The organism is Campylobacter concisus, from assembly GCF_003048375.1.
Lineage (GTDB): Bacteria > Campylobacterota > Campylobacteria > Campylobacterales > Campylobacteraceae > Campylobacter_A > Campylobacter_A concisus_T.
This window is the reverse complement of record NZ_CP021642.1, coordinates 1-57,671: the sequence shown is the minus strand read 5'-3', so window position 1 is coordinate 57,671 and position 57,671 is coordinate 1. Positions and strand designations below refer to the sequence as shown.

The 57,671-nt window shown below is 36.3% G+C and carries 56 protein-coding genes, 1 tRNA gene and 1 other RNA gene; 15 read left to right on the top strand and 43 right to left on the bottom strand.

Annotated elements, in window-relative coordinates:
• Positions 1-225: 225 nt before the first annotated feature.
• Positions 226-801 carry a YbaK/EbsC family protein gene (locus CCS77_RS00300; RefSeq protein ID WP_107916223.1) on the bottom strand — a complete coding sequence of 192 codons (576 nt, stop codon included), beginning with the start codon at positions 799-801 and terminating at the stop codon, positions 226-228.
• 62 nt (positions 802-863) lie between these two features.
• Between CCS77_RS00300 and ung the strand changes: the two genes are divergently transcribed.
• Complete coding sequence (gene ung / locus CCS77_RS00295; protein ID WP_107916222.1) at positions 864-1,556, top strand: uracil-DNA glycosylase; 693 nt, start codon at positions 864-866, stop codon at positions 1,554-1,556.
• A 1-nt stretch (position 1,557) separates the two neighbouring features.
• Here ung and CCS77_RS00290 read toward each other — a convergent pair whose 3' ends face one another.
• Positions 1,558-1,851 carry a hypothetical protein gene (locus CCS77_RS00290; protein WP_107916221.1) on the bottom strand — a complete coding sequence of 98 codons (294 nt, stop codon included), beginning with the start codon at positions 1,849-1,851 and terminating at the stop codon, positions 1,558-1,560.
• 78 nt (positions 1,852-1,929) lie between these two features.
• On the opposite strand from CCS77_RS00290, the gene CCS77_RS00285 reads away from it, so the two are divergent.
• The 4 genes from CCS77_RS00285 to CCS77_RS00270 all read left to right on the top strand — a co-directional run bounded on the left by CCS77_RS00285 (position 1,930) and on the right by CCS77_RS00270 (position 5,714).
• Entirely contained in the window at positions 1,930-2,460 is a 531-nt protein-coding gene (locus tag CCS77_RS00285) for a pyridoxamine 5'-phosphate oxidase family protein (protein WP_107916220.1), read from the top strand.
• Between the two features lie 20 nt (positions 2,461-2,480).
• Positions 2,481-3,647 carry a replication-associated recombination protein A gene (locus CCS77_RS00280; protein WP_236635299.1) on the top strand — a complete coding sequence of 389 codons (1,167 nt, stop codon included), beginning with the start codon at positions 2,481-2,483 and terminating at the stop codon, positions 3,645-3,647.
• 43 nt (positions 3,648-3,690) lie between these two features.
• A complete protein-coding gene (locus CCS77_RS00275) occupies positions 3,691-4,206 on the top strand; it encodes an ATP-dependent DNA helicase RuvA (protein ID WP_107916218.1) in 516 nt (171 codons plus the stop codon).
• Between the two features lie 89 nt (positions 4,207-4,295).
• Entirely contained in the window at positions 4,296-5,714 is a 1,419-nt protein-coding gene (locus CCS77_RS00270; RefSeq protein ID WP_107916217.1) for an alanine/glycine:cation symporter family protein, read from the top strand.
• Positions 5,715-5,758: 44 nt separating this feature from the next.
• Here CCS77_RS00270 and CCS77_RS00265 read toward each other — a convergent pair whose 3' ends face one another.
• The gene (locus tag CCS77_RS00265) at positions 5,759-7,042 is read right to left on the bottom strand and encodes an Ig-like domain-containing protein (RefSeq protein WP_107916216.1); all 1,284 of its coding nucleotides are present in this window, start codon (positions 7,040-7,042) and stop codon (positions 5,759-5,761) included.
• A gap of 249 nt (positions 7,043-7,291) precedes the next feature.
• A tRNA-Val gene (locus CCS77_RS00260) sits at positions 7,292-7,367 on the bottom strand.
• 224 nt (positions 7,368-7,591) lie between these two features.
• Here CCS77_RS00260 and CCS77_RS00255 point away from each other — a divergent pair.
• The 3 genes from CCS77_RS00255 to CCS77_RS10785 all read left to right on the top strand — a co-directional run bounded on the left by CCS77_RS00255 (position 7,592) and on the right by CCS77_RS10785 (position 9,298).
• A complete protein-coding gene (locus CCS77_RS00255; RefSeq protein ID WP_004317425.1) occupies positions 7,592-8,029 on the top strand; it encodes a cytochrome c3 family protein in 438 nt (145 codons plus the stop codon).
• Positions 8,026-8,730 (top strand): cytochrome c3 family protein, encoded by a 705-nt coding sequence (locus CCS77_RS00250; protein WP_107916215.1) that lies wholly within the window; start codon positions 8,026-8,028, stop codon positions 8,728-8,730. The genes CCS77_RS00255 and CCS77_RS00250 overlap by 4 nt, the downstream gene beginning before the upstream one ends.
• Before the next feature lie 346 nt (positions 8,731-9,076).
• Positions 9,077-9,298: a helix-turn-helix domain-containing protein gene (locus CCS77_RS10785; RefSeq protein ID WP_201741730.1), complete on the top strand. Its 222-nt coding sequence runs from the start codon at positions 9,077-9,079 to the stop codon at positions 9,296-9,298.
• A gap of 69 nt (positions 9,299-9,367) precedes the next feature.
• On the opposite strand, the gene CCS77_RS00240 is transcribed toward CCS77_RS10785, so the two are convergent.
• From CCS77_RS00240 to CCS77_RS00085, 31 genes are all read right to left on the bottom strand, one after another.
• On the bottom strand, positions 9,368-10,501 hold the full coding sequence (locus CCS77_RS00240) for a glycosyltransferase family 4 protein (protein ID WP_107916214.1): 1,134 nt from the start codon (positions 10,499-10,501) through the stop codon (positions 9,368-9,370).
• Positions 10,498-11,544 (bottom strand): EpsG family protein, encoded by a 1,047-nt coding sequence (locus CCS77_RS00235; RefSeq protein ID WP_107916213.1) that lies wholly within the window; start codon positions 11,542-11,544, stop codon positions 10,498-10,500. The genes CCS77_RS00240 and CCS77_RS00235 overlap by 4 nt, the downstream gene beginning before the upstream one ends.
• A 9-nt stretch (positions 11,545-11,553) precedes the next feature.
• Positions 11,554-12,534, bottom strand: a complete 981-nt coding sequence (locus CCS77_RS00230; protein ID WP_107916212.1) for a glycosyltransferase family 2 protein — start codon at positions 12,532-12,534, stop codon at positions 11,554-11,556.
• Positions 12,535-12,538: 4 nt separating this feature from the next.
• Positions 12,539-13,297, bottom strand: a complete 759-nt coding sequence (locus tag CCS77_RS00225) for a glycosyltransferase (protein WP_107916211.1) — start codon at positions 13,295-13,297, stop codon at positions 12,539-12,541.
• A 9-nt stretch (positions 13,298-13,306) separates the two neighbouring features.
• Complete coding sequence (locus CCS77_RS00220; RefSeq protein WP_107916210.1) at positions 13,307-14,449, bottom strand: glycosyltransferase family 4 protein; 1,143 nt, start codon at positions 14,447-14,449, stop codon at positions 13,307-13,309.
• Positions 14,442-15,359 carry an SDR family oxidoreductase gene (locus CCS77_RS00215; protein WP_107916209.1) on the bottom strand — a complete coding sequence of 306 codons (918 nt, stop codon included), beginning with the start codon at positions 15,357-15,359 and terminating at the stop codon, positions 14,442-14,444. Before CCS77_RS00215 ends, CCS77_RS00220 begins: the two co-directional genes overlap by 8 nt.
• The gene (locus CCS77_RS10755; protein ID WP_107916208.1) at positions 15,356-16,975 is read right to left on the bottom strand and encodes a glycosyltransferase; all 1,620 of its coding nucleotides are present in this window, start codon (positions 16,973-16,975) and stop codon (positions 15,356-15,358) included. The genes CCS77_RS00215 and CCS77_RS10755 overlap by 4 nt, the downstream gene beginning before the upstream one ends.
• Complete coding sequence (asnB, locus tag CCS77_RS00205) at positions 16,962-18,821, bottom strand: asparagine synthase (glutamine-hydrolyzing) (protein WP_107916207.1); 1,860 nt, start codon at positions 18,819-18,821, stop codon at positions 16,962-16,964. The genes CCS77_RS10755 and asnB overlap by 14 nt, the downstream gene beginning before the upstream one ends.
• A 62-nt stretch (positions 18,822-18,883) precedes the next feature.
• Positions 18,884-19,618, bottom strand: coding sequence for an FkbM family methyltransferase (locus CCS77_RS00200; protein ID WP_107916206.1), 735 nt, complete (start codon positions 19,616-19,618; stop codon positions 18,884-18,886).
• Entirely contained in the window at positions 19,619-20,308 is a 690-nt protein-coding gene (locus CCS77_RS00195) for a class I SAM-dependent methyltransferase (RefSeq protein WP_107916205.1), read from the bottom strand. It lies immediately after the preceding gene.
• Positions 20,309-20,329: 21 nt separating this feature from the next.
• On the bottom strand, positions 20,330-21,979 hold the full coding sequence (locus tag CCS77_RS00190) for a hypothetical protein (RefSeq protein ID WP_107916204.1): 1,650 nt from the start codon (positions 21,977-21,979) through the stop codon (positions 20,330-20,332).
• Positions 21,976-22,752 carry an oxidoreductase gene (locus CCS77_RS00185; RefSeq protein WP_236635276.1) on the bottom strand — a complete coding sequence of 259 codons (777 nt, stop codon included), beginning with the start codon at positions 22,750-22,752 and terminating at the stop codon, positions 21,976-21,978. The genes CCS77_RS00190 and CCS77_RS00185 overlap by 4 nt, the downstream gene beginning before the upstream one ends.
• Positions 22,753-22,970: 218 nt before the next feature.
• Complete coding sequence (locus CCS77_RS00180; protein WP_107916202.1) at positions 22,971-24,098, bottom strand: N-acetyl sugar amidotransferase; 1,128 nt, start codon at positions 24,096-24,098, stop codon at positions 22,971-22,973.
• Entirely contained in the window at positions 24,095-24,652 is a 558-nt protein-coding gene (locus CCS77_RS00175; protein WP_107916201.1) for a GNAT family N-acetyltransferase, read from the bottom strand. Before CCS77_RS00175 ends, CCS77_RS00180 begins: the two co-directional genes overlap by 4 nt.
• A gap of 11 nt (positions 24,653-24,663) precedes the next feature.
• On the bottom strand, positions 24,664-25,956 hold the full coding sequence (locus CCS77_RS00170) for a glutamate-1-semialdehyde 2,1-aminomutase (protein ID WP_107916200.1): 1,293 nt from the start codon (positions 25,954-25,956) through the stop codon (positions 24,664-24,666).
• The gene (locus tag CCS77_RS00165; protein ID WP_107916199.1) at positions 25,940-26,965 is read right to left on the bottom strand and encodes a Gfo/Idh/MocA family protein; all 1,026 of its coding nucleotides are present in this window, start codon (positions 26,963-26,965) and stop codon (positions 25,940-25,942) included. The genes CCS77_RS00170 and CCS77_RS00165 overlap by 17 nt, the downstream gene beginning before the upstream one ends.
• Positions 26,962-27,681 carry a cytidylyltransferase domain-containing protein gene (locus CCS77_RS00160; protein ID WP_103638887.1) on the bottom strand — a complete coding sequence of 240 codons (720 nt, stop codon included), beginning with the start codon at positions 27,679-27,681 and terminating at the stop codon, positions 26,962-26,964. Before CCS77_RS00160 ends, CCS77_RS00165 begins: the two co-directional genes overlap by 4 nt.
• Positions 27,681-28,727, bottom strand: coding sequence for a nucleotidyltransferase family protein (locus CCS77_RS00155; RefSeq protein WP_107916198.1), 1,047 nt, complete (start codon positions 28,725-28,727; stop codon positions 27,681-27,683). The genes CCS77_RS00160 and CCS77_RS00155 overlap by 1 nt, the downstream gene beginning before the upstream one ends.
• A 3-nt stretch (positions 28,728-28,730) precedes the next feature.
• Positions 28,731-29,888, bottom strand: coding sequence for a UDP-N-acetylglucosamine 2-epimerase (gene neuC, locus CCS77_RS00150; RefSeq protein ID WP_107916197.1), 1,158 nt, complete (start codon positions 29,886-29,888; stop codon positions 28,731-28,733).
• Positions 29,885-30,886 carry an N-acetylneuraminate synthase gene (gene neuB / locus CCS77_RS00145; RefSeq protein ID WP_107916196.1) on the bottom strand — a complete coding sequence of 334 codons (1,002 nt, stop codon included), beginning with the start codon at positions 30,884-30,886 and terminating at the stop codon, positions 29,885-29,887. The genes neuC and neuB overlap by 4 nt, the downstream gene beginning before the upstream one ends.
• Before the next feature lie 24 nt (positions 30,887-30,910).
• Positions 30,911-31,522 (bottom strand): NeuD/PglB/VioB family sugar acetyltransferase, encoded by a 612-nt coding sequence (locus tag CCS77_RS00140; protein ID WP_107916195.1) that lies wholly within the window; start codon positions 31,520-31,522, stop codon positions 30,911-30,913.
• Positions 31,523-31,524: 2 nt separating this feature from the next.
• The gene (locus tag CCS77_RS00135) at positions 31,525-32,676 is read right to left on the bottom strand and encodes a LegC family aminotransferase (protein ID WP_107916194.1); all 1,152 of its coding nucleotides are present in this window, start codon (positions 32,674-32,676) and stop codon (positions 31,525-31,527) included.
• Positions 32,663-33,853 carry a UDP-N-acetylglucosamine 4,6-dehydratase gene (locus tag CCS77_RS00130; RefSeq protein WP_107916193.1) on the bottom strand — a complete coding sequence of 397 codons (1,191 nt, stop codon included), beginning with the start codon at positions 33,851-33,853 and terminating at the stop codon, positions 32,663-32,665. The genes CCS77_RS00135 and CCS77_RS00130 overlap by 14 nt, the downstream gene beginning before the upstream one ends.
• The gene (locus CCS77_RS00125; protein WP_107916192.1) at positions 33,850-35,538 is read right to left on the bottom strand and encodes an ABC transporter ATP-binding protein; all 1,689 of its coding nucleotides are present in this window, start codon (positions 35,536-35,538) and stop codon (positions 33,850-33,852) included. Before CCS77_RS00125 ends, CCS77_RS00130 begins: the two co-directional genes overlap by 4 nt.
• Positions 35,531-36,577 carry a GDP-L-fucose synthase family protein gene (locus tag CCS77_RS00120; RefSeq protein WP_107916191.1) on the bottom strand — a complete coding sequence of 349 codons (1,047 nt, stop codon included), beginning with the start codon at positions 36,575-36,577 and terminating at the stop codon, positions 35,531-35,533. The genes CCS77_RS00125 and CCS77_RS00120 overlap by 8 nt, the downstream gene beginning before the upstream one ends.
• A gap of 3 nt (positions 36,578-36,580) precedes the next feature.
• Positions 36,581-37,723 (bottom strand): GDP-mannose 4,6-dehydratase, encoded by a 1,143-nt coding sequence (gmd, locus tag CCS77_RS00115; protein WP_107916190.1) that lies wholly within the window; start codon positions 37,721-37,723, stop codon positions 36,581-36,583.
• Between the two features lie 3 nt (positions 37,724-37,726).
• Positions 37,727-39,097 carry a mannose-1-phosphate guanylyltransferase/mannose-6-phosphate isomerase gene (locus tag CCS77_RS00110; protein ID WP_107916189.1) on the bottom strand — a complete coding sequence of 457 codons (1,371 nt, stop codon included), beginning with the start codon at positions 39,095-39,097 and terminating at the stop codon, positions 37,727-37,729.
• Between the two features lie 85 nt (positions 39,098-39,182).
• Complete coding sequence (locus CCS77_RS00105) at positions 39,183-40,079, bottom strand: methylenetetrahydrofolate reductase (RefSeq protein ID WP_107916188.1); 897 nt, start codon at positions 40,077-40,079, stop codon at positions 39,183-39,185.
• A 4-nt stretch (positions 40,080-40,083) separates the two neighbouring features.
• On the bottom strand, positions 40,084-40,542 hold the full coding sequence (locus tag CCS77_RS00100; protein ID WP_107916187.1) for a hypothetical protein: 459 nt from the start codon (positions 40,540-40,542) through the stop codon (positions 40,084-40,086).
• Between the two features lie 25 nt (positions 40,543-40,567).
• Entirely contained in the window at positions 40,568-42,841 is a 2,274-nt protein-coding gene (gene metE / locus CCS77_RS00095; protein WP_107916186.1) for a 5-methyltetrahydropteroyltriglutamate--homocysteine S-methyltransferase, read from the bottom strand.
• Positions 42,842-43,347: 506 nt separating this feature from the next.
• The gene (locus tag CCS77_RS00085) at positions 43,348-44,844 is read right to left on the bottom strand and encodes a C69 family dipeptidase (protein WP_107916185.1); all 1,497 of its coding nucleotides are present in this window, start codon (positions 44,842-44,844) and stop codon (positions 43,348-43,350) included.
• A gap of 201 nt (positions 44,845-45,045) precedes the next feature.
• Between CCS77_RS00085 and rpmI the strand changes: the two genes are divergently transcribed.
• Both rpmI and rplT read left to right on the top strand, forming a co-directional pair.
• Positions 45,046-45,237 carry a 50S ribosomal protein L35 gene (rpmI, locus tag CCS77_RS00080; RefSeq protein ID WP_072594071.1) on the top strand — a complete coding sequence of 64 codons (192 nt, stop codon included), beginning with the start codon at positions 45,046-45,048 and terminating at the stop codon, positions 45,235-45,237.
• A gap of 100 nt (positions 45,238-45,337) precedes the next feature.
• Complete coding sequence (gene rplT, locus CCS77_RS00075; RefSeq protein WP_009295119.1) at positions 45,338-45,694, top strand: 50S ribosomal protein L20; 357 nt, start codon at positions 45,338-45,340, stop codon at positions 45,692-45,694.
• Between the two features lie 420 nt (positions 45,695-46,114).
• Here rplT and dapF read toward each other — a convergent pair whose 3' ends face one another.
• Positions 46,115-46,858, bottom strand: a complete 744-nt coding sequence (dapF, locus tag CCS77_RS00070; protein ID WP_107916184.1) for a diaminopimelate epimerase — start codon at positions 46,856-46,858, stop codon at positions 46,115-46,117.
• Between the two features lie 75 nt (positions 46,859-46,933).
• Here dapF and CCS77_RS00065 point away from each other — a divergent pair, with 75 nt between their 5' ends.
• Positions 46,934-47,554: a DNA alkylation repair protein gene (locus tag CCS77_RS00065; RefSeq protein ID WP_107916183.1), complete on the top strand. Its 621-nt coding sequence runs from the start codon at positions 46,934-46,936 to the stop codon at positions 47,552-47,554.
• On the opposite strand, the gene coaE is transcribed toward CCS77_RS00065, so the two are convergent.
• Positions 47,544-48,146 (bottom strand): dephospho-CoA kinase, encoded by a 603-nt coding sequence (coaE, locus tag CCS77_RS00060; RefSeq protein WP_107916182.1) that lies wholly within the window; start codon positions 48,144-48,146, stop codon positions 47,544-47,546. The two genes, CCS77_RS00065 and coaE, sit on opposite strands and share 11 nt — an antisense overlap.
• Positions 48,147-48,225: 79 nt before the next feature.
• Between coaE and purM the strand changes: the two genes are divergently transcribed.
• The 3 genes from purM to CCS77_RS00045 are packed head-to-tail and all read left to right on the top strand — an operon-like array spanning position 48,226 to position 49,887.
• A complete protein-coding gene (purM, locus tag CCS77_RS00055) occupies positions 48,226-49,209 on the top strand; it encodes a phosphoribosylformylglycinamidine cyclo-ligase (protein ID WP_107916181.1) in 984 nt (327 codons plus the stop codon).
• Complete coding sequence (locus CCS77_RS00050; protein WP_107916180.1) at positions 49,209-49,466, top strand: hypothetical protein; 258 nt, start codon at positions 49,209-49,211, stop codon at positions 49,464-49,466. The genes purM and CCS77_RS00050 overlap by 1 nt, the downstream gene beginning before the upstream one ends.
• A 1-nt stretch (position 49,467) precedes the next feature.
• Entirely contained in the window at positions 49,468-49,887 is a 420-nt protein-coding gene (locus CCS77_RS00045; RefSeq protein ID WP_103601265.1) for an RDD family protein, read from the top strand.
• Between the two features lie 360 nt (positions 49,888-50,247).
• On the opposite strand, the gene CCS77_RS00035 is transcribed toward CCS77_RS00045, so the two are convergent.
• Positions 50,248-50,682 (bottom strand): hypothetical protein, encoded by a 435-nt coding sequence (locus CCS77_RS00035; protein WP_107916179.1) that lies wholly within the window; start codon positions 50,680-50,682, stop codon positions 50,248-50,250.
• 113 nt (positions 50,683-50,795) lie between these two features.
• Between CCS77_RS00035 and ffs the strand changes: the two genes are divergently transcribed.
• Positions 50,796-50,893, top strand: an RNA gene (gene ffs, locus CCS77_RS00030) — signal recognition particle sRNA small type.
• Here ffs and CCS77_RS00025 read toward each other — a convergent pair.
• From CCS77_RS00025 to dnaA, 5 genes are all read right to left on the bottom strand, one after another.
• Entirely contained in the window at positions 50,880-52,115 is a 1,236-nt protein-coding gene (locus CCS77_RS00025; RefSeq protein ID WP_103557844.1) for an HD domain-containing protein, read from the bottom strand. The two genes, ffs and CCS77_RS00025, sit on opposite strands and share 14 nt — an antisense overlap.
• Entirely contained in the window at positions 52,115-52,759 is a 645-nt protein-coding gene (queF, locus tag CCS77_RS00020; RefSeq protein ID WP_236635274.1) for a preQ(1) synthase, read from the bottom strand. The genes CCS77_RS00025 and queF overlap by 1 nt, the downstream gene beginning before the upstream one ends.
• Positions 52,760-52,812: 53 nt before the next feature.
• Positions 52,813-55,122 (bottom strand): DNA topoisomerase (ATP-hydrolyzing) subunit B, encoded by a 2,310-nt coding sequence (gene gyrB / locus CCS77_RS00015; protein ID WP_107916178.1) that lies wholly within the window; start codon positions 55,120-55,122, stop codon positions 52,813-52,815.
• Between the two features lie 17 nt (positions 55,123-55,139).
• The gene (dnaN, locus tag CCS77_RS00010) at positions 55,140-56,207 is read right to left on the bottom strand and encodes a DNA polymerase III subunit beta (protein WP_107850074.1); all 1,068 of its coding nucleotides are present in this window, start codon (positions 56,205-56,207) and stop codon (positions 55,140-55,142) included.
• A 153-nt stretch (positions 56,208-56,360) separates the two neighbouring features.
• Complete coding sequence (dnaA, locus tag CCS77_RS00005; RefSeq protein ID WP_021088779.1) at positions 56,361-57,671, bottom strand: chromosomal replication initiator protein DnaA; 1,311 nt, start codon at positions 57,669-57,671, stop codon at positions 56,361-56,363.

Here is a 57,671-nt window from a genome sequence, read left to right as displayed (position 1 = left end):
TAAATTTAGTAAAATTTGAACCAAAATTTTTGGTTTTTAAAATATATTTTTTTATATATAAAGATAATTATCCCTAAAATATGCATATTTTATCAATATAATTTATTATACTTTAAGATTATCCTTGATAATATTTGCTCCTGAAATGAATTTAGCAATTTCTCGTCTTTGCATTACTTAAATTCATTTTTCTCCCGACAAATTTAGTGCTAGGAAGTGGTTAGCCTAGCACTTTTCTTTTGCAAATTTAACAAACACTGGCTTTACTATCCTAGCGTAGTCTTTTGCGTTTAAAACGACTGATCTATCAAGAAGCCCTGCATTAAAGGCGATCTCCTCGTTTTGCTCTAGCAAACTCTCATCCACAACAAGGTGCAAATTTTTATGAAAGCTAAATGGCGGAACCGAGCCAAATACGCAATCAGCAAGCGCTGTAACCTCATCTGGGCTAGCAAGGCTTGCTCTTTTACCATCAAATTTTTGCGTAAGCGCGTCAAGATCAGCCTGCTCGTCCGCTGGCAAAACCGCAAGCAAGTAAATTTTACCAGCCTTCATCGCTGGCTTTTCGTCATCTAGCAAGTAACCATCTAGCACATTTTCATCTTTAAAAATTTGCCTAAATTTCTCCTCGCTAACGCCCTTTATAGAGCAGACCAGCGCCTTTGCGCCCTGGCTCATCTTCGTGCCCCTTATCTTAGCGACCTCCTCTGAAGTCCTAGCACTCTCATGCTCTATCACTCTAAATTTAGCCTCATTTTTGCTAAGAAGCTCGTGGATTTTATTAAAAATTTGCTCTGACACAGCTCTTTCCTTTGGATAAATTTAGTTAAAATTATACCGCTAAAACAAAAAAGGGCAGGAAAATGCAGATAAATTTAGATGACATCAAGATCGAACCAAGCTGGAAAGAGGTGCTAAAAGATGAGTTTTTGAGTGAAAATTTCGCTCGCATCAAAGAGAATTTCTTAAAAGCAAAGAGCGCTGGCGTCGTCTATCCACCAAGCGGGCTTATATTTAACGCATTTAATCTAACGCCATTTCACTCTGTCAAGGTGGTTATCCTAGGACAAGACCCATATCACGGCGCAAATCAAGCCATGGGACTAAGCTTTTCAGTGCCAAGTGGCGTGAGAGTGCCACCAAGCCTTGTGAATATCTATAAAGAAATTTACGCCGATCTTGGCATAAAAGAGCCAAATAGCGGCGATCTTACAAAGTGGGCAAAGCAAGGCGTGCTGCTTCTAAACTCGACTTTAAGCGTAAGTGCTGGAGCGGCAAATTCTCACGCTAGCTTTGGCTGGCAGGGGTTTACAGACGCTGTCATAAGAAAGATAAGTGAAAATTTACAAAACGTAGTTTTTATGCTCTGGGGCAACCCAGCCAAGGCAAAAGCGCCTCTAATAGACGCTAGCAAGCACCTCATCTTAGAAGCAGCCCACCCAAGTCCGCTAGCTCGTGGGGCGTTTTTTGGCTGCAGGCACTTTTCAAAGGCAAATATCTACCTAGCAAACCACGGCAAAACGCCCATAGAGTGGGACTTAAACGCTCAAATTTGAACTATTTTTTAAGCTCAGAAAGAAGTTTATTTACCTTTTCTAGCTCGCTTTTGCAAAATTTCTCATCGTTATTTTGCATTATCATCGCCTCTTGGCCGCTTTGTCTTTGCTTAAACTCATCAAATTTAAGCTCAAAAAGCCTTAGCGCCTTCTCATCACCTGCAAGTCGTTTGCTCTCTTTGGCGTAAAGCTCGTCAAGATAGAGCCTACTTTGTTTGACATATTCCTTGCAAACCTCGCTTGCACCAAATAAATTTACGCCCAGCAAAAGGGCAAAAATGGCAAATTTTTTCATATTTTTCCTTGAAATTTTTGCGTTATACTAGCCTTTAAGCACTTAAATTTTAAAATATTTTGCAAAAAAGGATGAAGAATGAGGCGAAAAGATAGAGAGCTTGGACGTGATGAGGCACTTGAGATTATCGATAACTGCGAATACGGCGTGATCTCATGCGTGGATGATGAGGGAGAAATTTTTAGCGTGCCTATCTCGCCTGTTAGGGTTGGTGAGAGCATTTTTATCCACGGAGCGAACGCTGGTAGCAAGGCAAAGCTGCTTCAAAATGGGCGAAAAGTGGAGTTTGTCTGCGTTAGCTTTAACAAAGTCCCACACCTAAATGATAGTGAGCTAGAAATGATAAAAGACGACGGCAAGGCGCTTGGTGGCAAGGTCTTTACGACTGAGTACAAAAGCGCCATCGCAAAAACAATAGCCTACGAAGTGAAAGATGAAGCCAAAAGATATGAAATTTTAAAAATTCTTAGCCTTAAATACACAGCCTATGCGATGAGTACCTTTGACGTGGCGGCAGAGTATGGGCTAAAAAATATGAAAATTTACGAGCTAAAGATAGAGAGCCTTAGCGCAAAGGCTAAAATTTTGCCAAAAGCGGTAAAGGAGTAAATTTGAGCTCACTTGCACTGATGTTTAGACCAAAAAACTTGGATGAAATTTGCGGTCAAAAGGCGGTTAAGGCAGCTTTTTTAAAATTTATAGCAACAAGCAAGATACCGCACTCCATATTTTATGGTCCAGCAGGCTGTGGCAAGACAAGCTTTGCAAGAGCAGTGGCAAGCGGGGCAAACTACGACTTTTACGAGTTTGACGGCGGAAATTTAAAGATAGATGACTTTCGCAAAATTTTAAAAAACTACGAAAACGCCCTAAATAAGCCACTCTTTTTCATAGACGAGATCCACAGGCTTAGCAAAACCCAGCAAGAAGCGCTGCTCATCCCCATGGAAAACTACAAAGCCCTAGTCATCGGCGCTAGCACGGAAAATCCCTTTTTCACGCTAAGCTCAGGCATCAGGAGCCGCTCGATGCTCTTTGAGTTTAGACCACTTAGCAGTGACGATTTTGAGGAGCTTCTTGGCAAGATAAGAGAGCAAATTTCATTTAGCATTGACGAGGAGGCAAAGGAGTATCTCTTTAAAAGTAGCGGCGGCGACGCAAGAGCTATGCTAAATTTACTCGAATTTGCCGTCACGCTTGATGAAAATGTGAGCTTAGAAAATTTAAAAACACTTCGCCAAAACGCCCTAAAAGAGGGGGCAAAAGAGGACGACACACACTACGAGCTAGCAAGCGCTTTTATAAAAAGCCTGCGTGGAAGCGACGAAAACGCCGTCATATACTATCTCGCAAGGCTCATAGACTCTGGCGAGAGTGCGGACTTTATCGCTAGAAGGATGGCGATATTTGCCAGCGAAGACATCGGCAATGCAAACCCAAATGCGCTAAATTTAGCCGCCAGCACGCTAAGCGCGGTAAAAGAGATAGGCTTTCCAGAGGCTAGGATCATACTGGCTCAGTGCGCCGTCTATCTAGCCAGCTCGCCAAAGTCAAACTCCAGCTACAACGCGATAAATGCCGCCCTAAGATACGTGCAAAGTGAAGAAATTTTAAAGATCCCGCCATATCTAAAAAATCACACAAAAGAGAGCAAAGACTACCTTTACCCGCATGATTTTGGCGGCTGGGTCGAGCAAAAATACCTAGAAAAACCGCTCGTTTTTTACAAAAGCAAGGGCATAGGCTTTGAAAAAACGCTAAATGAGTGGCTAGAAAAGATAAGGTCAAAGGGCTAAATTTAGGCTTTACTCTTTTAAATTTAAAAGGGCTGTTTTAAGGATGAATGAGCAAAATTTAACATATATCGCAAATTTAAAGATAAAAGACGTGCCGTGGGATAGGCTAAGCTGTAGCTACGGTACGGCGGAGCTTTTTGCGCAAATTTTAAATACACTTACAAAGGCTGTGAAAAAGAGCAAATTTGATGAAAAAGAGCTTAGCGAGCTACTTGATGATATCTTTGGTGAGTGTGAATATCAAGAGACATTTTGGCACGCAACGCCATTTGCGCTCGTTTTTTTGGTGCGAATTTATAAAAGTGCGCTAGGCGAAAAAGGCGAGGCAGCTAAATTTATCTCGCGTAAGCTTGAAGTCTTTTTTAAATTTATGCTTGAAATTTGTGAGAAGCTAGAGCATCTTGAGCACGCAAAGCCGCTTGCAAAAATGGAGCAAATGCTAGATCCAAAGTATCTTGAGATCGTGGATCAAGACGAGCTAAGCTATGACGATAGGCTATTTTACAGCTTTTACTACTACTCAAGCATGATTTTGCAGGGCGCTTTTGTAAAAATTTAGCTCGGCCATGATTTTTTAGTAGTTAATTTAAATTTTATATTTTTTCAAATATACTTCTTAAATCCAAATCAATCACGAAAGTTAAAAAAATGACTACAAATTTTGCTGAAATTTTAAATAACTGCGTTGAAAGTATAAATTCATTTCTTTGGGGTCCATACTTCCTTATCGCCCTACTCTGCGGCACTGGACTATTTTTCACCATTAGACTTGGCTTTGTTCAAATTTTTAAGTTTAAAATGGGTTTAGGCAAGCTTTTTGGAAATTTCTCACTGCACGGCGAGGCTGCTGGCAAGGCTGGTATGAGCTCGTTTCAAGCAGTCGCAACAGCGATCGCGGCGCAAGTTGGCACTGGCAACCTCGTGGGTGCGACGACAGCTCTTATCATGGGTGGCCCTGGAGCCATTTTTTGGATGTGGTGCGCAGCCTTTTTGGGCATGGCTACAAATTTTGCTGAAATTTGCCTCGCTCAAATTTACCGAACCAAAGATGACAGCGGCCACACGATAGGCGGTCCAGCCTTTTACATAAGCCGCGGATTAAAAGGCAAATGGGCGAAATTTCTAGCTGGATTTTTCGCTATCGCTATCATCATCGCACTTGGCTTTATCGGCAATATGGTTCAAGCAAACTCCATATCAGACGGCTTTAGTGGCGCTTTTGGCATACCACAGTGGCTAACAGGGGTGTTTTTGGCTCTCATTTGCGCGCTAATTTTCATAGGTGGCGTAAAAGCGATCGCAAGGGTCGCTGAAAAGATCGTGCCACTAATGGCGCTACTTTACATCATCGTTGGCGTGGTTATCATCGCTTTAAATTTTCACCAAATCCCAGAGGCGATCTCACTAATCTTTAGAGCTGCATTTGATCCTTCGGCTGCTTGGGGTGGGGCAACTGGCGCTAGCATCGCAGCTGCTATGAGATACGGCATCGCAAGGGGACTTTTTAGCAACGAAGCTGGCATGGGCTCGACTCCGCACGCACACGCTGCTGCAAACGTCAAACACCCAGTCGATCAAGCCGTCCTTGGCATAATGAGCGTCTTTATAGACACCTTTGTCATCCTAAATATAACCGTTTTTGTGGTGCTTACTGCAAACGTCATCAGCTTTGAAAACGGCAAGGCAGTCTTTACAGGCATCACCTTGGTGCAAGAGGCGTTTTCGTCACATATCTTTGGCAAAACTGGCGGTTATAGCTTTGTGGCGATCTGCCTATTTTTCTTTGCATTTACGACCATACTTGGCTGGTACTACTTTGCTGAGATCAACGTGCGCTACCTTTTTGGCGCAAAAGCGGTTAAAATTTTTAAAATTTTAGTTGTTGTTTTTGTCTTTTTAGGCAGCTTGCAAAAGGTCGATTTTGTCTGGAGCCTAGCAGATATGTTTAACGGCCTTATGGTCGTGCCAAATTTGATCGCCATTATCCTTCTAAGCCCAGTCGTGGCTAAACTTTTAAAAGATCACGACGCTGGCAAAGAGTACGACGTAAAAGAGTATTTGAAGTAAATTTAAAAGCGCGTGGAGAGAGGCTCTCCACATTAAATTTATTTTTATAGGTGGTCAGTTGGAGCTAGATATATAGGCTCTGTCGGTAAATAAAACGTTGATGCTTGAGGCTCTGTGTATTTATTACCAGCCTCATCTACCGATGATGCTTGGACTGTGTATTTAATAGAATTTTCACTATCCAACATTTGACTTTCAACTTCCCAGCTGCCATCAGCTTTAGCTTTGGTCTTTAATTCTTCAACTATATGACCTTCTGAAGTGTTATTATCCGCTATCCTAATAACCAAATTTATATCAGCGAATGGCTCAGCCTTACCTTCGATAGTTGGTGAGAAGTCGTATTGTTTATTGCTATCATACATCGTTTGGCTACCTTGTGTTAAGTCGGCAAAATCATCAGTAGATATTTTTGTGATAGACAAGGTGCTATTGTCTGTATCAACAGTTATCTCTTGTGTGCTTGTGGCTTTTAGCTCTTCGCCGTTTGCGGCTACTTTGCTAGCTTCAATCGTAAATTTATGATCTCCATCAGCTAAAGGCGAAGTTGGTGTATATGACCAGTTGCCATCATTATCAGTAGTTGTCGTACCAAGTAGTGGTGCATTTTCACCTTCGCCATCAAATATGCTTATAGTAGCATTTGAAGTAGCCTTACCTACCAAAGTTGGAGTGTTATCGTTTGTGATATGCAGACCTGTTCTTTGTGAATTTTCATGCTCTAAGATATTGCCCTCGATGTCAAGGTTGCTGCTTACTGCCTGATCTGTATTTCCAGTCACTACGTTATCATCCACTGCCGTGACAGATACTTCTAGTGGCTGCGGCAATATATTGTTATATGCATTATCTATCGCAGCTGCAAGCGTATCAAGACTAAAGACCTCCTCGCTTGCGCCACCGCTTACATTTGTAACAGCCTCTGCACTAGCGTTTGCTTGAGAGCTTAGATCGCCAAAATTCGCATTTACGTTTGAGTAGTGACCGCCATTTGTAAAGCCAGCAGCGCCAAGGCTCACGCCATTCGAGCTTACTCCACCTGCTGATTGAGTGCCTCCAGCTGCAGTCTCTTCAAGATCAGAGATATTTTTACCATTTAATAATTGCTCTTGTAGCGATGCTACTTCTTTGCCAGTCTCATCGCTAGCTTTTTCATTTTGAGTTTGTGCAGCTTGCACCTCGACCTTTACACCATCTTGCTCTTTTATGACCTCGTTGTCATATATCACGTCACCTGCTTTTAGAATTCTTTGATTTCCATTAGCATCAACTGCGACGATGGCATCCGTGCCAATAATAGATTTTATTAGTCCTTTAACTTTACTCATAACATTTCCTTTTTATGTTTTTGGATTTTATGCTGGAATTATAAGTAAATATTTTAGTTCTTTACTATTGTACTTTGGTACAGTTGTGACATTTTAGATACGCTATGTCATAAAATTTAGAGTTAAATTTAGTAAAAATTTGCCGTATTTTAGGGATTTAGTTTAAAATTTAAAAATGGCAGAGTTACAAAAAATATTTTTAAATTTTATTTTTTAGTTTTTTGTGTTTTGGAGAATTTGATATAAAAATGGTGGCCCCAAATGGACTCGAACCATCGACCACTACCATGTCAAGGTAGTGCTCTACCAACTGAGCTACGGGACCAAAGATTTGGGATTATATTTTATTTTCCTTTTTATTTAGCTTAATTATCCTTTTCTTTAAAATTCAACTTCATAAAACTGGTCTATATTTTGGCGCACTAATTTATTATTAATGTAAATTTAACCAAGCGAAGACTATAATTTCATAAAAATAAGTTTAAGTAAAAATATTAGTTTTCAATTGAAATTTGATGTTTATAAAATCTTAATAGAAAGGAAAAGGGTATGAATAAGCTTAAATTCATCGCTATTTTTGCCTGTTTATTTTCGCTTCATCTCTTTGGCGCCGATATGCCAAAGGGCGATCTAAACGTCACAAAAGTAGTAGTCTCTGATGAGCTAAGAGCCAAGTATAAGATCAAACCTCATCATGAACACCTAAGCTTTGACTGCGTTGATTGTCACCAAAACCAGGGCGATGATCCTAGCAAATTTAAAGCGATCGGCGACGCTGGCTGCCTATCCTGTCACAAGAGTAAAAAGCTCTTAGCCCAGAGGCTAAAATTTATGGATACTCTAAAGGCAAATCCTCACAACTCTGTTCACGATGGTCCGACTTTGTACTGCGACGAGTGCCACAACGAACACAAACCATCTACAAACATGTGCTCTGAGTGCCATGAACACGAGGTGCCACAATGGATGAACGGAGTAACACCATGAAAATTTCAAAAAAATTACTAGCGCTTATAATCTTCATAAGCGGAATTGTTGGATTTTTAGTCGTTCTGCCAGTTCATTACGCACTTGATGAGACGAGTGGGGATAAATTCTGCATCGTTTGCCACGAGATGGATCCTATGGTGATCGCCTACAACGACGATATCCACAGCGGCAAGGGCAAAACTGGTATCAAAGCAAGATGTGTGGATTGTCACATACCGCATGACAACATCGCAAAATACGCCCTAACAAAGGCGAAAAACGGCATTTTAGAGGGCTGGGTGCATTTCTTTGGCGATCCTAACGCTATTGACTGGCACAAAAACCTCAAAAACCGCGAGCATTTCGTCTTTGACAACGGCTGCACAAGCTGTCACACAAACGTGATAGATAGCAACAACACTTCAGCGCAAGCTCAAAAGATGCACGCTCATTACAAAAAGCTCCTTGACACTCCTAAAGAGCTAAAATGTGTAAGCTGCCACTATGACGCAGGTCACAGCGCTGGCTTTAGAAACTATCTTGAGTACTGGAAGCCGTCATATAAAATTTATGATAAAAAGATGCTTGAAAAGAAGATCGAAACTAAGCAAAAATTCTTCAAAGATGAGTACAAACCTACAAAAGACGAAGAGGAATTTTTAAAACAAAAGGCTGAAAAAGACGCTAAAAAACCAGCTGGTGGCGGTCTAGCTGGCTGACGAAGAAGATCTTGCTGCTCTCGAGCGACTTTGAGCAAAATGTCATCCTAAATGCATCGCTTTACCGCTTTGGGTTTAGGATGATCCAGCTCAAAAGCGCATGCTCGGTCATCAAGGACTTTGAGCGCGGCAATAGATAAAGAAATTTAAACCTTGATCTGGCTAAATTTATAAGAGATAGCCAAAACATCACTCCCATTATGCTTTTGTTAGACGAGAGCGTCCCTAGCGTTTTTAAGAGGATTTACTACGCTAGGGTTAATGATTTTGTCATAAAGAGTTTTTATTTCACGTTTTTAGGCTTTGCAAGGTACTTTTAGGCTCTAAATTTAAGCTAAAAAATGGCCTGGTCTTTGACAAAGACTCCCAGTGTATAAGAAAAGAGGACGAGGTCATCTATCTTGGTAAAAAAGAGAGCCAGCTGCTTGAAATTTTATGCAAAAATTCGCCTCACGTCGTCACCTACGATGAGATAGATCACCACCTATATAAAAACGAAACCTTATCACAAGACCGCATAAGATCGCTCGTGCGAGAGATAAGAGCTAAATACCAACTATTTGCCTAAAAACCGTGCGAGGCACTGGATATAAGGTGGAGTGAGGAGTTAGCCTAGAAAATAAAAAGTTAAAAATCTCTAGTTTTTATATCCAACAACTATACTCATAAGCTTTTTGTTTTGTTCATTTATATCAAATTTTTCTTCTGCGATTTTTCTACTTTCAATGCCCATTTGAATTATCATTTCTGGATTTTCTACAAAGTACATCATTTTTTGCGCTAATACATCGCTATTGTATGGCGGTACTAAAAAGCCATTTACACCATCCTTGACCGTTTCTCTGCAACCAACAGTATCTGTTGTTATGACAGCTCTTCCTATTGCCATCGCCTCTTGCGAACTCCTTGGCACACCCTCTCTATATGATGGCAAGACAAATACTGAACTATTTGTGATCCAATCTTTTATATGATTTACGTATCCTGGGAAAATGACAATATCATCATTAAGATAAGGCCTTAGCTCTTCTTTCTTTAATCCAAATGGATTATTTTCTTCAAAACCACCTAATATATAAAAATTTACATCTTTATATTTATCTTTAACTATTTTAGCGGCTTTTAAATATTCAAAAATACCCTTTTCTGTAAGCAATCTACCTATGAATATAAAACTAACGGGATCACTTGTTGCTTTAGAGTATGAAAATTTTTTCAGATCGACACCTATGCCACCCAGTATATTGACACTTTTTGCATTTATATTATAAGTATCTATTAGCTCTTTTTTATCATCGTTATTTAAAAAGATAAGTTCATCAAGAGGTGGTAAGGAAATTTTATATAGAAAAATCTGTATTGCCTTGATAATTTTCGCCTTTTTTGTTTGACCGCTCTTGTGGACAGTAAAAGCCCCACCAAGTCCTTCTATCATACCAACTATTCGTGGCACTCTTGCTATTTTTGCAGCTATAGTTGCAAAAATGACTGGCTTAACAAAAAAAGAAAAAACTACATCTGGACTATGTTGCCTAAATAGCTTAATCAAATCAAACGTAGCAATAGCGTCTTTAAATGGATTTAAACCCTTTGCATTTAAAGTATAGTCAAGTGGGATTGCACCAAAAGAGCTTATTTTTTCTCTACTTTTTTTATCGTAGTCACTAGCCAAACAATAAACCTCATGCTCACTTGATACAAGCATTTTAATAAATTCTTTTCTAAAATTTATCATCGTGGAGGCGAGATTGCCGATTATAAAAATTTTCATAGCATCTCCAAAAAAAAGTTTTTATAAGGTTGCCAATAATGAATGGCATAAAACGAGTAGTTATACCAAATATAAAAGATCAAAAAATTTTCTATTATGATTAAAAATGCTAAGGTAAATTTTAACTTTATTTCTAGTCTTTCTATGAAAATACTAAAAATTACGATATCAAAAAATATAAAATATAAACCAAGCCTATCTACTAAAGTAGATAAAAATATAGACGAAAACATAGCCACAACTATTAAAATGGATAGCTCATCGAATAATATGTAATTTATATTATTTCTATTTTTTATATCTTTTCTCATAAATATGTATAAAACAAGAGGAATAATATGAACAGCAATCCTAATAAATGCACCATTGGAATAGTGCATATCAGATAAATATAAAAATTTTATCTTGCTAATATATCCAGCAAAAATATCAAATTTAAAACATATCAATGCAAGAACAAGAAAAAATACTATGCCTATATAAACTTTTTTTATATTAACTTGTCTTAAATATAGCAATGGTAAAAATATCATTAATATAGCAATCGACTTATGAAATAAACTACCAATTAAAATAAAAATTATGGATTTAAAGTTATGATTTTTTGCCATAAAGTACATCGCAACAAAACCAAATCCTATTGCAACGCTTTGCCTAGTATATCCCATAGCTACCACCGTAATACCATGAGGAAATGCAACAAGCAATCCAGCAAAAGGATATCTAAATCTAGTTACAAGGAAAAATAAGCAGCTTAAGAATAAAAAGGCGCAGCATAAATTTACAAAAATGATCCCATGTTGCGTAGAGATATTTTTTCCAATTAGACTTAAAAATTCATATCCGAGATCAGTTCTTGCATCTTTATAAAATATTTCATATAAATAATAATTCCAGTCGCCACCAATCTCGTATCTTGCACCAATAAACAATATTAAGAATAGATAGAGCACAACTAATGCTATTTTGTTAAAGCGTAAAAATTTAGTCAGATCTAACACTAAAAATGTTGATATGTAAGCAAATATTACAAAATAAAGCAATAAATTTTCCTAATTATTTTTCAAAGAAAGAAAAATCCTTTTTGCAAAAACAAAAATTTGAGGACACCCCAAAAATACAGAACCGTATAAAATTTTGTAAACGAAATTTCTATTTATTTTAAAAACATATTTTATATGATTTGCCTCTGGACATATAGCATTTATATGATTTTTAAAGTTGCTGTCCGAATAATCCAAAATAAACTTTAAAATTGCAGGGATATGATATTTAAAATATTCATCAAAAAGACCTCTCTGCAGTAGGAAATTCCTTACGGCTTTACTAAACTCAGCAAAATCCTCAAGAGCTTTTTTATTATTTGAGAAACTATTAGAAAGTGAGTTGGGATTTGTTCTATAATGATAAAATGGCCTTGCAATGTGAGTAATTTTTTTTGCTTCATAAAAAAGCTGCAAATTTACAAAACTATCCTCACAATGTGAAAAATGCGGAAAATCAATATTTTTATAAAGCTCCCTTTTAACTAATTTATCACACATAGAAACAGAAACTTCATGAGATAAAATAGCTTTTACAAATTCCAAATTTAACTTTGGATGGTTTTTTGTATAAAAAAAACTTTTTATAACGCTTTTTTTGCTAAATTCTTTAATGTAGTCAAAACAAACGATATCTGCATCGCTTTTTTTAGCTTCATATATCAAAGAACTTACCATATCTTTATCGACCCAGTCGTCACTATCTGCATGTAAAATGTATTTACCGCTTGCTATTTTCAACCCACTTTTTCTAGCTTGCGGTAAACCTTCATTTTTTGTTTTATTAATAATTTTTACATGTTTTTTTCTGTTTGGGTATCTTTCTATCGTATTCTCCAAAATTTTCATAGATTTATCTGGCGTGCAATCATTTACAAAAACATACTCTATATTGTCATAATCTTGCTCTAAAAGCGTAACTGCACAATTTTCTATATATTTTTCCACATTATAAATGGGTACTATTATGGATACATCGTGGTCTTTCATTTGCTTATCTCTGCATTTTTCCAAAATTTTTAATAAGTCTTAAAACAAATAGGATAGTTTGTAAAAATTTGTTTTCACCCATCACTACTTGAACTCTATAAAATTCACAAAGAGCTCCTAATATATCAACACTGCTGACTCCATCATTTGAAAATTTACCAACCACACTTTTTAGTATTTTTATCTGAGCTCCACAATTTGCAACAGTCAATACAAATAGCTGATCTGCCGCTATTGGAAATTTTCTAGAATAGTATCCAAACTTTTGATGGAGACTTGTACGATATATTGAGCCAACAGCATGTCCTGAAATATATTGGAATTGTCCTTTAAGCCATTTTGGACCACTATTTGGCTCGATTTTGCCATTATCAGTATCGACACAAGCTGTTATTATGTCTACACCATCTTCTATAGCTTCCTTATAATTTTGGATAGCATTTGGATAAAGTTCATCATCAGCACCAATAACAAGGTAGAATTCTCCGTTACAAGCCTTTATAGCTCTATTTAAAGCGTCATAAATCCCAAAGTCCTCTCCAGAAATAACTTTTATATTTATTCCTTCAGTACTTTTTAGAATTTCTAAAGTACTATCACTAGATGCTCCATCAGAAATGATCCACTCAAAATCTTTATCGGTTTGCTCTTGCAGACTTTTTATAACTCTAGGCAAGAATTTTTCTGCATTGTAGGTTGCGGTAATTACGCTAAGTTTAGTTGGTTTTTCATTGTAGTTTTTATAGTAGATATCTTTATTCATTGTTATGCTCTAGCGAGTTAAAGCTTCTTTACAAATTGAAGAGTAAATATTTGCAAATTTTTTTGTCCTTGCTTCTAATGGTTCCACATTGCTCTCATTTTCTATCTTATAAAATTTTAGTACTTCTTTTAAAGACTCAATACTATCTCTTTTAAAAAAAACTGCGTTTGGATATTGTTCTTTATGCACATCCAGATCAGACAAGATCATATTTTTTCCTACACTTTTACACTCTTCAACTGTAGAGCTCCAACCCTCAAATAAAGATGGATTTATCACTGCTTTTGAGAATTTAATCAATGCAAAAACATCTTCATAATCCACGAGTCCCAGAAGTTTTATATTATCTTCCAAATTATTTAATTTTACAACCTTCCTTATATCATCAATATATGTTTTATTTCTATAATCGCCTAGATATCCAGTACAAACAATATTGATCTCAACACCATCTTTTTTTAATTCGTTAATGGCCTCAAATATCATCATGTGATTTTTATGCTTCCAAAATTGATTTGGTATATAAAAAAAATCATCTTTTATTTTATACTTTTGCAATAATAAACTTTTATCATGTTCATCTAGTTCAAAATATCTGCTATTTGGTTGTGAAACAAATTGCAAAACTCTTGCTTTATCTTCATAATTAGGTGCAAATTTCTTCATATCTTTTAATGCATCAAAACTACTAAAAACAATTAAATCACTATCTCTTATTAACTTTAAAAAATTATTATTCCTATTTTGTATCTCTTTTTCAGAAAACATTTGAGGTAAATGAATATGTTGAAAATCCGGTATCCAATTTATAGTTTTTATCGTTTTTAAATTTGTTATAGCTGCGTGAGAAAGTATTTGTATATTATGTTTTTTAAGGATATTTTCGAGCAAAATATTTGTTTTAAATATTTTTTGTTCTATTTTACTAAGAAACCATTTTATACTTTTTCTGTCAAATATGCTATCTTCTATTACAGTTGTATATTCTTGAAACATTCTTTTTGTTTCTATATCTATTTTTTTACCAACAAAAACAAATACTTCAAGCTTTTTTTTTTCTATAGAATTTATAGCGAAAAGTAAGTTTTTAAAATAGTTTAATCCGCCCATCCATTCTTTTGACACACTACCTATAAATCCAACTTTAATCATCCAGTCCCTTTATCCACTCTACATAGTTTATTATCTCTTGTTTTAAATTTTTATCCGCGTTAAAACCATTTTTTTCTAGCTTGTGTGTATCTGCCCAGTAGTACATTGGATTTCCTACATTCACTTGATTATTAAATTTTATATTAATATTTGGATTTACTAGATTTCTTATCATTTCTACTACATCTTTTATGGTATGCTTTACACCAGTTCCACCGTTTATGATATAAAATTTTTCATCTTTTTTTAACAACATATCAACTAAAAGTAAAACATCACTTATGTGTATAAAATCCCTTGTTTCTTTCCCAGTTCCCCAAAAGACGGCCTCATCACTACTATCTAATATTTTTTGGCAAGCATCCCAAAGCAACTGCTTCTTAAGACCATTTCCGTATACTGAAAAGAGTCTTATTATAGAAATATTTAAACCAAATTTTTCACTATAGCTCTGACATAGATCCTCGGCTATTTTTTTATGATACCCATAAGGAGAAACTGGTCTTCCGAAATACTCTTCTACGATCGGCTTATCCTCACATTCGCCCTGTACTGCTGGACTTGATGGGTAGATAAGATGGGAATTATTGTTATACACCCTTATATATTCTAAGACTTCAAGTGTACCATTTACTGTTTTTTTAAAATCTTCGTATGGGCATTTAACAGAAAAACCAACAGAGCCACTACCGCCACAATGCACTATAACATCAAAAACTTGTTCAAATTCTAAAATTGCCTTTATCGACACATCATCCTTTTTCCAGTAGTCAAGTCCGATCTCTTTTGACTCTTCTATAGACAGTCCACCATGTCCTATACCATATGTCTGATATCCTAGAGTTTTAAAATGATGTGCTACGTTTGAACCCAAAAAACCCTTGGCTCCAGTAATTAATATTTTTTTCAAAACAAATCACCTTTATTTTTTCCACATGCAACAAATGGAATGATAACATTTGGAAAATTTTGTTTTAATTTATTTGCATACTCCTCTTCTGTTGGAATCAATGAATCATTGTTGAAATCATATTCGTCTATTCCTACCCATTTTCCGGCACCAAAGTCATATCTTTTTATAACTTTACAAGGGCTCCCAACAGCAATACTAAAAGGTGGTATGTCTTTGTTAACCAAACTTCCAGCACCTACTATAGAGCCTCTACCTATTGTTAAATTTCCAATAACACTCACTCCAGCGCCTAGCCATACATTGGTTTCAATAATAATTTTTTTTTCTATAGTTGTTCCAGTAGCAATATATGGTATAAAAGGATTTTTAAAAATATGGTCGCTTCCCATAAATTTACAATCAATGCCACTCATAAAATAATCTGATACTTTTATTAATAATCCTGAGCTAAAAAAATTCCTTCTGCCAATATAACAGTTGCTGCCAATTATAATATGCTTATTGTCTCCCAACCTTTTATTTACATTTATCCAAGTGTATTCGCTGATACCAGTATTATTCCCTATTAAGATATTTTTCCAGCCTGTTACATGCACTGTCTTATCGATATATGTATTTTTGCCTATATCTTTTTTATGAAAGAGTAATTGTGCCTTCGAAAATAGTATTAATAAAATCTGTTTTTGTTTTTGAGATAAATGTTTTTTTAGTTTATTTATTATTTTTCTTTTTATGCTTATTTTATTTTTTTCTCTTAATATACTAGACACTACATTTCTATTTATTGTTTTTTCAACAATATCTTTTGTAAAACTAGGATAAAAATTTACTAGTTCGTCCTCGTATTCCGAGAAAGAGCAGTGAGTTCCACTTCCATCAAACCCAATATTTTTCACTAACTTCTTAGCAGGATATAGTGTGAGTCCATTTTGTTTAAATACACACAGATACCAATAAATCGCCCATGAATCTATTTTACCATCGATCTGCATCTTAGCCATACTGACATAATCATAAGAATCATCGAAGTTAAAAAGATTTTTTTCTTGTATTGAGCTACTGATAATTTGCTCCAAATCCTTTTTATCTCGTTTAAATTTTTGCCATCTATCCGCCCAAGTACCCCAGCTCCAAGAGCTAGTAAGTTTCAAAAAATAGCTACTTTCGATATCTGATATATTATCAGTAAAAGAATACCCAGTAACGCTGTATACTTTGCCCTCATTTTTATAAATTTCTAGTGCTTCGTTTATAAATTTTAAAAAATTCGGACTTGTTATTAAGTCATCCTCAAGAACAATTATTTTGCCATATTCATTTACAATTTTTGTAACGCCGTCTATGATACTATTTGCGAGACCATAGTTTTTTTCTCTTTCAATGATTGTAATATTTTTAAATCCATTTATACTTTTTATATATTCTCTTACCTCTGCTACTTTTTGTTTTGACTCTTCATTTTTAGCCGCATCAGAATATATAAAAAGATCACTTTTATTTGCAAATTTATTTTTTTGCAAGGCCTCTATAGTCTGCTTCGTATGATCCAATCTATTATAGACAAATAGCACTATTGGTGCTAAATTATACGATTTTATATCAATTTGTTGCATTATTGCTGGCTCCAAATTTTTTAATTGCTTTTTCCCAAATATATGGTGTTAAATTCTTCCAAGAATTTTCAGCCAACACATAGCTATTTGTATTTTTATTTGCGATATTCAAAATTTGGCTTTGAAGCTCAGATGGATTGTCTATCAAGTTAGATTCCATAAAGCCTTTTTCATGAACCGTATCCAAAAACCATTCCTTTAAATCGCCCTGCATCCAATCAACTATTGGGGAGTTAAATCCGATCTTAGACTTTCTCCATGTTATCTCTTTTGGCATGTAAGAATCCATAGCATCTCTTATGAGCTTTTTTGTATAGCCATTTCCAAATTTACTAGAATATGGCAAAGAGGTTACAAAAGAGACGATCCTATGATCCATAAAAGGCATCCTTATCTCTACGCTATTTGTCATAGAATACCTATCGTAATTCCTAAGCAAGGTTGGCAATATTGTTTCATGAAAAATTATATATAGTTGCTGAGAAAAGCTATCAAGTTTATTAAAATTTTTATGGTTGGCATCTTTTGACCTAAATTCTTTTCCAAAAATTATTTTTACTATTTTCTTTATCATAAATTTAACATATATATTAAAATTACTTTTTCTATCAAACTGTGATCCATTTCCCAATGTCTCTTGATAGGTATTAAGTATATCGATACTATTTTTTATCGAAAATTTGCTATTCCATAAAGCTTCAATTAAATGTCCATAGCCACTAAAAAGCTCATCTGCTCCATGCCCATCTAACGTTACTGTCGTTCCATGTTTTTTTACAGCTCCGTATGTAGCCATCATTGGAATAGGACTAGTTATATACAAGTCCTCAAACATATAAAAATATTTTTCTAGGTTATCCCAATACTTAAGAGGCTCAATATTTATATAAGTGGCTTCAATCCCTATATGATCAACAACCATTTTTGCAAAATGCGTTTCATCAAGTGGAGTACCTGGAAAAGATGCAACAAAAGCATGTCGCCAGTCATTCTTGCCGTAATCAATATGAGATTTTGATAGATGAGCCATGGCTGAAATGGTTGCACTACTATCAAGCCCTCCACTAAGGGCTGTTCCTATAGGTACATCTGATCTCATCCTAATCTTACAAGCGTCTAAAAACAATTCCCTAAATCGCTCTACTTGAGCATCATACGTTTTTGGTGGCTCCGCAATATTATCAAGAGTATTCCAGTATCTTTTTATTTTTAAATTCCCATTTTTATAAATTCCATTATGCCCGAAAGGGAATCTCTTAATTCCATCTATCAAACATTTTTCGGTTGCTTCATATGAAAAAATATTATCTTTCATCCAATGAAAATCTTTTGATGGTCTTATCTCTTTTAAAAATGGATAGATAGCCTTCATTTCTGAGGCAAATATAAATTTACCATCAATTACAGCATAAAAAAGTGGTTTTTTGCCAAATCTATCTCTAGATAAAAAAAGCTCTTTTTTTTGACCATCCCATATAGCAAAAGCCCACATTCCGTTAAATTTTAAGACACACTCTTCACCCCACTCTATATAAGAATAAAGCAAAACTTCTGTGTCTGATGATGAACAAAATGTATGCCCTTTTGCTTCTAACTCTTTTTTAATTTCCAAAAAATTATATATCTCGCCATTAAAAATTACACAATATCTTTTTGTTTTATCATACATTGGCTGATGAGCGCTATCTGACAAATCCACAATAGCCAGTCTTCTATGTCCCAATGTAATACTATTTTCAATTGTTTCTATCCCAAAACCATCAGGACCCCTATGCTCTAATCTATTTAACGCACTTTTAAATTTAGTTTCATTTGAAGATGGTATCGTTCCTAATATTCCGCACATATACTTTTACAGATCCTTCATATGATTATCTTATAAACCAATACAAATATTAAACTATAAGTCTATAAAGGCTTATCTTTTTTAAAACCATTGTTTATAAAAAATACAGTATTAACAGTCTTTGCAAAGATAGAATAGCCACATTGCCTTAAATAATCAGCTATTTTATTGTTTTCAATTTCACTAAAACTATTTCCTAGAATTTCTATCAAAACTATTTTTGGTTTATATTTTTCAAAATTATTAGATTTTAAAACCATAAAATCTAAGCCTTCAACATCTACCGATAAAAAGTCTATATCCTGGTTTTTTGGTAAATTTCTATCAAGAACATCCTCAAGTGTTGTAGTTTCAATATCTCTTGTAAATTTTATAAAATAATTTTCCTTTTCATACTCTACTGCTAACTCCTTTGAAAAAGTATTTAAAGCAGGTTCATTAAAGGCATAGTAGGTTAAAATTTGTTTTTTATCAGAGATTGGCTTTTCTATATTTATATCTCTTGGACGAAATTTATCAAAAGCAATCATACTGCCGGGCATGGCATCTATATTAATACCTCTCCATCCTTTTTTATAAAAATAATATGTATTTGAAAAACGCTTGGGATGATGGGCGCCCACATCTACATAAAAACCAAATTTCTGTCCTCCAAACAACCTTCTCAAAATCATATCTTCACCCTCTTGGGAATATGACTTTGTAGCATATCCATCTAAATTATTATTTCTAAACTCGATAATCTTTTCTTTTACTATTTTTGGCAAAAATTTTTTACATATTTTTTGTAGTGACATTTATTCTCCGCTCTGTTTAATGGCCGATACAGAAAAAATAGGCTGTATGTTGTCAATTGGCTTAAATCTAAAATTTCTTGTTATAAATACGGAAGTCGTCCAAGTATAATCATTTATAGGACCAAAACCATGAAAATCTATCTCTATAAGGTCTAGTTTTTCTCTTAAATATTTTGATGTTTCTCTAAACCAATCAGAATTATCTAATATCACAATACCCCCCTCCGATTGATAATTTAAACATCTTTCAATTAAATTTGAGCATTGAGGTCTTCTGATACCATCTATTATAACTACATCAAATTTTTTATTAAAATCTAATATAGATTTTTCGTACTCTTCACTATCTTCTCTATATAATAAAGTTTGATTACTACTGAGACTAGAATTTACTTTTTCAAACCATTCTTTATCATGTTCAACAGAAACCACATCTTTGGCCATTTTAGCCCAGTATATTGATGAGTTACCACTTCCAAATTCAAAAACAGATTTTTCAGAAAAATCAAAAGTGTTTAAGAATTCTATAGCGGGATACGTATACCAAGGTATTTTATTTCTGAATTTATCAACACAATCCCAGTTTTGTATGGTTTGGTATTGAGAATAATCACAAGCCAATATTTTGAAATTATTCAATTGCTTTTTAATTCGTGTAGGAATAAATTTCCCTATTATCTTTCTAGTCACCGTATTCTCCTTTTTGTTTTTTTAGACTTCGTTTCTATAGGTATATAAAAAATTATTTGCCACAGTATGTTTAAATGCTCTAAATAATACTTGTTCGGTTACTTTGGGACTATTTAGAATACTACTATTTATAAACTCATACTGCTTATATGAATCCACAAAAACATCATTAATTGAATTTTCCAGATCTATCAGAAAATATTTATCAAATAAAATAAAATACAATCTTGCTCTTTCTATTGCATCATCACTAAGCCTTTGTAAATTATCTATGGTTTCCAAATTTCTCTTATACTCATCTATAGTCATAGAATTTATAGTAGTTTTTACTTCTTCCATAAAATTTGATGCGGTAAATACTGGCACACCAAAGCAAGGTGCTTCAAAAGCGATCGATCCAGTGCAAGTAAAACAAGCGTCTGCATACTTAAATACAACATTATTATTTATTTTTTTATCCAGGTAAATAAACTTGGCTCCATATTTAGTATTTATTTCATCAACAACACTTTTCACAGTAACATCACATTTATAAAAATGTTCAGAAGGATGGGCTTTTACGTAAAAATTATGTTTTAAAGTTTTTTTTGACAATAAAATCAAAGTCTCATATAACCAAGTGTAATAATCCGAATAAAGAGTTTCAAAATATCTAACGGCATCAATAAAAGCATGCGAATATACAAAAAAGTTTTTACCTTCTTGATGAACTGCATATTTGGATTTTAATTCCTCAATGCTATTTATGTCTGTATTCAAGTATACATTTGCATTATCAATATCTTTATAATTTTTCCCGCTAGTTCTAAGTAGCATAATATTCTCATATTCTTTTAATAATTCTTCTTTGGGAAATTTAGAAAATATTGCTACCGTATCATTTTTATAAAGAACTCTTGGCTTTTTAATATGACCTTTTGTGGCATTTTGTACAGTCAAATAACCAAGATTTACTGTATCACCATTATAAAATTTTATATCTGGATCAACTAAGTAAGCTACTCTAAAAAATATCCCATAATCAGCATACACATCATGAGATAAAATAATATCAGTAATTTTATTTTCTACCAATATATCTTTGTATCTATAAAATAATATTATAGAATTAAATATATATAATAAAAACCTTAAATCAATTTTTCTATAAGTAGGTAAATTTGAAAATCTTAAAAACTGATCATAAATCAGGTCACCTATTTCAATCCCTTCACAAACTATGCTCCAGCCATATGTTTTTTTATATTTAAAGAATTTAAAATTTTTAATTAGGAATATCAATGACATATATCTATATAAAATATTTTTATATGTATACACAGATGTAAATTTATTTATGCCATATACTCTTGCTAAGTATTTCATTTTAATATCAGAATTGTGCTGGAGTAAAGCAATGCTATTTGTGTTTTTTATGTTTTCTAAAAGTAAATTTCTATTGCAGATATTATGAACCATTGCTGGATAATCAGAAAAAAATTCCAGTAAGACATTTCTATCTGATTTTACAGAGTTAGAGTTTTCCTTAAAATATATAGTTATATTTGAGAAATCAATTTTTTTAAGCTGTTTAACTTTTGGAATGGCCTTCAAATAATAAATAATATAATCTAAAAAAGTTCCCCTTTTAGATAAGCTTAATATATGTTTAACATATTTAAGTATCTTCATAAACTAAACCCATCATCAACTACAATATTTTGCCCATTTACATATCTACTCATATCACTCAGCAGATAAACCAAGGTGCCTTTTAAGTCACTATTGTTTAACATACCCTTGTTTAGGCACTGATCTTTATATTTCTCCAAAAAAGGCTCTGGCTGGTTATCAAATATACCGCCAGGACTTAGCGCATTTACCTTGATGTTCATCCCTTTAAAATACTTTGCCATATATTTAGTAAGGTGTATAAGCCCTGATTTTATGGCAGCATATTCAACCGGCATAGTCATTGTTGTGTTCTTATATATTTCAAATTTTGGAGCAACCACGCCATAGATCGAGCATATATTTACGATATTTCCATATCCTTGCTCTTTAAAGTATCTTGCAAAATGCTGAGATACGGCAAAATAACCACCCAAATTTAGTCCCAAATTTTCTATAAAGTCACTATACTCAACATCAAAAAAGTGCCTTCCATAGTTCTTGTTTCGAGGGTACGCATTATTTACTAATGCATCTATCCTTTTATACTTATCATGCAAATATTTTATACAAGCTTCCAAAGAGTCTTTAGACGTGATGTCAAGTTTTACAAAGTCTATATTTTTTGAATTTAGCTCTTTAGATAGCGCCTCTTTTGCCTCTTGTCCTATTTTTTCATTTATATCCGCGATAATAGCTATGCCGTTGTTTTCAACAATAGCTTTTATAAATTCTTTACCAATAAGTCCAGCTCCACCAGTTACAACTACAACCTTGTCTTTAAGCATTATCATGTCTCCTTATAAAGTTCTTTTGTTACATTAATATGTTTTAATATTTTATCGAAACTCTATGTATATTTTTAAATTCAACTCTTAGCACGGATATAATTTTTACTTAAATTTTAATGACAGCATAAAGTTTTAGGTTTAAAAACGATTTTAAGCCCAAAATACTTACCAATTAAATCATTTTTATTAAAATACTCTTAAAAAAGCTAATGATTTATATATTAACCTATTTGAAAATCTTTTCCAACTTCAAATTTAGGGGTCCATACACCATCTCTTTTAAAGAACAGATCTTTGTTAGCCCATTTATCTATAATATTATTAAACTCTTCCTTTGTTAAATCGTAATACTTTAAATACCCATCTAAATATATTTCTGGGAATATACCATCGTATTTAATCACTAACTCTATTGCTTCTTTTCTAGAAATAGCGCCTCTTCTAATATCAATACCCGCGTCCTGCGAAGCTCTGCCAAAACCAAATTTTAAATACATTAGATATGTATGTAAATCATATAAACTTGTGTCGTTTTGTGAATAATCGTTATAGGTAGAGCCTTCCTGAGATTTCTTACTAGCAAGACCACAATATTTTTCTGCTATTTTAAAATTTCTATATGAATCCCAAGGTTCAAAATAAGACCAATATAGACTTAGCACATTACTTTTACCAAGAATAAAATCCTCGTCAAATTTATACATTTCCAAGTCATTTTTATCTATTCCACTATTAAGTATTCTATTGTATGTATCTGATAACAAAATATTTTTAACAAATTCAAAACTTCCATACGGCACGTTCTTGTTTTTAGTAGAACCTCCATATTCTATTTCTCCATTTTCACCATAAAAAATCATTTGTATATTAAATTTTCTTGCTATTTTTGGGATAAAAGCTTGTATAATTGTTTGCCACCCTAGCATTGGTCTTCCAAACTCAATAAGTCCAATTTTATCAACTTGTTTTAAAACTTTCAAATTTGGTCTTATTGTAATATTATCATACCCCGAGGATATAAAATTTGTTAGATTTTCTTCTCCAATATCAAAAACTATTCCAGGCTTTACCGTTACAGTCAAAGGATTTAAACCATATTCATATTTCAACTTATATGAAACATAAGAACTATCCTTTCCGCCACTAACTGGAACAATACAATCGTATTGACCATTAGATTTTTTATGTTTATTTATTATTTCTATCAATTCTTTTTTTCGATTATCCCAATTTAAAGATTTTTTTTCTTCACTCCATTGACAAGCATTGCAAATTTGATCTTCATTAAATTCAATTCTCGGTCTAGTAGACATATTCAAGCACTTTTTGCACCAAAAAATTTTACTCATCTTATTTCATCCTTCCATTCTTTCCTTAATAGCCCATAAAAGACACCATCTTGATGAACACCATTAACATAAATACTTTCTCTTTGTCTGCCCTCTTCTTTAAAATTAAATTTCTCAAAAAGTTTTCGCATACCAGTATTATTTGTAGCACACCCTCCCCATATCCTATGTAGGCCAAGTATTCTAAAAGAATAGTCTAAAATTAACCCCATTGAAAATGTACCTATGTTTTGACGTTTGAAGTCTTGCTCTCCAATCATTATGCCAAATTCTCCAGATTGCCTAAAAAAATCAATTTTGTCTAGTTTTACTGTACCAAGAAATTTTTTACTACCTTTATGATAAATAAAAAAGCCCTGAGAATTTTTTGATGCGAACCTATTAAAACTATTTTCTATAAAATCTAAACTATCATTCATTAGCAATGATATCGAATTAATATATTCTATATTATTGTAATCTTGTATCCATTCTAAATATTGCCCTCTTAGGGTCAAATTATCTTTTTCTAAAATATATGGTCTTAGTTGTATTATTTCATTTTCCAATATCATTTTACTCTCCCTTAATTAAATTTTCTAAACACTGGCTTGATAGGGCTACCTACTAAATATCTTTCATATCCCTCATTAACTGCCTTTCTATAAACTTCAAAAGTTTTTTCTAGTGCGTTTTTAGTCTTTGTAAGTTCATTTTCTCCGTGAGCATAAGAAAGTGCCACCCAAGGAATAAGCACACCATTTTTGATCATTTCTTGAGAAAAAAGAGTTCTTAGCCCTAAAGAATTTTGACCATTTTTATCAAAGGTCAAATAGTACGGGCTGCACTCGATCCCGCCTGCTACGAAATTTCTTTCAATTTCATATTTTTTTGCAAGCTCATTTATTATAGAGATTAGTCTTGTGCCATAGTTCCAAATATACTCAACCACATTATGTTCTTTCATAAATTTCATAGCCGCAACAAAAGCACCTAAGCCACTCATCTCTGCACCATGTGTTGTTGATAGCAAAAAGACTCTCTCTTTTCCTTCAAATTCTATGCTGCCAAGCTGCATTATCTCTCTTTTTCCGGCTATAGCCGCAACTGAAAATCCATTTGCCATTGCCTTTCCAAAAGTGCACAAATCAGGCTTAATATCATAATAATATTGAGCCCCTTTTAAATGCCATCTAAAGCCAGTTATCATCTCGTCAAGTATAAATACTGCTCCATTTTTATGACACAGGTCTCTTACTTTATGTAAAAAGTTATCTTTTGGGTGTTCTGTCGCAGCTGGCTCTAAAATCACACAAGCTATTTGATTAGGAAATTCATCAAAAAGCCTCTCTAAGCTTTCAATGTTGTTGTAGCCAAATGTTTTTGTGCCTTCAGTGTCCTTTTGCGGTATGCCCTTGGTAAGTTGCGTTGAGCCAATAAACCAGTCATCATAGCTAAAAAATGGGTGCTCTGCGCATCTTGCAACCAGCTCCCTTCCAGTGTATGCTCTACTAAGTTTGATAGCTGCTGTTGTTGCTGTTGAGCCATTTTTAGTAAATTTAACCATATCAACACTATCTATCATATCTATTAATAATTCAGCGGCCTCTAGCTCAATCATACTAGGCTTAGTTAGATTGTTTCCAAATTCTATTTGCTCGATCGCAGCTTTGTTTATTTCTTCATTCGCGTAGCCTAAATTTACAGCCCTAAGCGCCATTCCATAGTCCAAAAATTCTCTACCATTTTCGTCATATACATATGCGCCTTTCCCTCTTTTTAAAATTTGTGGAGCATTGGCTGGATACTGATCAAACCCTCTGCTATAAGTATGCGCACCGCCAGGTATTGCTTTTAATAATCTATCTTGATAAGTCATGTCTTCCCTCGCTTATTTCTTCTAGTCTATATAAGTTCTGCAATACTCTATAATCATCTTCTAGCCTATTTGGGTATGTCAACACCTCTCCGTTTTTAACCTCTTTTATACCATTTATATAATCTTTTAACTCATTAATATATGGCTCCTCCGGATTAATATATCCGCTTTCTACTGTTCCTGTACCAAATTTTGTCCTATTCCAATTATTCATATTGGTATTTATATATCTGAGTTCATTATTATCTGCACTATAAACTATCTCACCATCTGAACCCAATATTCTCATTTCTCTAGTAGCTCTAGGTCTTGATACTACTTCAATAGTTAAATTTCCTAATACATTATTTGAATGTTCTAAAATACAATGATATATATCATCTATATTAGCATTAATATCTGTTATTTTTTTTCTCACACACGCCAGTGGTGTAGAGTCACCGAAAATATCATTTAACCATGTCAATTCAAATGGAACTATTTCCCTACAACCACCGGTATCAGAATTTGAAACATAAAAATCTTCTATTTTTTCCCAAGGGTGCCAATCTGGCAAATACTGACCGGTTTGATAGTTATAATTAAGGATTTTACCTATTACTTTTTTATTAACTAACTCTTTTATTCTTATTGAAATAGGATAATATTTCATTGTGCAAGATGGTGCTATTAAAATTTTTTTATCTTTTATTCTTTTTGACAATTCTAAAATTTTTTCAGCTTCAACAACAGAGGCTTCTATAAAACAGTTAATATTGTTTTTTTCAGCCAAATATGCATAATGCATATGCATATTTGGTGGAGTAGATACTATGAATACATCTGGAACAAATTCAGCCATTGCTTTTTCAAGGCTATCAAAAGTTTTAATATTATATTTTCTTTCTACTTCACTCCTTCTATCATCTCTTGGCTCAAAACCAGCAATACTATCTTTATAACCAAGCGCAATTAAATTTCTAATCCTTCTCTTGCCCATTGAACCCAGACCGATTACTAAAAAATTCATTTCAACCTCCATTCGTATTTCATTATATTTTCGATTGCTAAAAAATCATATATATCATCTATTTCATAGCATTGATATCTCTTTATCTCATAAAAAGTATTTCTTTGTGTATAAAATGTTTTTTCTTCTATGAAATTTTTTATTTTAACTATATAAGCAACCCCGTAAGGAAAATATGCCTTTTCGTTGTCCTGTCGCCTTGTAGTAAATTCGAGCTCCTTGCAAAATGGTACAATAGAATCATTTTCTACAATTTTCTTCATGATAGATGGATGCTCGTGCACTTCCCCTATACTAGATATTGAGTCAAATTTTTTTTGATTATCTATGATTTTTTCTATCATCATATCTATATCACAAACTTCTCTCAAAGGCGATGTAGGCTCTAATAAAACGATATAGTCAAACTCTTTTTTTAATTCATTTTTATAATAATCTATAGTGTGTTTTACAGCATCAAAGGTTGTGGCGGTATCACTTGCCAACTCACTTGGTCTTAAAAATGGGACATTTGCGCCATACTTTTTTGAAATTTCTGCAATTTTCTCATCGTCAGTGCTAACCATGACCTCATCTACATATTTACTTTTTAGTCCAGCCTCTATGCTCCACGCAACAAGTGGCTTTCCGCATAATTCTTTAATGTTTTTTCCAGGCAAACCCTTACTGCCTCCTCTTGCCGGTACAATTGCTAAAAAACTATTATTTTTATACATTAAAAAACTTCTTTATACTCTTCATTTGCTCTTTGATATTCTTCCATACGTCCGATGTCAAGCCAATACTCTCTGATCGGGAATGATATAACATTTTTACTTAATTTTATAAGCTTTTCAAATAGCACAGGCATGTCGTAAAACTCATCTTGTGGAATAAGATCTAAAATTTCAGGTGAGAGCATATATATCCCAGCACTTACAAAAAATTTCTGCACTGGTTTTTCTGCGATAGCAGTTATTTTATTATCATTCATCTTTACCACGCCGTAAGGTACCTCATAGTCGTACTCTCTGACGCACATTGTGGCTGTGGCTTTATGTAGCGTGTGATAGTTAAAAATATGCTCGAAATTTACATTTGTAAGAAGATCACCGTTCATAACAAAAAATGGCTCACTTGGACGCTCTTTTAGCAAGCTTAACGCCCCTGCTGTGCCCATCCTTTTTTGCTCTAAAACGTAATCTATATTTACGCCAAATTCTTTTCCGTCGCCAAAATAGTCCCTAATGATACTGGCATTAAAATTTACACACATCGTGATATTTACAAAGCCATACTCTGCAAATTTATCGACTATCGTTTGAAGGATTGGTTTATTTCCGACTTTTAACATCGGCTTTGGCATATCTTGCGTGAGTGGTCTAAGTCTAGTACCAAGACCTCCTACCATCAAAATAACTCTATTTGTCTTAATCTTTGGCTCAACAAGCTCTTCTATCTCTTTTAAGTCTAAAACTATTCCATTATCATCTACTATTGGTATCTGGTGAAGTTTTTTAGATAACGCTATCTTTAAAATTTCCTCTTTTGTACTAGAAATTTTTGCAACAGCCGGCTCTTTAAAAACGATCGTCTCTATAGAGCTATCAAGGTCCAGTCCTCTTAATATACCCCTTCTTATATCGCCATCTGTTAGTGTCCCAAGAAGCTTATCATTGTCATCAACAACTAAAGCTATCTGCATAGCTCCGCTATCTATAATCCCCAAAGCTTCCTTTATAGTAGCATTTTGTTTTAGCTTTATGTTTTTTATATTTTTCATTATTTATATCTTTACGTCATAAAATTTCTTTTTCAAAATACCATCAAGCTTGATCTCTTTTAAAATTTTAACCATTTTTTTGCTTGGATTGCCACCATCATAAGGATTGATCGTATCTTTTAAAGTTTGCTCAAATTCTTTTGAGTATGCTTTTTTTATAGCGGCTAAAATTTCCTCTTTTATAGGCCTTGTATCTATTACGCTACTAGCTCTAGCACGTCCTTTTTGGCGGTCGCCTATATTTATGGTGGCCTTTTTAAAGCTTGGAACTTCCAAAAGGCCACTTGAGCTATTTCCCAGGACGATATCAACAAATTTTATCGCGCTTAGATATCTTAGCTGCCCAAGCGATGCAAAAGCCACTGCTTTTTGTGAGTTTTCGTTCACATACTCATCTATCATTTTATTTATCACATCGCCATCTGTGTCGCTATTTGCTTTTGTAAAGATAAAATTTGTATCATCTAGTTCATCAAGTGCTTTTAAAAGCTCATTAAACTGCTCTCTTGCACTACTATTTTCAAGTGTAGCTGGGTGAAAAGTGATGAGGATATTTTTTTTAGCAAGCTTAAAATTTATAGACTTTTCAAACTCATCTTTGTTTAGTAAATTTAGCTTTTTTATATTTTCTATGCCAGGGCCACCAACATTAAAAACTCTACCAGGCTCTTCACCAAGCTGAATTATGCGGTTTGCATACTCATTTGTAGCTGCAAAATGTATATGGCTCATCTTTGTTATGCTGTGTCTAAAAGCTTCGTCAAATGCTCCTTGTGTGGTCTCACCGCCATGGATATGTGCCATTGGTATCTGCATGATACTAGCAACACCTGCTACACCAAATATCTCATATCTATCGCCAAGAAGCACCAATATATCGGGCTTAAGCTCAGCTAGTGCCGGAGCAAATTTCTCATAAACTATTGCCATCTCAGCGCAAATATCAAGACTTGTATGAGAACTACTTAAAATTTCTATCTTTTTATCTATCTTAAATTCTTTTTCTATCTCTTTGTATGTTAGTCCAAACTCAGGACTTAGGTGCATGCCAGTAACAATGAGCTGAAGCTTAAGCTCACTATCTGCCTCGATCTCTTTTAAGAGCCAGTAAAGCAGGCCATATTCAGCTCTAGTGCTTGTCACTACACAAATTTTTCTCATATCAGTTCATCTTGTTTATAGTCTTTTTGTGAAATTTGCCCAACCACCTCATCCCACCTCATAGGATTTATGCCATCTCCTGGGCGTTTTACGCAGATATTTTGCTCGCTAAAAATTTCACCCTTTTTTATATCTCGTTTTGCCACGATCGACTTTCTAGCTATTTTGATATTTTCACTCTCGCTTTTGCTAAAGTGTTTTAGTCCGTCTCCAAGCGCTAGCTCGATATTTCTAATGCCCCTAACCATAGCTGCTAGCTCATCTGGCTCAAGGCTAGCCTTATGATCAGGTCCGGGCAGGCTCTTATCAAGTGTAAAGTGTTTTTCTATGATCTTTGCACCCATGGCAACTGCTGCGATATCGACCTCTATCCCAAGTGTATGATCGCTATATCCGACCTCAAGACCAAAGGCATTTTTAAGAGTTATCATCGCCTTTAAATTTACATCCTCCATTGGCGTTGGATACTGCGTATTTGCATGAAGAAGGCTTATGTTTTCACGTTTCGTGCCACTTTTTACAAGTGCTTCTATCGCGGCTTCCACCTCGCCTAAATTTGCCATGCCAGTTGAGAGAATGATCTTTTTATTAAGCCCACCTATTTGCCTAAGATAAGGTAAATTTGTTATCTCGCCACTTGGGATCTTAAATGTGCTAAGCCCCAGCTCATCAAGAAGCTTTATGCTGTCACTATCAAAAGGAGTTGAGAGAAAAGTGATATTTTTTTGCTTGCAGTAGGCTATGAGCTCTTTATGCGTGTTCTCGTCTAGTTCAAGCTTTTTTATCATCTCAAACTGACTTTCATTTTTATCGGTAGTTTCTTTTTGATAACTAGCCTTTTGTGCGTTTTTTGAAACAAGATTTTGAGCTTTAAAGGTCTGAAATTTCACCGCATCAGCGCCGGCTTTGGCTGCTACATCGATCAGTTTTTTAGCTAAATTTATATCGCCATTGTGATTTACCCCAGCCTCAGCTATGATAAAAACCCTATTTGACATCAAATTTCCTTTAAAATTCTAGTTTTACGCCTTTATAAAAGCGTTTTTCTCCAAGCTTCTCATCACGCTAGTTCCGCCGCCTATGATAGAATTTTCGCCTATCACGATATACTCTTTGCTGGTTGCATTGCTGCCAAAGAATGTCCCATCTTGCACGACAACGCCACCATTTACCACACTTGCTGTTGAGATATGGCAATGATCGCCGATAGTTGCGTCATGTTCCACAAGTGCTTTTGTGTTTATGATACAGTTTTTACCGACACATGTACCAGCGTTGATCAAGGCATGATGCATCACCACGCTTCCCTCACCTACACATGCATGCTTTGATAGATATGCAAGTGGTGAGACTATGGTTGGAAGTATAAAACCTATCTCTTTTAGTAGAGCAAACAGTCTTTTTCTAGGCTCGCTACTTTTTATCTGTCCAACCGTCACCATAGCATTTTTGCATGATGTAAAAACCTCAGCCAGATCATCATCGCTACCGATGATCTCATAGCCAAGCACCTTTTTGCCAATATTTTCTGCCGTATCTATGATACCAATTATATTAAATTTAGCTTCGCTCTCGATGACATCTATCACACTTTTGCAGTGCCCGCCACCACCTACTAAAACTATATCTTGCACGGCTAGACTCTTGCGCTACTTGGGATATTTACTATCCTGTCGCTTAGAAATTTAGCATTTTTTAGCTCATCTCTTTGGCACTCCTTAAACATATCAAGCTCATTCATGAGCTGCCAGATAGGACGCGTAAAAACGCCATTTTCATTACTAAATTTCAAAAACTCATCTCGTTTTTCACGGCTTTCAAAGAGCACCGCGTTTAGCCAAAAATTCGACCTAGCGTCCGCTGGCTCATCTATAAATTTCACATCATCAAATTTAGAAAAATACTCTTTATAGATCATCGCAAGTTCGCGTTTGCTCTTTAAAAATAGCTCCAAATTTTCAAGCTGCGCCACAAGCAGGGCCGCGTTTAAATTTGGCAAGCGGTAGTTGTAGCCGATCTCGCTGTGGCGATACTCAAAAGGATGTGGCACCTTGGCCGTTGTGGTGATAAATTTAGCGTGCTTTGCTATCTCCTCATCGTTTGTGATGATAGCTCCGCCTCCTCCGCTTGTGACTATCTTATTGCCATTAAAGCTCATCGCTGCAAGCTTGCCAAAATTCCCTGTATGAGTGCCTTTATAGTAGCTACCAAGGCTCTCAGCGCAGTCTTCTACTAAAGCGATGTTCCAACGCTTGCAAATTTCAGCTATCTCATCTATCTTGCAAGGCAGTCCAAAAGTGTGCATAGGCACGCAGGCTCGCACTATCCTGCCGCTAGTTTTATTTACACATTTGCCGCCTTTTAGCTCGCAGTTTTTCTCCAAAAACGCACTAAGTGACGCTGGCGACATACCGAGTGTGTCAAGATCAACATCCACAAAAACCGGCTTTGCAAAAAGGTAGCTAATGGCGTTGCAAGTGGCTATAAAAGTAACTGGCTGGGTGATCACTTCGTCATTTTGCTCTACGCCAGCTAGTTTTAGGCAGATGTGAAGCGCGGAGGTGCCATTTGTCGTGGCAACTGCAAATTTAGCATCGACCATTTGAGCTAGCTTACTCTCAAACTCATCGACAAATTTGCCGACACTTGAGACAAAGCTAGAGTCGATGCACTCAAGCAGATATTTTTTCTCGTTGCCTATAAATTTAGGCTCGTGAAGCGGGACTTTGTCCTTACCAAAGGTGCTTTTTATAAATTTCAAAACCTCGTCAAAATCACATTTTTTCATCGAGATACTTTCCTGTTTCTTTATGCATAAAATTTGGTATAAGCTCGAAAACTTCGCGCAAAACGTCCTCTTTGCTCCATGTCAAGCTTGATTTTAAATTTAAGATATTGTTTTTGAAAATTTCTAACTTTTTGCTGTCAAAATTTGCATCATTTTTGACTATACCGATGTTTTGAAGTCTTTGCATGTCAAGTCTCTCGCCGTCAACGAAAAACTCCTCATAGTCCTTCTCTCCAGTCGTGTCGCTAGGCGCAAAAAGACAAGGGTAAAAGCCATCTTTTGGAAGCACTTTTGCAAGCTTTCTAGCCTCCTCCTCATTTTCACACAAAAATGGCTCGTAGCCTAAATTTGCTAAGTACCGCTTGGCTATCTCGCTAAATGTTATAAGGTCTAAATTTTCATCTAGTTTTGGGAAAAATATATCTCTATTGTCGCCAAAAATGGTGCTTAAAAGGCAGAGCTCGCCACTCTCTTTTGGCGTTAAAAAATAGCGTCTGACGTCGTTTGGAGCGACTATGGGCTGAGACTTTTCTATGCGTTTTTGAAAGCCAAAAAGAAGCGAGCCGTCGCTAAATGCCACGTTTGCGAACCTAGCCATCGAGACGTCGATCTCTAAAGAGTGCCTAAACGCAAACATCTCCATGATGCGTTTGCTAGCTCCCATTAAATTTACAGGGTTTGCGGCCTTGTCGGTGCTGACGCAGAAATATTTTTTTGACTTCATACCCATAGCTTGAGCCAGCGTTTTATCGGTGTTAAAGATATTTGTTTCAAGCATTCTCATGAGTGTAAATGGGTCTTTTTCGCTTCTAACATGCTTTAGTGCTGATAAATTTAACACGTAGTCAAATCCACCACTTTGCACTAAAAGTGCGTCAAACTCGGCACTTGCAACATCTATGGCAAAAGTTTTAAAGTCGCCACTTATATATCCAAACTCGCTTCTTATGTCACGCACTAGCTCAACAAGGTTGTTTTCAGAGATATCAACGACGTAGAGTTTTTTGGGGTCTCTTATAAAGATCTCTTTTGTTACGGCAGAGCCTATCGAGCCGGCCCCACCGATAACTAAAAAACTTGAGCTTGAAACTACCTCTTTTAGGCCTTTACCAAGTGCTTTTATGTCATCTTCAAAGAGGTTTTTTGTGCGTCCTATTAAGCTTAAGATATTATTCATATTATTTTTCCATTAGATAGCATTATTTTTCTATCGCATCTTTCAATTGTGCTTAATCTGTGTGCAATGATTAGCAATGTCTTATCTTGACTTGTTTCGTATATCTCATCCATTATTTTTGCTTCTGTTTCATTATCTAAAGCACTTGTTGCTTCATCTAGTACTAAAATTTCTGGGTCACTATATAGAGCTCTAGCTATTCCTATTCTTTGTTTTTGCCCACCACTTAACTGGATTCCACCATCTCCAACCAAAGTATCTATACCTTCTTTCGAATACAAAAAATCATATATATTAGCCTTTTTTAGAACTTCTATAATTTTTTCTTTATTGTATTCGTAGCCAAAGGCCACATTTTCTCCAACCGTGCCATCAAAAAGGTATATTGATTGTGGTATATAGCCTACTTTTGACCTATAAGATTTTACATTATCAGAGGTTAATTTCTTATCATCTATAACTATTTCACCACTAAGTGGCTTATATAATCCAATAATCAAATCAACTAGAGTAGACTTTCCGCTTCCACTCTCTCCCACAAAAGCAACTTTATCGCCTTTGTTTATAATTATATTGATATTTTCTAGAACCTTTTTATTTTTGTTATACTCAAAACTTACATTTGTTAATTCTATTTTGTTTTTAAAATCTATAAAATCTTTTCCTTCTGTTTGCGGAGTATAGCTAAGATCACTATATACAATATCAAGAGAGTTAGATAAAAACAAAATAGTATTATAGTTAGAAAGTATTCTGTTTAAAGCTGGAAGAATTCTGTATAAAGCTAGGGCATACATAGAAATAATTGGCAAAACAAAGTTTGCATCGTTATATTGAAAAAGAACATAGACAACAATTCCTATAAGAACGCTAAAGCCAATCGTTTCTAGAGAAAGCCTAGGCAGTTGGTTTAAGGTATTGCTTACAATATTGGCTCTAGCATAACCATAGCTTATGTTTGAAAATTCACTATAAAGTTTTTCTTCATTTTGTATAAGTTTTATAATTTTGAAATTACCAAATGTTTCATTTAAAATTTTATAAAATTTTGATTGCATTATTGACCTTTTTAAACCTTCTTTTTCTATTCTTTTTTTTAGAAAAAACAATAAAAATAATACTTTTACCCCCAAAAGAATAGTTAAAACTAGAGTCATTTTCCAATCCATTAAAAGCAATAAGGCATACAGCAATACTACAGTAAAAAATTCCGAGAATATCAAAAGTAGGCTTTGCATATAAAAAGAAAGATTTGAGGCTTCATTTACGATAGTCTTTATCAATTCTGCACTATTTCTTTTTACAAATCTTTTATAAGGCAAATTTGTATAGTTTTTAAAAAGCCTAAATGCAAAAGCATGAAATCTTCCAAACGCAAATTTATTAAGTATATAATTATAAAGCATTGAATAAGTAGCTCTAAAAATATAAAATCCTATTAAAAAAAATCCAAAAAATATCATAAAATTTGTAGCGGTAGAAAATTCAAAAAAATCATAAACTATTTTTGAGTATTTATTGCTAACTATTTTTGACGGATCTGATGCCAAAGTGATAAATGGCATAATAGCAGATATTCCAACAGTTTCAATAATCGACAAAAAAATACTCATAAAAATCAAAATTATAAAATTTTTCTTTTCTTGCCGTGTTGTTATTGCTAACAGCTTTTTTGGATTAGCCATTTAAATACCACTCATAAAGTGTCTTTATCCCATCTTCAAGCCCTACTTTATGTTTCCAGCCAAGAGAGTGGAGCTTAGATGGGTCCGTTAGTTTTAGCATTGTTCCATCAGGCTTATTATCATTAAAATATAGCTCGCCTTTAAAGCCAATTATACTTTTAACCAAATTTGCTAGCTCATTTATCGAGATATCTTTGCCTGTGCCTATATTTATATGTGTATTTCTTATTTCTTTGCTATTTTTATCATAAGTATCTTTAAAGTCTCTATTTTCCAGTAAAAACACGCAGGCATCGGCCATATCTTCTGAGTGTAGAAACTCTCGTCTAGGCTCTCCTGTGCCCCAAATTTCTACTCTATCTTTTGAAATACCAAATTTATCAAGATAAGCCATAGCTTCATTTATATCTCTTGCTTTTAGATCTTTTACTACTTCGCCAAATTTTTCTTCACTTAAAAGCTTTGCTAGGTGTATCTTTCTTATAAGCGCTGGCAATACATGCGAAGTTTCTAGATCAAAGTTATCATTTGGACCATACAAATTTGTAGGCATAACAGATATGAAATTTGTACCATACTGTAAATTATAGTTCTCACACATCTTCATGCCAGCTATTTTAGCGATTGCATATGGCTCATTTGTGTATTCAAGTGGAGATGTCAAAAGCACCCCCTCGCTCATTGGCTGTGGAGCATCTTTAGGATATATGCAAGTACTCCCCAGAAATAATAGTTTTTTTACCTTATGCACATAGCTTTGATGGATCACATTATTTTGAATTTGTAAATTTTCATATATAAAATCAGCCCTATACGTACTATTAGCCACTATTCCGCCGACCTTTGCAGCAGCTAGTACTACATACTCAGGTTTTTCTTTTTCAAAAAACTCACAAACCGCTTTTTGATCCATAAGATCAAGCTCACTATGAGTTCTTGTGATTATATTTTCATAGCCTTTTGATTTTAAATTTCTCACTATAGCAGAGCCCACCAGTCCCTTATGTCCTGCTACATAAATTTTGCTATTTTTATCCATTTTTTACTCGAAATAGCTCATTATCTCATATCCGCCATCTTTTAGATAGAGATCTTTTGTCATGAGCTTTAAGTCTGATTTCATCATATCATTTACTAGGTCTTGAAGGTTAAATTCTCTCTTCCAGCCTAGTTTTTTCTCTGCCTTACTAGGATCTCCAAGTAGCAAATCAACCTCTGTTGGTCTAAAATATCTTGGATCCACGCAAACCACAGTTTGACCAACGTTTAAATGAGACAAATTTAAATTTAACTCTTTTGACTTTTCAAAATTTAGTGAGTCCACAACTCCTACCTCGTCTACACCAGCCCCTTCAAATCTCAAATTTATACCAGCATAAGCAAATGCAAATTTTACAAAGTCTCTAACCGCTGTCGTTTGCCCAGTTGCTATCACCCAGTCTTCTGGCTGTGGGGCTTGAAGTATCATCCACATCATCTTCACATAGTCTTTTGCATGACCCCAGTCTCTTTTGGCGTCTAAATTTCCAAGATAAAGTTTGTCTTGAAGTCCAAGCGCTATCTTACTAGCTGCTCTTGTGATCTTTCTAGTGACGAAAGTCTCGCCTCTAACTGGTGATTCATGATTAAACAATATACCATTACAAGCAAAAATGCCATAAGCTTCTCTATAATTAACCGTTATCCAGTACGCATACATCTTTGCGACCGCATAAGGGCTTCTTGGATAAAACGGCGTAGTCTCGCTCTGCGGTGTCTCTTGCACTTTTCCGTAAAGCTCAGAGGTAGATGCTTGATAAATTTTAGTCTTTTTCTCAAGTCCTAGTATCCTTATAGCCTCAAGCAGTCTAAGAGTGCCTGTACCATCAGCATTTGCGACATACTCTGGAGTCTCAAAGCTTACATGTACGTGGCTCATGGCAGCTAGGTTATAAATTTCATCTGGCTGTACCTCTTGGATGATCCTTGTTAAATTCATAGAGTCAGTCATATCGCCATAGTGCAAGAAAAAGTTTCTATTATCAACATGTGGATCTTGATAAAGATGATCTATTCTATCTGTATTAAAAAGACTTGTTCTCCTTTTTATGCCATGGACTATATAACCTTTTTTTAGTAAAAATTCCGCCAAATACGATCCATCTTGGCCAGTTATACCAGTTATTAACGCTACTTTTTTATCCATAAATCACCTTTTAAAATCATCATCTAGGCGAATTATATCATCTTCACCTGTATATTCGCCGACTTGAGCTTCTATTAAAACCACAGGGATCTTACCTTCATTAGATAGCCTATGAATTTCACCCATTTTTATATAGATAGACTCATTAGGACAAACAAGTCTAGTTGTCTCGCCGATCGTCACAGTGGCACTACCTGATAGTACTATCCAGTGCTCATTTCTGTGAAAATGCTTTTGTAAAGATAGCCTTTTACCAGGTTTTACCTCTATTATTTTTATCTTATAGCCATCTTGATTTTCAAGAACAGTGTAGTTCCCCCATGGTCTGTTCGTAGTAAGATGAGCATTGCAAAGCTCAGAGCTCTCCTCTTTTAAAATTTCTACCACATTTTTTACTTTTTGGCTAGAGGATTTTTTAGATATTAAAAGAGCATCTTTTGTATCAACTATAGTTAGATCATCAACATCTATCAAGGCTATTTTTTTGCCACTAGATAAGACTAGGTTATTGTGAGAATTTATATGCACCAGATCGCTATTTATTGTATTACCATTGGTATCTTTTGGTAGCTGCTCATCCAAACTATCAAAGCTTCCAAGATCGCTCCAAGATGCATCTAGTGCTACCATTTTTACGATATCTGATTTTTCCATCACAGCATAATCTATGCTGTTTTGTGGGATATTTTGCATATCGGTAGTGTCTATTTTAATATCAAATTCATCTTTTTTTGCGTTATTGAAAGCTAGCTTACATGCTTCAAGTATCTCAGGGGCAAAAATTTTCATCTGATCCAAGAAAACACCTGCCTTAAAGACAAATATGCCTGAATTCCAGTAGAAATTCTGATCTTTTAGAAATTTAACTGCCCTTTCATGGTCTGGCTTTTCATAAAAAGCCTTTACATCACCACTAAAACTCTCAATATAGCCAAATCCAGTCTCAGGCGAACTTGGTTTTATGCCAAAAGTAACTAAAAAATTTTGTTCAGCCAGCTCTTTTGCTACCTTTACGCTCTTTTGATACTCTTTAACATCCTTTATCAAATGATCCGATGGCGTTACTAAAACCACTTCATTTGGATCAAGTGCGAGGCAAGACAATGTAATCGCTGGAGCAGTATTTCTACCAACTGGCTCAAGCAGATATTTGAAATTTGTGATATTTAAATTTTCTATCTGATCCATTGCTAAGTAGTAATGATCAACATTTGTTATAACAAATGTCCTATCGCAAATTTCACTATTTCGCAGTGCTGTTAGCTGAAAAAGAGACCTATCATCAAATAATTTAATAAATTGTTTTGGCATCAAAGTCCTGCTAATAGGCCATAACCTCGTACCAGAACCACCGCATAATAATATATTAGTCATAATTTATTTCAACTTTAAATTAATATTAAAAAATCTATTTAATTTAACCAAAAACTCACTTTTAAATAGATAAATTTAATGACCTTCACTCGCTAGAATAAAGCACCTCTCTCATCTTATGCGTTAGCTCCAGGCTCGCTTCGATCTCGGCGCGTTTTGCCATAACGCTTTCTATATTTATGCTTAAATTTAGCCCATTTTCATCGCCAAATTTCTTTAGCTCGCACCAAATTTCTTTGATGATCTCGCAGCTACTAGCTAGGTAGTCTGAGCTTAAATTTAGCCTCTCTTCGACCGAGCTTGGCACGCTCACTCCGAGCCATTTGATAAATTCAAGCGTTTTTGCATTGCCCGCTGTGCTAAATGTAAGAAATATCGGCTCACTTATCTTTGCAGCCGCGCAATCCTCTAAAAATTTATGCGCTAGCTGTGCGTCAAAGATCGCTTGCGATATGAAAAATTTAGCCCCAGCTGCGATCTTTTCACGCATCCTTTGTGGCTCATCGCCCTTTTTGCCGTGACGCTCTGCGATACAGACACCGCCCACTGCCAACTCTTTAAATTCGCTAGCGATCTCGTAAGCGCGAGCTAAATTTAGCCTCACTTTTTGCGTGCTTGAAGTTGCCCCCACTAGCACGTTTAAATTTGAGCTTTGAGCCTTAAGCGCTGCGCGAAAATCATCCTCGCCGTATCCGCTAGCCACACGGTAAAATATACTAGGAGTAGCGACGTTTAGGTACTTTTTGTAGTAAATTTCTGGGCTTAGCGTCCCACTAAACTCAAATGTCCTCTCGTTATCATTTCGCTCGCTCTCGTCTTGCACCTCGTAAAGCACGAGCCCGTCGGCCTTGATATCATTTATCCGCCCGCTCCAGCGTTCTGATATCTCACGCAGCTTTGCCTCTTCAAATTCAGCCTTTGGCGGCGTGAGACCGTATAGCACGAGCCCTTTTTCTTTATTTAAAATTTTCTCTTTTAGCATTTTCTCACTTTTGAACTAGATCAGCCCTCATCACCACGCCAACAGAACTTTTTGACGACATGCAGACAAACTCGTCTTTTAGGTATTTCGCGTCGGCTCGCCAAAAGCTCACGATATTTGCCACGTCGGCATTTTGCTTTTTAGCAGCTACCATATATCTTTTTATGACGGCGACAAAAGCCTCTTGGCAATAACCCTTTATATCTCCGCTATCAGTGATAAATCTTTGAACCTTTACATTTGCCTTGATGACGCTTTTATTTTGGTCATTTGAGCCAAATTCAAGCCTCACATTTTCAAAGCCTGCTAGCTCTTTTTTGGCGGCTTCTAAATTTAAAGTCTCGCTGATACTATAGATATTTGTTTGCTTGTACGCACCTTTGTTGAGTGGTATAGAGTGGCGTCCAGAACTACATCCGGACGCAAATATAACTAATATTATAAATAGAAAAATCCTTTTCATTTTTCAAATCCTTTTTAATTAAATTTTATAGACCTCTTATGATCTTGACGGCTTCTACCATGTTTTTAAGGCTTGGCTCGACCTCTTCCCATTTTCTAGTTTTTAGGCCGCAGTCAGGGTTGATCCAGAGTTGCTCTTTTGGCAAGACTTCAAGCAGAGCTTTGATCTGAGCGACGATCTCCTCGACACTTGGCACGCGTGGGCTGTGGATGTCGTAAACGCCAGGTCCGACCTCTTGTTTGTAGCCAACGGCTTTGAAAATTTTAAGTAGCTCGTTGCCACTTCTTGCAGTCTCGATACTGATGACATCAGCGTCCATTGCCTCGATAGTCTTAATAATATCGTTAAATTCAGAGTAGCACATATGCGTGTGGATCTGAGTTTTTGCCTCGGCTGAGCTTACTGAAAGCTTGAAGCAATCAACCGCAAATTTCTCATAAGCTGGGATATTTTCAGCTCTTAGCGGATAGCCCTCTTTAAACGCTGCCTCATCGACTTGGATCACTCTGATGCCTGCATTTTGAAGGTCTGCGATCTCGTCATAGATGCAAAGTGCGAGCTGTTTTGCTACCTCGCTTCTTGGCAGATCGTCACGCACAAAGCTCCAGTTTAGCATAGTCACAGGACCTGTTAGCATGCCCTTCATTACGTGTTTTGTGATACTTTGAGCGTATTTCATCCACTTAACAGTCATCGGCTCTGGGCGGCTTACGTCACCAAAGAGAAGTGGTGGCTTGACGCAGCGGCTGCCGTAGCTTTGTACCCAGCCATTTTGGCTAAATGCGTATCCGCTGATCTGCTCGCCAAAGTACTCAACCATGTCGTTTCTCTCTGGCTCGCCGTGTACTAGCACGTCTAGGCCGATATCTTCTTGGAATTTCACGCAGTGATCGATATATTTTTTGATACCAGCTTCATAAGCGGCCACGTCGATCTCGCCTTTTTTGAAATTTTGGCGAAGTACGCGAAGATCAACCGTTTGAGGGAAGCTACCTATCGTTGTTGTTGGCAAGATACCGTATTTTAGTGTTTCGCGTTGAATTTTTATGCGGTCTTCAAATTTCTCATCACGTTCAAATTTGCTTAAATTTTTGATACGTTTTTGGACGCTTTCAGAGTGGATGAGCTTTGAAGTAGCGCGGGTTTTAACTGCATTTTTATTCTCTTCGTAAATTTTTGTTTCGCTCTCATTTAGCTTCTCGCCGTTTGCTAGTTTTGTGATGATCTTGATCTCATCAAGCTTCTCAACCGCAAAGCTTAGCCAGCTTTTGATCTCAGGGTTTAAATTCTCTTCATATTTTAGAGTGTATGGCACATGTAGAAGTGAGCATGAAGTGCCTATGTAAAAGTCTTTGCCGCCTATTTTTTCTGAAATTTCACGAACAAGTTTTACCTTCTCATCGATGTTGCTTTTCCAGATATTTCTGCCGTCGATCACGCCTGCAAATAGCGTCAAATGGCTATTTTTGATAGTCTCAAGTGCTTCGAAATTTCTCTTGCCGTGGATGAAGTCAAGTGCGATGCCGTAAATTTTAGTTTTAGCCACTTCGCCAACTGCCTTGATCGCATGCTCAAAATATGTCGCAAACACGATCTTGATGTTATTTGCAACGCCCGTTAGCTCGTTATAAACCTTTGTGATAAGTGGTAAGAGTAGCTCTTCGTTTTTGTCAGTTACGAAGATCGGCTCGTCAAACTGCACTAAAATTTCATCATCAAGCTTAGAAATTTGCTCAAGTAGCTTTTTGTACTCGCCTACAAGTGCGTCAAGATGCTTAAATGGGCAGCTGCCGTCAGTCGTCTTTGAAAGGGCCAAAAATGTGATAGGGCCGATCAAATTTACCTTGCCTTTTACGCCGTTAGCCTTCGCCTCTTTGTATTCATTTAAAATTTTGTCCGCTTTTAGGCTAAATTTACTCTCGCTGCTAAGCTCTGGCACGATATAGTGGTAGTTTGTGTTAAACCACTTTGTCATCTCCATCGCAACGCCGTTTTTATTGCCTCTTGAGCAAGCAAAATATTGCTCTAAGCCGCTTAAATTTGCAAATCTTGGAGGCGTAGCGCCAAAAGCGATGATGTTATCAAGCATTAGGTCGTAAAATGAAAAATCATTAACGCTAATAGCCGAAATGCCAGCGTCTTGTTGATATTTCCAGTGTCTTTGGCGAAGCGTCTTTGCAGTCTCTTGCAAATTCTCTTCACTAAAGCCCTCTTTACCAGCCCAAAAGCCCTCTAATGCGCGCTTTAACTCTCTTTTCTCTCCGATTCTTGGAAAACCTAAAACATAACTTTTTATCATTTTTATCCTTTATAAATTTCTATTTTTTAATTAAAACTGCGCAAGGCGCAGCAACCTTGAATATTTTTATGCGGGTATATCCCTTCGACCCAAACCCCCAGCATGTTCAATGTTGTTGCGCTGTGCACAAGTCTGGGCTACCCAAAATGCGGTGGATGACACCCGCTTTTTCTTAAACTAAAGTAAAATTTATAAAAAACCCTGCTAAAAAGGTCCTTGCCAAATTTCAGGCATTGCTTAGCTTTGCTATTAAAAATGCAGTTACAATGCAGCGGACCTGCTAACAAAAAGGGATTTATCTCAATGTGAAAAAATGTAAAATCATTTAAAAATTTGCGTGTTTTTTGAAAATCGCTGATATGTTTTTTGCCGAGATTAATGAGCTTTACGCATGGGACAAGGCATCAGCGTTTTTCCTTTGTAGTGAATTTTTGTCGCATTATAAACGCTCTTTGCCAAATTTTTGTTTAAAGTTTGGGCGCTACTAAATTTCACGCCCAGAATATTTAGTCTTTTTTGCCTTTATTTAGGGATTTTAGCTTAGCATCCATATCGGCTGTAAGCATAGTAAAGACTTTGTTTGTAAGCTCCTGCGTTAAGTCCTTAGCCTCTTGCATAGTCTTTTGACTAAATTCATTTAAGAGTTTGTCCGCTTTTTTCTTATCTTTTTTATAAAGTTTCACATACTCATCTTCAAATTTAGCCTGTTTTACTGCCAACTCTTTTTCAAATTTAGCGTAGGCCTCTTTTACCACTGGCGAATACTTCTCATAATCAGTCATTACAAGGGTTTGAAGCTTTCTATAAACCCAGTATATCGAAGTATCATCAGCGTCATATGAGCCATCAGAGTAGCCTTTTATAAAGCCATCAAGCCCCTCGTAATACGGCAAATAAACGCTAAGATCAGCCATACCAAGAGCGACGTAGGTCACGCGGCCGATCTCTTTTGGTAGCCACGGGCGCACCTGCATGACGTGAGACTCATACGTTCTAAAGACGCTTATAGCGCGGTAGATGTTTTTCTTATCTTCATCTTTGCTAGCGTAGTTATCAAACGCAGTGCCATCGTAGTGGGCTCTCATCGCAGCTTTTAGATCTTCAACACTTAGTTTTTTCTCTGGTTTTAAAAATACTGGGAATTTCTGACCATCAGCGAAGTCTTGTTTTAAGCTTGGATTAAACATACTTTGAACCCAGCAAACACGTGGATAGTTGTAGGTCATATCTCTCTCATCATCCCTTGTATAGGCCTTTGTAAAGTTAAATTCGCCATCTTTTGCAGGGTCATAAGTCTTGTTGTCGATCGCAAATTTGATCACATCTTTTGCGCCTATGAAATTTGGATCATTCTCTTTGTAAGCGTGTAGTCTGCCTTGGTTTGCAGTGACGAAATACTCATCTTGTGGGATCTTTGAAGCGATCCATTTATGACCTGTGCCAGTTTCAAAGTACCAAAGCTCGTTTGCATCGACAAATACCACGCCAAAGCCCTCTCCAGCGCCTTTTGTCTCCACTATCTCGCCAAGAAGCTTAACGCCCTCTTTTGCACTCTTCATACGTGGCAAAAGCACGTCTGGGATGTCATCTTCTGTGATGCCGGTCTCTTCGTTGTATGGATCAACTTTTAAAAGCTCATCTTTTGCATAGATGGTCTCAGTGCCACTAAGTCCTACGCCAGCCTCGTTGTAGCCGACTGCTCCGTGAAGTTTTGTGTGTGAGTTTGCGATAGTTGTGTATCTCATGCCATCTTTTGGGAGCGGATATGTAAAGTCATTTGCGCCGTCATGTGCCTTTGAGCTGTGCATGCCAGTTTGGTTTTTCGTAGCTGGATGTATCAAAAAGACTTGTGCCTTTATAGCCTTGCTATCAGCGCTTCTAGCCACTAGCATAGAGCCGTCGTTTGAAGCTTTATCTCCTACTAAAATGGTAGTGCATGCCAAGCTACTTGTGCCTAAAATCGCACTCATAGCGACGATTGATGCAAGAATTTTGCCTTTCATTTTTACTCCTTTAGTAAAATAAATTTCTTATATGTGATTATATTTCAAATTTAATAATTTAATTCTAAATTTTAAAACTTTTTTAAGTTAAATGTAAATTTATTGCAAATTTTGTCTAAGTGAAATTTAAATTTTCTAAAGGATTTTTCGCTATAATCCAAATCTTACGCACTTGCGTATAAAATTTCAAAAAGGATTAGCATGCCAAAGATGAAAACCGTTCGCGGTGCTGCTAAGCGCTTTAAAGTAGGTAAAAATAAGATAAAAAGAGGCTCTGCTTTTAGAAGCCATATCTTAACAAAAAAACCTAGTAAGCGTATGAGAGATTTGCGTGGCCCAAAATACGTGGACAGCACAAATGTCCCAGCCGTTCGCAAAATGCTCGGCGTATAAGCAGCTGCAGATTTAAGTTTTTGACAAAAAAGTCATTCAAACTCCCCCAAATTTAGGGGCAAGACTCACTTTGTGAGCGCCAATTTGTAAAAGGATAAATATGGCAAGAGTAAAAACAGGCGTAGTTAGAAGAAGACGCCATAAGAAAGTTTTAAAGCTAGCACGTGGCTTTTTCAGTGCTAGACATAAACACTTTAGAAAAGCTAAAGAGCAACTAGAGAGAAGTTTAGTTTACGCATACCGCGACAGACGTCAGAAAAAACGTGATTTCAGACGTTTATGGATCGTTCGTATCAACGCAGCTTGCAGACTAAACGACATTAGCTATTCAAGATTTATCAACGGCTTAAACAAAGCTAACATAGAACTTGATAGAAAAATTTTAGCTGATCTAGCTATGAATGACGCGAAGGCATTTGCGGCACTTGCAAAACAAGCAAAAGATGCTTTGAAATAACACCTTTTCTCCGCTTCGGCGGAGATCTTTTTTTATACACTTTAAATTTTAATAACAAAAACTCTAAAAACTATTTGTTTTAATTTACTACCCGCGACCTTTACAAACTACTAACTAAATTTAATTACCAGCAGCCAAAATAGCTAAATTTCAATACTCGTATCAAAGCAGTGTTTAAAAGCTCCACTAAATAAAATTTCGGCGGAAATTTTTACACCCCACTAAATTTCATATAAATTTATTCTCGAGATATTTAAGTAGCTAAACTCTTAAATGGTTTGTTTTTAAATTTTAAATCAATACCACTATAAATTTAGTATAAATTTAGCTAGCTGTTGGGCGTAAAATTTGATGACATAAATTTAAACACTTGTTTGCTCGGCTAGCTCAAAACAAGTGTTAGAAACTAGTTCTAAAAGCTTAAATTTCAATACTCGTATCAAAGCAGTGTTTCACCGCTCCGCTAAATAAGATTTTAGCGTTTTCAAGCCTAAGGCCAAGCTCCTCGCCGCTTTTTGGATAGACTTTTAGGCATTGTGCTGCGTTTAAATTTAAAGTAGCGCCGTAAAAGCAAGCCGCCATGCCAGTGCCACAAGCTAGCGTCTCGTCCTCCACGCCCCTTTCGTAGGTTCTCACCTTTAAAACTCCGCCATCAAATTTGGCTAAATTTACATTTGCATTGTATTTTTGGCGAAGCGCCCTGCACTCTTTGACGTCAAATTCATCTAAATTTCGCGTGAAATTTACAAGATGAGGCACGCCAGTATCGTAAAAGTACCAAGTTTTGCCACCTTCATTTAGTGGTTCGCTTAAAATTTTTGGACTTGTTAGCACGACCTCGACGCACTCATCTTTCACGCTTGCCATCACCTCGCCGCTACCAGTTAGCAGAGCAAATTCGCTTGAACTAACAAGGCCGTTTAGATAGGCATATCTAGCAGCCGCACGCGAGCCGTTGCCACACATCGCAGCGTAGCTTCCGTCGCTGTTGTAAAACTCCCATTTCACGCCCTTTTCGTAAGGCAAAAGCACGATGAGCCCGTCAGCTCCCACGCCGTTTGTTCGGCTGCAAATCTGCCTTGCAAGCTCGCTTCTATCTTTGCTCAAAAATGTGTGAAATATGACAAAATCGTTGCCACTAGCGTTATATTTTGAGACTTGCATGAGCCATCCTTTTATTTTTTGCGTGATTTTACTAAAATTTAGATAAGAGTTATTAGTGATTTTAAAGGAGCCACTTTGAAGAGCTGTATCTTAAATTTAGAAAAAGAGTTTTCTTTGATAGAAAATGGCTTTAAAGAGCAAGAAAGTAGGGCTTTGGCTGACTATAAAGCAAAGGGAGCAGAGCGCTGCAAAGAGCTTGCATACATAGCATACGGCTCGAATGTCTATCAAGTGCGGATGTATGCGGTTTTTCTCTTTGGGCACCTATCAGATAGTGAAGAAATTTTGGCGTTTATGAGAGATGAAGTCTCAAAAGATGAAAACTGGAGGGTTCAAGAGGTGCTGGCAAAGGCGTTTGACGAATTTTGTAAAAAAATTGGCTACGAGCAGGCACTTTTAACGATCGATAACTGGCTAAAAAACGGCAACGCAAATGCAAAAAGAGCCGTAAGTGAAGGCCTTAGGATATGGACAAATAGGCCCTATTTTAAAGATAACCCAGATGAGGCCATTAGGCGTCTAGCTAGCTTAAAAGAAGACGAGAGCGAATATCTTAGAAAGTCGGTTGGCAATGCTCTAAAGGATATAAGCAAGAAATTTCCAAATTTAGTAAAAGCTGAGCTTGCTAGCTGGGATTTGGATAGTAAAGAGAGCTTGCAAACATATAAATTTGCTAGTAAATTTATCAAGAAATAGCGCAAATTTGCCCTAGAAATTTCTCTAACTCGAGCTTTAAATGCTCCCTATCGCTGCTATTATCGATAATAAATTTTGCCATTTTTCGCTTTTTCTCGATGTTCATCTGAAGCTCTACTCTAGCTTTTGCATCCTCTAAGCTTAGCCCATTTCGGCTCATTAGACGGCTTAGTAAAAGCTCTTTTGGCGCGTAGATCACGGCTACATTTTTAAACTCGCTGTAGCGATTTTTTTTTTCAAAAAACAAAGGGATATCGACAAAATAAATCTCCCCCAAGCGCTCAAGCTGCGAAGCTTTGAAAAAAATTTCAGCCTTTATCTTTGGATGCAAAATTTGCTCTAAATTCTTAAGCTTTTTTGGCTCGTTAAAGACTATGGCGCCCAGTTTTTTACGATCTATCTTGCCAGTCTCATCTAAAATTTGCTCACCAAAAACTTCTACTATCTCGCATTTGCAAATTTCAAGCTGCTCGTGCGCGATGAGGTCCGCATCTATCACGCTAAAACCTCGCTCTTTTAGCAAATTTACAACCGTGCTTTTGCCGCTAGCGATCGAGCCTGTGATGACATAGGCGTTTGGAAAATTCTGCAAACTCGCTCCATTTTTGAAAATTGATAACAATTTTAGCAACTTTTGGCTAAAGTTTTAAAAAATAACCAAAAGGGTGAAAATGATAAGTTATAAAGATGCCGGAGTTGATATAGATGCTGGAAACAGCTTTGTTGAGGCGATCAAGCCTTTCGTAAAATCTACGCAAACACCAAACGTCATAGGCGGCATCGGATCATTTTCAGGTGCGGTCAGACTGCCAAGCGGATATAAAAATCCAGCCATTTTAGGCGCGACCGACGGCGTTGGCACGAAGCTTCGCCTAGCTATCGACGCTAAGAAATTTGACGGCGTTGGCGAGGATCTAGTCGCTATGTGCGTAAATGACCTCATCTGCAACTTCGCCACACCACTCTTTTTCCTCGACTACTACGCGACTGCAAAGCTTGAGATAGAAAGCGCCAAAGAGGTTGTAAAAAGTATCGCAAATGGCTGCAAAAAGGCGCAGTGTGCGCTGATCGGCGGTGAGACAGCCGAGATGCCGTCGATGTATGAAAAGGGTGACTTTGACCTTGCTGGATTTGCCGTGGGTATCGCTGAGGCTGACGAGATCGACAGAAGCAAATTTGTAAAATCTGGTGACGTTTTAGTCGCACTTCCAAGCAGCGGCCTGCACTCAAATGGCTTTTCATTGGCAAGAAAGGTTGTAAGCGAGCTTGGGCTAAAATTTGACGAAAAAGTGGGTGAGCGCAAGCTAATCGACGTGCTTCTTGAACCAACTAGAATTTACGTGAGCGACTTTTTAAACTTAAAAGATAAGATCACAGCGATGGCGCATATAACGGGTGGTGGCATAGTTGAAAACTTGCCTCGCGTCTTCCCTGCTGGACTTGGCGCGAAGGTGCAAAAAAGCGCTATAAAAACGCCTGAAATTTTTAAAATCCTAGCTCAAAAAGTAGAAGATAGCGAGATGATGAGGACATTTAACATGGGCGTTGGCATGATCCTTGTCGTGCCTAAAGAAAACATTGATGCTGTGCTAGCAAATAGCGATGGCTACGTGATCGGCGAAGTGGTAAGTGGCAAAAGCGTTGAGCTAGTTTGATGCAAGAATTTAGCAAAAAATGTCTGCTAAAAACCAAAAATAAGAGCTTTTTTGATCTTAGCATTTATGAATATATAGGCTATTTTGGTGTACTAGAAAGCGATATCAAAAAACTTGATCTCTATAGTCACTGGTGCAAGGTCTCACGCGCCTCTACTATGCTCTGCGTCACACATGATAGCGGCGAGAGTGACAACCTAGTCTATCTATATGACTGGGATAAATTTAGCCGTATCTACATAAATACAGGAAATTGACTTGGCAAAACAAAAGGCAAAAATCGCACCGATCTGGGCTAGAGTAAAGGCCTTTATCATCGATCTTTTCATCATCGGGATGCCGATATTTTACATCAGCACATATCTCGTTCTTGGCGGTAAAGAGGACTTTTTAAACAACCAGCTTGCCATCTTTGTGGTAAATAGCATCATCTCATTTATAATGTGCCTATTTTTTAGCATAAAAGCACAAACTCCAGGCTACAAAGCACAAGAAATTTATCTCATAAATTTACAAACCGGCAAAAAACTAAGCCTTTTTCACGCGATCTTGCGCCAAATTTGCTTTGCATTTGCTGGCTTTAGCATCATCGGACTTTGCCTTTGCTTTTTCAGAAAAGACAAGCTAAATTTGCACGACATCATCACTCACTCAGCCGCCGTGCAAAAAGCAGCTTAAATTTACTTCGCTCCGTGCTAAAGTAGGCGGTTTTTGCCTAGCTTTGTGTCGATACTCTCTTTTATAATGGAGCAGATATATTCTTTAAAAAGCCCTATGTCTTGCTCTTTACAGGGTAGCAAGCAGGTGCCACTAAGAAGTTACAAAACGGGCTAATCTATGCTCTTAATTTTTTATCTTGGCAACAGCTTTATCACAAAATAATGCACATTTATCAATGTAAATTTAGCTGATGAATTATTGTTTCAAATTTTTGGTCATAAATCGCCTATATGGCAAGGTAAATAAAGAAAATCAAGGTCAAAAACAAGAAAATTTAGCTACAAGCCACGAAAATTTTTGATTAAATTTGAGTGAAATTTAAGCACTTTGTGAGTAGAGTTTAACTTCGTTTATCAAAAACTCATAGACTCTTTGCTGCACTAAAATTTCCTCCTCGCAGCCACTCATCAAGCGGCGAAGGTGCGAAAAGTCTATCTTTTTAGCATATCTTTTGTGGTCTTTCATATCTTTATCTATGCATAAAAGAAGCGTGTCAAGCGTGATCCTATCGTTTCTTTTGACCCTTGCGACGTACTCTCTAACGGTTTGAATTAAGAAGTCTTTTCTAGTCTGATCGTTTTCATAAATTTCACTTACGATGTCATTTAAGATGGAAAAATCATCTTCGTCTGGGTCAAATTTAGCCGAGATAATCGCAGCAAAAATTTTGGCACGAAACTCTAAAGACTTGTGATGATAGATGAAAAAATCCCTAAAAGCCGATAAAAAACGAAGTTTGATCTTTCCTGGCATTGCCCTACTTTTGGTGAAATTTATGTGAGATTATATACTCTTAAAGCTAAATTTTTAAAAATGTAACTATAAAACTAAATTTAAGTATAGTTTTTGTATGATTGCGAAGCTCCTTCTTAGACCTGTGCAATGCTTTTTATGAGCACCGCTTCAGGGTGGGAACACAGCAGAGCACTTGTATTAAGTGTGTGCCGCAGTCATCTGAGAGGGGGTCTTTCTAAACCAAAATGCTCATTAAAATCATCGCAAATTTCTAAAAAATCCACTCCGTCGATCTTAGGTTTTTCGCTAAAAAATTTATACATATTATTAAAGCCGTCAGTTAGCTCTTTTGACTTGACGCCGTAGCTTATGGAAATTCCAGCTTCGATGTAGGCTGAGAGCTTGTCGCAGTATTTTAGCGCTTTGCCATCGATCGGGTTAAATTTATCCTCATTGACGTTCTCCATAGTCCCTTCGTGGCAGATGATCTTGCGCTCGAATGTCCTATTTTCAAACTCATCTTTGATAAATTTCTCGCCATCTTTTCTGATACCAAGGATGTAGCTAAACTCATCTTTGATCTTTTCAGGCACAAATGGCAAAATCCTCTCATCAATAAGCCTCATCTCATACTCGCTGATGATCTCATTTAGCCCCTTTACACCGTATTTTACAGGGCTTATGATATCCCTTGTAAGGCTCTCTGGTAGATCGTGAAATAGTGCGCAAAAGAAGTTATTTTCTAGCCGTTTTTTGCAAGCTTTTGCTTTTAGTGAGTAAAAGTAGCTTAGTATCGCAACAACTAGCATATGTCCTAAGACCGCAGTTTCAGGGATGCGAGGCGTTTGTGCCCAGCGCTTTTGAAACCTTAGCCTGCCACTTAGATCAACAAGACGGGCTAGTTTTTGATTCATAGCGATCTTTCTAACGCCGATTAACTCATAATAATCCTCCATCTCCTCCTCAACCTTCGCCTTAAGCTCGTCGATATCGCTTAAAAACTGGCTAGTTTGATAGACGATAGAAAATTCCCACCTCGTGGCAAGATAGCTGGCTGCTTTTAAGATGAGGCGCTCTTTTTCGTGGCTTTTGTCATTTTTATAGTGGTTTTTAAATCTCTCCAAAAACTCGCCACCCTCGATATCTGAGATGAGTGTCTCAAGGTTGCTTAAAACCCAGCTATTTATCTGCTCTTTTTTTGTCTTTTGGATGTGGTGAAAGACGTCAGGGCGTATGTCTGTGACTACGACTCTGCTTAAAAACTCAAAAATTCCAGCCTCGATGATGTAGTTCATATCGGCATTTTGCTCTTGTTTTGCTATGAAATAAGCGATGATAAATTTATGAGCCTGCTTGTCAAGCTCGACTAAATTTGTCATCTTTGGATAGTCGTTCCAACGTGATATAGATGCTGCTTTAAAGATATGTTCTATAAGCTTAGCACTTATCATTATTTATCCTTTTTGACTACTTTTGGCTTCTTATCATCTGCGTAGCTTATCTTTCTAAAGCCCTCTTTATTTGAGCTTCTTCTTGGCTTGTCATCTTTTTTAAATTTATCATCTCTGCTGCCTCTGCTGCTACCAGCTCTGCTACTACCACGATCGCTTGTGCTACGTCTTTCACGTGGCTTATCACTAAAGCTTCTCTCCCTACTTTTTGGAGTAAATTCTTTCTCTTCAGCTGGCTTTTTTACGACTAGATCAGAGCTGACCTCGATAACCGTATGGACATTTCCACGTGGGTTAAAGTCGCCCACTATCTTCATAAATTTAGGCTCTAGTTTTTTCTCTAAAACAGAGTAAATTTCATTTATACTATCTTCGTGGCTGATATTGCGGTTCATAAAGCTATTTATATAAAGCTTTATCGCTTTTAGCTCGACAACTAGCTTGTTTGGTATGTACTCAAGGTATATGGTCGCAAAGTCAGGATAACCAGAGCGAGGGCAAAGGCAGCAAAATTCAGGCAGAGTGATCTTTATGACATAGTCCCTTGTTTGCTTATTTTCCCAGACCTCAAGGTCACTCTCTACGTCAAATTCTTTCAAAATTTTCTCGCCGTATTTCATCTCTATCTCTAGCTCTTCGCTCATTTTTTATCCTTTATTTTTTTGCTAATTAGGTCAAATTTAAATTTGATCACCTTTTAAATATCCAAGTGTTTAACATCTTTTGCGTGGTCTTGGATGTAGTTTCTTCTTGGCTCGACCTCATCGCCCATGAAGAGATTAAACGTATCAGAAGCACTTATAGTGTCGTTTATATCGATCTTTAAAAGTCTTCTGTTCTCAGGGTTCATAGTTGTCTCCCAAAGCTGCTCAGGGTTCATCTCACCAAGACCTTTATAGCGCTGGATATATGCACCTTTTTTCGCATTTTTCTCTACTTCATCAAGCACGTCTATAACGTCACTATGCAAGTCTAGGCCGCGCTCTTTTATCTTTTGGCTGATGTAAAGCGCCTCTTCATAGAGTGGATTTGTAAATAAATTTTCATTTACCACAAGCTCTTCTAGGCCGCTCTCTGTTTGGACGTAAATTCTAACCTCATCTTCGCTAACGTAGTGATTTAAGATGTTATGACCCTCAGCTTTTAAGAAATCTCTTAAAATTTCAAAAATTTCATTGTAGCTTTTTGAGACGATGTCTGGATTTTCTATCATATAGCGGATCGCTGAAAGGACGTTAAAGCGTTTTTCAAGCTCTTTTAAGACGCTTCTATAAGCTGCAACGATCTTTAAGAAGTCGATGAGATCCGCACTGCCGATACCCTCTATATCAACGCCCTCGATACCAGTTTCGATAAGAAATTCGTTTAGTGCCTTTTCATCTTTTAGATAAATTTCTTTCTTGCCTTTTTTATAGCGGTAAAGTGGCGGCTGAGCTAGGTAGATGTGGCCGTTTTCTACAACTTTATTTAAAAATCTAAAGAAGAAAGTTAAAAGCAGCGTCTGAATGTGGCTACCATCGACGTCGGCGTCGGTCATGATGATGATCTTATGATATCTAAGCTTTTCAGCGTCAAATTCATCTCCGATACCGCAGCCTAGCGCTGTTATCATATTTTTTATCTCGTCAGACTTTAAAATTTTATCCAGTCTTGCCTTTTCGACGTTTAGAATTTTACCCTTAAGCGGCAATATCGCTTGAAAAACTCTATCACGACCCTGCTTTGCAGAACCGCCCGCAGAGTCGCCCTCCACTAGATATAGCTCGCTGATGACTGGGTCTTTGCTCTGGCAGTCAGCTAGTTTGCCAGGGAGCGTGCCTACGCTCATGCTCTCTTTTTTGCGAGTTAGATCCCTAGCTTTTTTAGCCGCTTCTCTACCACGAGCTGCCATTAGAGCTTTATCCATTATCGCTCTTGCTTCGATAGGATTTTCTTCAAAATACTTTGTAAGCACGTCAAAAACCATCTTTTGAACGATAGGTTTTACGTAGCTAGAGCCTAGTTTGCCCTTTGTTTGTCCCTCAAACTGCGGCTCTGGCACCTTTACGCTCACAACTGCGATAAGTCCCTCGCGGATATCTTCACCAGTTATCTTTGTATCTTTTTCACGTGCAGCAGCGTTTGCTTGAACGTAGTTTGTGATAACTCTTGTAAGACCCGCTCTAAAGCCAGCCTCATGCGTACCACCATCTGGAGTTTTGATGTTATTTACAAAGCTTAGTAAATTTTCACTATAAGTGTCGTTGTAAAGCAGTGCAAAATCAACCATAACATCATCTTCGCCGCCGCTAAATGAGACTGCTTTGCTGACAGCATTTGCCTTGTTCATATCAGTTACAAAGCTCTCAAGTCCGCCCTCAAAATGAAAGCTCTCGCTTCTGCCATTTCTTTGATCTTTGAAATTTATAGTTATCTTTGGATTTAGATAGGCTAGCTCGCGAAATCTTTTTACTAAAATTTCATCGTCAAATTCAGTCACTTCAAATATGCTATCATCTGGCCAAAACTCGACTTGCGTGCCTGTGCGGTTTGTAGTTTTTATAACTTCAAGATCGCTTTGAGGGATGCCTTTTGCAAATTCTTGTCTGTGAAGCTTACCATCACGTTTGATATTTACGACTAGCTTTTTAGAAAGGGCATTTACGACAGATACACCAACTCCGTGAAGACCGCCAGAGACCTTATAAGTGTCCTTGTCAAATTTACCACCAGCGTGAAGCACAGTTAAAACAACAGTCGCAGCTGAAATTTTTTCAGTTGGGTGCATATCTACTGGGATACCACGGCCATTATCGCTAATGATCGCTGAACCCTCACGTGTAAGCTCAACATCTATCGTATCACAGTATCCTGCCATCGCTTCGTCGATAGAGTTATCAACGACTTCGTAGATCATGTGGTGAAGACCGCTTATGTTAGTATCACCTATATACATGCCTGGGCGCTTCCTAACCGCCTCAAGCCCTTTTAGTACTTTAATATTTTCTGCGCCGTAATTATTTTCCATCATAAACCTTTTTTAACTTATATATTTAATGGACTTATAACCGTTAAAAGCTCTTTTGAGCTAACAACGAAAGGTAAATTTTTATCTTTAAATCCAAACTCAAATTTCTCATCTTCTATGCTTTGTAAGAAGTCTATTAAATTTCTATTTTTTACATTTATGCTGATATCTTCTTCAAGTCCTGTTTGAAACTCTATCATCGTTTTGGCTTCAGAGTTGTCCTCTATGATGCTCTCAAATGTGATGCTCTCTTTTGAAAAAGTTATCTTCATCTGATCGCTTAGCATAGAAATAGTCTTGATGCCTTCAACCATCTTATCTCTGCTTAGCTCAAATCTTATAGCGATATCTTTTGGTATAACGCGCTCATAGTCAGGGAATTTGCCGTTTATCAGCTTTGTGAAAAACTCAAAATTTTGGCTTTGAGCGATGAGGACGTTTTCATCATAGTAAATTTCTATCTTGTCGAAAAATAGCTTTTGAATTTCATTTATTGCCTTTTTAGGGATGATCAGTGAAAACTCATTGCTCGCTTCATTTGCAAATTTAAATACAGCTAGCCTTTTTGTATCGGTGCCTACTATATTTATATAGTTTTGTTTTATATCTAGTAAGGCGCCGTTTAGCTCAAATTTAGGGTTGTTGCTATCTATGCAAGGTAAAATTTTCTTTAAACTTCTTCCTAGCATTATGGCGTCTATGTTAAATTTGGCCTTGCCTTCTATCGTTGGAAACTCTGGGAAGTCTTCAAATTTATACATAGGAAGTTTGTATTTTGAGTTTTTTTGCTTGATGTAAAGATAGTTATTAACAGTTTCAAGCGTCACCTCTTCATCTTTTAGGCTTTTTATGATGTCAAGTAGCTTTTTACCATTTGCAGTTGCATAGCCCTCATCAACGATCTTTGCGTTGCTTAGTTTATATGCTAGTCCTATCTCGTGATCAGTCGCTTTTATGTTTAAAACCCCATCTTTAACTGAAATGTAGATGTGAGAAGTGATAGCACTAAGATCTCTTTTTTCGAGATATGGATTAGTGTTTGTTACTATGCTCTCAAGCATGTTTTTGTTTATTAAAACCTTCATTAAATACTCCCTCTTATTTTTAATTTTCTTTTTGTTGTATTAGTTGGTAGCGTGAAAGTGTGAAAAGCATCTTTTCTCACGCCAGCATCGTTATTTAAAATGTGAAAAGAATTTTTTATTTCTTCACATTTATTCACGAATTTCATTCTGTTTTTATCCTTTTGTTAAAATTTTGTTCTTTATCTCAGTCACTCTGAGATTGAAAATTTCGTTGCTCTCCATGAGCTCGTTTATCTTTTTTATATTGTGACTAACGGCGCTATGGTCTTTCATACCAAAATAGTTTGCTATCTGCGGCATTGAATTTGTAGTGAGCAACTTCGCAAGGTAGATGATGATGCGTCTAGCCTCGACGATGTTTTGCACTCTTGACTTGCTTTTTATGTCGCTTGGTTTGATATTTAGCTCTTTGCTCACGATCTCTATAATGGTCTCTAAATTTATATTTTCATGCTTCTCTTTGATGAGATCTTTTAGTGTGTTTTTAGCAAATTCAAGCGTTATCTCAACTCTCATCAAGCTTGCATAGGCGTTTAAATTTATGATAGCGCCCTCGATCTCACGGATATTATCGCCCATGTTTGTAGCGATGTAGTCGATGACCTCTTTGTTTAGATAAATTTTGTCAAATTCACATTTTTTGATGATGATGGCTATCTTTGTATCAAGCTCAGGCGGCGTGATATCAGCCATTATGCTCTGTTCAAACCTAGACTTTAGCCTCTCATCAAAGCCTTTTAGTATCTTTGCTGGGCGGTCTGAGGTCATGACGATCTGACCTTTTTTGGCGATGAGTTCGTTAAAGGTGTTGAAAAACTCCTCTTGAATTTTATCGGTTTTGCCAAGAAACTGCACGTCGTCTATTAGTAAAACGTCGCAGTTTCGGTACTTTTCACGAAATTTAGTCATCGAGTGGCTATTTAGATGAGTGGTAAAATCAATCATAAACTGATCGCTCGTCACGCAGATAACGACCTTGCCTTGATCTAGGCAGTAGTTGCCAACTGACTGAAGCAAGTGCGTCTTGCCAAGACCTGTTGTGCCATATATAAAAAGTGGGTTGTAAAGCACGCCAGGCTTGTCTGCAACTGCTTTTGCGTTTAGAAATGCAAACTGATTTGAGTCGCCGCAGACAAAATTTTCAAATGTATATCCAGGGTTTAAAATGCTGCTTTGCGCCTTGATCTGCTTTACATTTACTTGGTTTTGCTTTATATTTTTTAGCTTTGTTTGGCTAGTTATCTCGACCTCTGGCTTTTTGCCGGTTTTTACTTCGTAAAGGTAGGCGATCTTTTCTGCATATCTAGTTTTTATAAATTTAGCCATCAACTCACTCGTGGCGTTAAAAACTATAAAATCTTCGTTTGAAGCCTTTTCGTTAAATTTTAATTGTTTGATGTAGCAGTCAAATTCATTAGCTGATATTTTTGTCTGTAAAAGCTCTAAAATCTCGTCTGCTAGCAA

Bases quoted from the DNA above. Each gene is read 5' to 3' on its own strand.
- ung (WP_107916222.1), top strand. From the start codon at position 864: ATGCAGATAAATTTAGATGACATCAAGATCGAACCAAGCTGGAAAGAG.
- CCS77_RS00290 (WP_107916221.1), bottom strand. From the start codon at position 1,851: ATGAAAAAATTTGCCATTTTTGCCCTTTTGCTGGGCGTAAATTTATTT.
- CCS77_RS00285 (WP_107916220.1), top strand. From the start codon at position 1,930: ATGAGGCGAAAAGATAGAGAGCTTGGACGTGATGAGGCACTTGAGATT.
- CCS77_RS00280 (WP_236635299.1), top strand. From the start codon at position 2,481: ATGTTTAGACCAAAAAACTTGGATGAAATTTGCGGTCAAAAGGCGGTT.
- CCS77_RS00275 (WP_107916218.1), top strand. From the start codon at position 3,691: ATGAATGAGCAAAATTTAACATATATCGCAAATTTAAAGATAAAAGAC.
- CCS77_RS00270 (WP_107916217.1), top strand. From the start codon at position 4,296: ATGACTACAAATTTTGCTGAAATTTTAAATAACTGCGTTGAAAGTATA.
- CCS77_RS00265 (WP_107916216.1), bottom strand. From the start codon at position 7,042: ATGAGTAAAGTTAAAGGACTAATAAAATCTATTATTGGCACGGATGCC.
- CCS77_RS00255 (WP_004317425.1), top strand. From the start codon at position 7,592: ATGAATAAGCTTAAATTCATCGCTATTTTTGCCTGTTTATTTTCGCTT.
- CCS77_RS00250 (WP_107916215.1), top strand. From the start codon at position 8,026: ATGAAAATTTCAAAAAAATTACTAGCGCTTATAATCTTCATAAGCGGA.
- CCS77_RS00240 (WP_107916214.1), bottom strand. From the start codon at position 10,501: ATGAAAATTTTTATAATCGGCAATCTCGCCTCCACGATGATAAATTTT.
- CCS77_RS00230 (WP_107916212.1), bottom strand. From the start codon at position 12,534: ATGAAAGACCACGATGTATCCATAATAGTACCCATTTATAATGTGGAA.
- CCS77_RS00225 (WP_107916211.1), bottom strand. From the start codon at position 13,297: ATGAATAAAGATATCTACTATAAAAACTACAATGAAAAACCAACTAAA.
- CCS77_RS00220 (WP_107916210.1), bottom strand. From the start codon at position 14,449: ATGATTAAAGTTGGATTTATAGGTAGTGTGTCAAAAGAATGGATGGGC.
- CCS77_RS10755 (WP_107916208.1), bottom strand. From the start codon at position 16,975: ATGCAACAAATTGATATAAAATCGTATAATTTAGCACCAATAGTGCTA.
- asnB (WP_107916207.1), bottom strand. From the start codon at position 18,821: ATGTGCGGAATATTAGGAACGATACCATCTTCAAATGAAACTAAATTT.
- CCS77_RS00200 (WP_107916206.1), bottom strand. From the start codon at position 19,618: ATGTCACTACAAAAAATATGTAAAAAATTTTTGCCAAAAATAGTAAAA.
- CCS77_RS00190 (WP_107916204.1), bottom strand. From the start codon at position 21,979: ATGAAGATACTTAAATATGTTAAACATATATTAAGCTTATCTAAAAGG.
- CCS77_RS00185 (WP_236635276.1), bottom strand. From the start codon at position 22,752: ATGATAATGCTTAAAGACAAGGTTGTAGTTGTAACTGGTGGAGCTGGA.
- CCS77_RS00180 (WP_107916202.1), bottom strand. From the start codon at position 24,098: ATGAGTAAAATTTTTTGGTGCAAAAAGTGCTTGAATATGTCTACTAGA.
- CCS77_RS00175 (WP_107916201.1), bottom strand. From the start codon at position 24,652: ATGATATTGGAAAATGAAATAATACAACTAAGACCATATATTTTAGAA.
- CCS77_RS00170 (WP_107916200.1), bottom strand. From the start codon at position 25,956: ATGACTTATCAAGATAGATTATTAAAAGCAATACCTGGCGGTGCGCAT.
- CCS77_RS00165 (WP_107916199.1), bottom strand. From the start codon at position 26,965: ATGAATTTTTTAGTAATCGGTCTGGGTTCAATGGGCAAGAGAAGGATT.
- CCS77_RS00160 (WP_103638887.1), bottom strand. From the start codon at position 27,681: ATGTATAAAAATAATAGTTTTTTAGCAATTGTACCGGCAAGAGGAGGC.
- CCS77_RS00155 (WP_107916198.1), bottom strand. From the start codon at position 28,727: ATGAAAAATATAAAAAACATAAAGCTAAAACAAAATGCTACTATAAAG.
- neuC (WP_107916197.1), bottom strand. From the start codon at position 29,888: ATGAGAAAAATTTGTGTAGTGACAAGCACTAGAGCTGAATATGGCCTG.
- neuB (WP_107916196.1), bottom strand. From the start codon at position 30,886: ATGTCAAATAGGGTTTTTATCATAGCTGAGGCTGGGGTAAATCACAAT.
- CCS77_RS00135 (WP_107916194.1), bottom strand. From the start codon at position 32,676: ATGAAAAAATGTGATTTTGACGAGGTTTTGAAATTTATAAAAAGCACC.
- CCS77_RS00130 (WP_107916193.1), bottom strand. From the start codon at position 33,853: ATGAATAATATCTTAAGCTTAATAGGACGCACAAAAAACCTCTTTGAA.
- CCS77_RS00125 (WP_107916192.1), bottom strand. From the start codon at position 35,538: ATGGCTAATCCAAAAAAGCTGTTAGCAATAACAACACGGCAAGAAAAG.
- CCS77_RS00120 (WP_107916191.1), bottom strand. From the start codon at position 36,577: ATGGATAAAAATAGCAAAATTTATGTAGCAGGACATAAGGGACTGGTG.
- gmd (WP_107916190.1), bottom strand. From the start codon at position 37,723: ATGGATAAAAAAGTAGCGTTAATAACTGGTATAACTGGCCAAGATGGA.
- CCS77_RS00110 (WP_107916189.1), bottom strand. From the start codon at position 39,097: ATGACTAATATATTATTATGCGGTGGTTCTGGTACGAGGTTATGGCCT.
- CCS77_RS00105 (WP_107916188.1), bottom strand. From the start codon at position 40,079: ATGCTAAAAGAGAAAATTTTAAATAAAGAAAAAGGGCTCGTGCTATAC.
- CCS77_RS00100 (WP_107916187.1), bottom strand. From the start codon at position 40,542: ATGAAAAGGATTTTTCTATTTATAATATTAGTTATATTTGCGTCCGGA.
- metE (WP_107916186.1), bottom strand. From the start codon at position 42,841: ATGATAAAAAGTTATGTTTTAGGTTTTCCAAGAATCGGAGAGAAAAGA.
- CCS77_RS00085 (WP_107916185.1), bottom strand. From the start codon at position 44,844: ATGAAAGGCAAAATTCTTGCATCAATCGTCGCTATGAGTGCGATTTTA.
- rpmI (WP_072594071.1), top strand. From the start codon at position 45,046: ATGCCAAAGATGAAAACCGTTCGCGGTGCTGCTAAGCGCTTTAAAGTA.
- rplT (WP_009295119.1), top strand. From the start codon at position 45,338: ATGGCAAGAGTAAAAACAGGCGTAGTTAGAAGAAGACGCCATAAGAAA.
- dapF (WP_107916184.1), bottom strand. From the start codon at position 46,858: ATGCAAGTCTCAAAATATAACGCTAGTGGCAACGATTTTGTCATATTT.
- purM (WP_107916181.1), top strand. From the start codon at position 48,226: ATGATAAGTTATAAAGATGCCGGAGTTGATATAGATGCTGGAAACAGC.
- CCS77_RS00050 (WP_107916180.1), top strand. From the start codon at position 49,209: ATGCAAGAATTTAGCAAAAAATGTCTGCTAAAAACCAAAAATAAGAGC.
- CCS77_RS00035 (WP_107916179.1), bottom strand. From the start codon at position 50,682: ATGCCAGGAAAGATCAAACTTCGTTTTTTATCGGCTTTTAGGGATTTT.
- CCS77_RS00025 (WP_103557844.1), bottom strand. From the start codon at position 52,115: ATGATAAGTGCTAAGCTTATAGAACATATCTTTAAAGCAGCATCTATA.
- queF (WP_236635274.1), bottom strand. From the start codon at position 52,759: ATGAGCGAAGAGCTAGAGATAGAGATGAAATACGGCGAGAAAATTTTG.
- gyrB (WP_107916178.1), bottom strand. From the start codon at position 55,122: ATGGAAAATAATTACGGCGCAGAAAATATTAAAGTACTAAAAGGGCTT.
- dnaN (WP_107850074.1), bottom strand. From the start codon at position 56,207: ATGAAGGTTTTAATAAACAAAAACATGCTTGAGAGCATAGTAACAAAC.